Source organism: Cognatiyoonia sp. IB215446 (assembly GCF_033963825.1).
Lineage (GTDB): Bacteria > Pseudomonadota > Alphaproteobacteria > Rhodobacterales > Rhodobacteraceae > Yoonia.
Genome location: NZ_JAXBMD010000003.1, coordinates 1 through 56863, shown reverse-complemented (window position 1 = coordinate 56863; position 56863 = coordinate 1). Strand labels below are relative to the sequence as shown.

Sequence of the window (56863 nt, the reverse complement as noted above, 5' to 3'; positions counted from 1 at the left end):
AACGCGCGACCGCCTGCGTTCAGGATACGGGTTTCGATCTCGGAGAGGTCGACGGTGGTGAAACGCACCTGATTGGCGGTGGTCTGGCGATGGATGAAGCGGTCATCGGCCAGCATCTTTTCGGCATGGGTGGCGGTCGTTTCGATGAAATAGCCCAGCACGTTGTTGTGCTTGATCTTCAGGGACCCAACCCCGGTCTGATCCACATATTGCGCCTGCATACCAGCGATGACGGAGCGGCCTTCGTCGCGCAGCTTGCGCACTTCGTCGAGTTCGGAATCATAGCCCGGCGCGATGAAACCGCCGTCACGCGACAGAAGCGGTGGTTCGGCGATCAGTGCCTGATCGAGAAGGTTCAGGAGGTCGTCGTGACCGGTCAGGTCGGCGGCAGCCGCAGCGAGCAGGGCGGGCAGGTCGTTCGGCAGGGCTTGGGCCAGCAGTGCCGCCTGTCCAATAGTATTGCGGATCGCCGCCATATCCCGCGGCCCGCCTCGGTCGAGCGCCAGGCGGGATAGTGCCCGGTCAAGATCATGCACGCCTTTCAGGTGGTCGCGGATATCACCGGCAAGGCGGTTATTGTCGATGAGAAACGCGACAGCATCCAGCCGGTCGGCAATGATGGTGAGCGTGCGGGAAGGTGAGGCAAGCCGCCGTTCCAGCAGCCGCGCGCCGCCAGCAGTGACTGTCCGGTCAATGCAATGAAGCAGCGACCCTTGCCGTCCGCCGCCCATGGCTTGGGTCAATTCCAGCGATTTGCGTGTGGCGGCGTCGATCTGCATGGCCGCGGATTGCCCCTCGCGCACAGGCGGGCGCAGAAGCGGCAGGTTCCCGCGCTGCGTGATGTCGAGATATTCGGCGACGGCAGCCATCGCCGCGATTTCGGCGCGGGTGAAGCTGCCGAAGGCATCCAAAGAGCCGACCTTGTAAAGCGCGCAGAGCCGCTTTTCACCTGCGGTGCTGTCAAAGGCGGCGGCACCAAGCTTGGTCAGGGTCGCGCCTGCTTCGGAGACGGTTGCCGACCAATAACCCTGGGACCCATCGACGACAATCACCTCTTTGGGTGTGAGCCGCGCGAGTTCTGGCCCCAAAGCGGCACCGGCACAGGGCATCACGTGGAACGCGCCGGTGGAGATATCGACCCAGGCGAGCGCGCCTTCATCGCGCACGACGTGATATGCAGCAAGGAAGTTGTGGCGGCGGGCATCAAGTAGGGAATCCTCGGTCAGCGTGCCGGGGGTAACAAGGCGGACGACCTCGCGTTTCACGACCGCCTTGTAGCCACGCTTTTTCGCCTCCGCCGGACTTTCCATCTGTTCACAGACGGCGACGCGGAAGCCTTTGCGGATGAGGGTCAGAAAATACCCTTCGGCGGCATGATGTGGGACGCCACACATCGGGATGTCTTCGTCCCCATGTTTGCCGCGTTTGGTGAGCGCGATGTCAAGTGCCTCGGACGCCGCGACGGCGTCGTCAAAGAACATCTCGTAGAAATCGCCCATCCGGTAGAACAAAAGCGCGTCGGGGTACTGCGCCTTGATCTCAAGATATTGCGCCATCATGGGCGTTGTTTTGGTCATGCATCCCCCGGGAGTTGTTGGCGCAATTTATCAGCCCGGCAAAAGGGTGAAAGGGCGAAGTTGGAGTGCTGCTTCTTGTGGTCCTGATCCGACCATGGAAAGGTTGGGTATGGCATTGCTTCATCTGTCGATTTCAGCACGTGCGCCGGAACGCGTCGCGGCGTTTCTTGCCAATATTCTGGGTGGTCGGCATCTGCCGTTTCCACCCTTTCCCGATAGCTGGATCGCCTTTGCTGAGCAGGACGATGGGACAGCGATAGAGGTCTATCCGTTGACCCATCGTCTAGTCGATGGCGGCGAGACGATCGCCTGCGAGGTTGGTGAGGCTGATGCGCAAAATACGTCTGTGCATGCCGCCATTGGATCGCCCTTGTCGCGCGATGCGATTTTGCGCCTTGCCGATGCCGAGGGATGGCTTGCGCGCATTTGCAACCGTGGCCCCTTTGAATGCGTTGAGGTCTGGCTGGAAGGTCGGTTGCTGATCGAGGTACTGGACCAGGAGATGCGGCGCGACTACCGGGCCAATATGACGATGGACAATTGGCAGAAGATGTTTGGCATCTGACATCTGGTGCTTGAGCGTTCTTGATGCCAAGGTCGGGCGTAATGGACCTTTGAACGGGATCTGATCATGCAGCTTCTCATCTCTCCCGCGTCGCCATATGTGCGCAAGGTGCGCGTCCTTTTGCGCGAAACGGATCTGTTGGATCGGGTGGAAGAGGTTGATGTTTCGACAACGCCGCTCGCCTCGGACCCAACCGTTCTTGCAGCCAATCCTGCGGGCAAGATCCCGGCACTTGTGCGTGGTGATGGGCCGGCGCTCTATGACAGCCGGGTAATCACGCGGTTTTTGAACGATTATGCGGATGCGCGGCTTTATCCCGATCATAGCATCTGGGATATCCTGACGCTTGAGGCGACGGCGGACGCGATCATGGATGCGACCGTAGCGATTTCATACGAGAAGCGTTTTCGCACCGAGGCGCAACAATCGCCTGAATGGATTGAGGCGCAATGGGGCAAGGCCGCCCGTGCCGTCGCGGCGATCAACAATCGCTGGATGAGCCATCTGGTGGGGCCGCTGCATATTGGGCAAATCGCTGTGGCTTGTGCGCTGTCATACATCGATCTGCGGCATGACGAACGTGGTTGGCGGAACGGCAATGCGGCCCTGGCGGACTGGCATGCCAGATTCGCCGAACGCGACAGCATGCAGGCGACGCAGGTTGAAGGTTAGAAGTTGAAACTGACGCCGAAATTTACGGCGTTGGTCAGAATATCCGTTTCCAGCGTACCGCCATCCTCCAGATCGGCGGTGTTGGACGAAAACGTGCCCTTGTATTCACCGAACACGGCCCATTGATCGTTGATCGCATAAGAGGCACCGGCAATCCAGGTCGCTGCCGGCCCGGTGATCTGGTAGCCGAAGGTCTCTGACCCGCCATTGGTTACTTCAACATGAGGCAGTGCCACACCCAAGCCGCCGCCAACATAAGGTGTGACCTCTCCAAAGAGGCCGCTCCAGCGGCGATAAGCGTTGACCGTCAGCGTGTTGATGCCATCCGTGAACTCCAGGACGTCGTAGCCCGCCGGCAGTTCATCATCCTTGGGGTAGACCTTGTTATGGGCGAAATCCAAGCCGTAGCCGAAATTCGGCGAACGCCAATGGGTGGCGCGGATCCCGTAATAGATCGGCGCCTCGCCCGAACGGCCTTCCCAATCCTGCTCGAAATCGTCGTCAGGGATCACATCATCGCCACGAATCGTGATGTCTGACGGTGGCGCCGATTGCACACCGCCATAAAAGCTCAGCTCCACCTCCGCGGCCGCGGCGGCAGGCGCAATCAGGGCGCACAGGCAAAGCAAGCGTAGCGATGTCATTCAAGGATGTCCAAGTGGGCTGACAGTATCTAACAGCTAATCCCACAACCAAAGGCTGACAACAAAACATTCGGTGAGGTGCGATTGCCGGCGAAATAATGTGTCGCCTTCGTCACAACCTACCGGTTTTACAGGGAAAAACCGGGGATTTCCGCCGATGCGGTAAATTATGGATGATTTTTGAGCTTTCGACTGGCTCGGCGGCCGCCAAGGTGCCGCAACTGATTCCCTATCGTCTTTACGCTCTCTTTGGACTTTTGAGGCATCAGCGCGTGTCAAGTGGGGCTGCGCCCGATTGTCCGCTGGACGTTGTAAAGTTTGATAGCTAAACAGCGGCCAAATGGACGGATGGGAACATCGGTCTAATTGTTGTGCGGGCGTGATGCCCAGGTAATATCGGAGATGCACCCAGTGTCACATGCAGACGACCACCAGGGCACACGCCGCGACTTTCTATATTATGCTACCGCCGGTGCCGGCGTTGTGGTGACGGGCGCTGCGGTTTGGCCATTGGTCAACCAGATGAACCCCTCAGCGGATGTTTTGGCGCTTGCCTCGATCCGCGTGGATGTGAGCGATGTAGGGCCCGGAACGCAGTTGACGGTCCTTTGGCAAGGCAAGCCGGTCTTCATTCGACACCGCACCGGCGCTGAAATTCAAGCCGCACTGGCCGACGATGAAATTGTCGAGTCGCTCCCTGACAGTGACTCTCGGAACTTGAACCTCAGCGGAGAGGCGTTGGCGACAGACGAGAATCGGACGCTGGCCTCGCCCGAAGGCGAAGGTGCCGGCGCCTGGATCGTTCAGATGGGCGTATGTACGCACCTTGGCTGCGTGCCGCTGGGCGACGGTGCTGGCGATTTCGGGGGTTGGTTCTGCCCATGCCACGGATCACACTATGATTTGTCTGGCCGTATTCGCAGAGGCCCTGCGCCGCAGAACCTGGAAATTCCGCCCGCTGCGTTTATTGACAATACAACGATCCAACTCGGTTAAGGAGAGCGATCCATGGCTGGTATCCCCCACGACCATTACGAACCAAAGACCGGCGGTGAAAAGTGGCTGCATTCACGCTTGCCCATCGTCGGGTTGATGTATGACACATTGATGATCCCCACACCCAAGAACCTGAACTGGATGTGGATTTGGGGTATCGTGCTGGTTTTCACGCTGGTCCTGCAGATCGTCACGGGCATCGTGCTGGTGATGCATTACGTACCGCATGTGGATATGGCCTTTGCTTCGGTCGAGCATATCATGCGTGACGTGAATGGCGGCCACATGATCCGCTATTTCCACCAGAATGGCGCATCGCTCTTCTTTATCGCGGTTTATGCACATATCTTCCGCTCGCTTTATTACGGCTCGTACAAGTCCCCGCGTGAGGTGACGTGGGTCGTTGGCATGCTGATGTATGTCCTGATGATGGGCACGGCCTTTATGGGCTACGTGCTGCCATGGGGGCAGATGTCGTTCCACGGCACGGCGGTGATCACCGGCCTCTTTGGCGCGATCCCGTTCATCGGTGAATCGGTGCAAGTGTGGCTTTTGGGTACGCCGAACGGCGCGATTGACCAGCCTGCGCTGAACCGCTTCTTCTCTTTGCACTACCTGCTGCCCTTCATTCTGCTGGGCCTGACGATTGTGCATGTCTGGGCGTTCCACACGACCGGCAACAACAATCCGACTGGGGTTGAGGTGCGGCGCACATCAAAAGAAGATGCTGCCAAAGATACGCTGCCCTTCTGGCCTTATTTCGTGATCAAGGATCTGTTCGCGCTTGCGATCATCCTCGCGCTGTTTGTGGCAGTTGTCGGCTTTATGCCGAACTATCTGGGCCATCCGGATAACTACATCCCGGCCAACCCGCTGGCGACACCATCGCATATCGTGCCCGAATGGTACTTCCTGCCGTTCTACGCGATCCTGCGCGCCTTTGACCAAGACGTGTGGCTCGTGATCGCGGTGAACTGGATCACCTTTGGCATCATCGACGCAAAGTTCTTCGGCGTCGTGGCCATGTTTGGTGCTATCGTTGTGATGGCGTTGGCCCCATGGCTGGACACATCCACCGTGCGGTCGGGTCGCTACCGTCCGATGTTCAAATGGTGGTTCTGGGTGTTCGTGGCAAACTTCGTCCTGCTGATGTGGGTCGGCGCCCGCCCGGCTGAAGGGATTTACCCCTATATCGCACTGATCGGTTCAACCTACTGGTTCGCCTACTTCCTGGTGATCCTGCCGATCCTGGGTGTGATCGAAAAGCCCGATACGCCGCCGGCCACCATCGAAGACGACTTCAACGCGCACTATGCGCCGAAAGGTGACGGTGCCAAACCTGTTGCCAGCCCGGCCGAGTGAGAAAGGACAACAAGAGAATGTTCCGCAAACTATCACTCACTGCTGCGATGGCTCTGGCACTGAGCGCCGGGCACGCGACCGCCGCTGAACTGGAAACCGAGATCACCGATTATGCGTTCTCGTTCGAGGGCCCGTTCGGCAGCTTTGACCAGATGCAGTTGCAACGTGGCCTGCAGGTTTACACCGAAATCTGCGCGGCCTGCCATGGTCTGGAATATGTGGCGTTCCGCAACCTCTCTGATGATGGCGGCCCCGGCCTGCCGGAAGATCAGATGCGGGCCTATGCCGAATTCTATGAGGTTTTCGACCAAAGCCTCTTTGATGGCGAAGGTGATTTCCGCCTTGCGACGCCTGCTGACCGGTTCCCCGGCTCCAACGTTGAAAATGCGCCTGACCTGAGCCTGATGGCCAAAGCGCGCGCTGGGTTCAGTGGGCCGTATGGCACCGGGATCAGCCAGTTCGTTAACGGGATGGGCGGTGCGGAATACATCGCCTCACTCATGACCGGCTACCATGAAGAGCCTGAATGCGCGCTGGAAGGCGAACCGATGGATGGCTTCTATAATGCGGCCTTCGCCGCTGGCGGTTTCCCCGACAGCTGTAAGGATGAAAACGGCAAGCACAAAGTTCCCGGCAGCTGGATCGCCATGTCGCAGCCGCTTTGGGGCGATGATGTCGACTATGCTGACGGCACCGAAGCCAGCCTTGAACAGGCTGCACAGGATGTCGCAGCATTCCTGATGTGGACCGCAGAGCCAAAGCTGATGGCCCGCAAGCAGGCTGGCCTGACCGGCGTACTGTTCCTGACGGTGTTGTCCGTGTTGCTCTACCTCACAAATAAGCGTCTCTGGGCGCCGCACAAAGGCAAGGACTAATGCCACCGGAATGAACGCATACAAAGGCCCGCGTCATGCGCGGGCCTTCTGCGTTGGGAGGATCAGCCCGCCCCCAAATAATCGGCCAGCGCTGGCGGTGGGTTTGTGAAAAGGGCGTTGGTCTCCAACGGTTTTGTGGCAACGCCGTCGGCCACTAGCACCACCTGATTGGCAATCCGCTTTGCATCCGCCGGATCATGGGTCACCATGATTAGCGTCTGCCCGGCGGCGCGCAGATGTCGCTGCACAAGGTCGAGCATCTCGTCCTTCAGACCAGGCCCAAGGGCTGCGAAAGGTTCGTCGAGCAGAGTAACAGGCCTATCCGCCAACAACACACGGGCAAGGGCCGCGCGGCTTTGCTGCCCGCCGGACAGGGCGGCGGGTTTGCGGGTTTCGAAACCGTCCAAGCCGACTTGCTTGAGAACATGCGACACTTTTCCATTGTCATCAGCGCTTAGGCGCAGATGAGGCCGGAGTGCCAGCCCCACATTTTGCGCGATAGTCAGGTGCGGAAAGAGGTTGTTGTCTTGAAAAAGTACGCTGATTGGCCGTTCTCCGGGGGCCGTCTGGGTCAGGTCGTGCCCTTCCCACATGACCTGGCCTGATACCGGCGCGAGGAAACCGGCAAGGGCCGCCAGCAGCGTCGATTTGCCAGCTCCGGACGGGCCGATCAGGGCTGTGACCTGACCGTCAGCAAAAGTCAGGTCTGCCCGCAAGGCGAAATCGCCCTGCCGGAGCGTCAGAGCTTTACAAGTCAACATCCGTACGACCCCCGCGATCACAGATCCAGAATAGCGCGAGGCTCAGCGCAACGAGCAAGAGGGCCGCACCTGCCGCCGCTTCCATCCGGTAAGCGCCCATGAGGCGATACATTGCAAAAGGCAGCGTCTCTTGCGCCTGACCTGCAAAAAGCATGATGACGCCGAGATCGCCCATCGACAAAGCCGCCGCGAGCCCCGCCGCAAAACCAAGCGGACGACGGATACGCGGGATGACGACGATGCGCAGCCAGGCCCATCCGGTGAGGCGCAGTGACAGGGCGAGCCTGCCGAAATCCTCCCTCACCGCCGCAACCGCCGGTGCGATGGCGCGCAGGGCAAAGGGCAACGCCAGTGTTGCATTGACCAGCATCGTCACGAGTAGTGCGACATCGGCGGGTCGGATGAACGGAAACACGATCAGGAACGCGCCGGTGCCGACCACGAGGCCCGATGCGGCCAAGGGTAGGACGCCGATGATGGCGACCAAAGCGCCGCCGCGCAGTGAGAGGGCGAGCGCCATGGCCACGCATAGGATGGCAGAACCGGTTGCAACTAGGACAGAGCGCAGCGCGGCATCCCAGATGCTCCGCGGCAAATCCGTCAGGCCTGGCAGGCCGCGCAGAACCACCATGGCCAAGGGAACCAGCAGGAACAGGGCCGCCGTGGCGATCATCGCGTAATCCAGCGCAGGCCAGCGTAAGTCCCAGCGTTGTACCACGCGATCAAGCCCCGCCCCCATTGCGTCAATGATGCTGACCCGCCATGCGATAAAGGCGGCGAGCACGCATAATCCGAACTGGATGCAAGCCAGTAATGCCGCGCGGCCGAGATCGAAATCAAACCGGAGCGCCTGATAGATGGCAAGCTCGACGGTTGTTGCGCGCGGTCCGCCGCCCAGTGTCAAGGCCACCGCAAAGCTCGTCAGGCAGATCAGAAAGATCACCAGAAATGCGCTCGGCACGACGGCTCGCAGCATTGGCCATTCCAGCATGCGCCAGACCGATGCATTGAGTGTGGCGGCGAGCCGGAACCGCTCTGCCGGGATGGCGAGCCAGCCTTGCAAAATTAGCCGAATGGCGAGCGGGAGGTTGAAGAAGACATGGGCGAGGACGACGCCGTGAAACCCGAAGATGGAGATGGGCTCAAAACCTAAGCTGGCTAGTGCGCTGTTGAGGATGCCGCCACGCCCGAAGACGGCCAAAAGGCCAAGGACGGCCACGATCACCGGCAACAGGAATGGCGCACCGAGGAGCGTGATCAGGAGTTTGCGTCCAACAAAGCGCCGCCGCGCCAGTGCGCGGGCGACGGGGATGGCCAGAAGCACGCTCAGAGCTGCTGAGACAAGCGCTTGGCTCACCGTAAACCGGATCGCCGCCCAGTCAGCGGCTGCCAACCCGCCCTGCCATTCGGCGCGCCATGCCACGGCGGCCAGCGTGCCCAGCGTCAGCAACAGGACCAGCGCCGCCGCAACGGCGCCGGGCCAGACGGGTGTTATCGCGACAAGGCTGCGCGCCATTCGTCCAGTGCCGCATCACGCTTAGCTGCTGCGTCTTCCGGCGACAGAAGCAGGGATTTCGCGGGTGTCAGCAGGGTGTCAAAGCCGTCCGGCAACCCCTCTGCCGGGGTTACTGCCGGGTACATCCAGTTGGTGGTGGGGATGATGCTCTGGAACGCGTCCGAGACCATGAAGGCCAAGAATTCTGCAGCCAGTTCGGGTTGATCCGTGCCCGCGACCTTTCCGGCCACTTCGACCTGCATGTAATGCCCTTCGTCAAAGCCCCAGGCGACCTTGCTCGCGTCATCCTCGGCGATCAGGTGATAGGCGGGGGAGGTCGTGTAGGACAGAACCGCATCCGCCTCGCCATCAAGGAACATGCCATAGGCCTCGGACCAGCCGGGGGTGACGGTGACGACGTTGTCGGCGAGGTCGGCCCAGAGGGCGTCGGCCTCTTCGCCATAGGCGGTTTTGACCCACATCAGAAGGCCGAGGCCCGGAGTGGACGAGCGGGGGTCCTGAATGACAACCTGCACGTCGCTGTCGGCAAGTGCCTGCAAGGAGGTGGGTGCCGCGTCACCCGCATTGCCGACAAAGGCGAAATAGCCCCAGTCGAACGGCAGGAAGTCGGGGTCGTTCCAGTCGATCGGCAAGCTGAGATCGGCGGTAACACCATGCGGTGCGAAAAGACCCGTTTCGCGAGCAGCTGCGGTCAGGTTCGTATCAAGCCCAAGCACGATATCAGCATCGGTGCGTGGCCCTTCAAGCTGCAGGCGGGCCAACAGGGCGGCCCCGTCACCGGCGCCGATAAACTGCAGATCGCAGGCGCAGGTTTCCTCAAACGCGGCCTCGACCGCCGGGCCGGGCCCCCATTCGCTGACGAAGCTGTCATAGGTCATCACTTGCAGCACCGGGGTCTCGGCCCATGCGACTGAGGCAGCAAGGGCAAGTCCCGCGACAGCTGGCAGATAGATCGGTCTTGGCATCTTATCCTCCAAAAGCGACGGGCGGATTGGGGGTAAGCGGGATTGCCATACCTTCCCTCCGCCGGTCTTAACCGGTTCAGGTTCAACGGGTCCGCTTGCGCATCTCAGCCGGAATGGCCCCCCGAGGTGGCACCCTTGCTATGCCGGATCACGAGCGGCTGCAAGGGAAAGGTCTTGAGCCTGATTGTCACGCCCGCTAGACCCGTCCGGCAAAGGAGTGGCCACCATGTCGATCAACAGCTTCGGTCATCTGTTCCGGTTCACAACCTGGGGCGAAAGCCACGGGCCCGCGCTGGGCGCGACAGTGGATGGCTGCCCGCCGCAGGTACCGCTGGAACCGGCAATGATCCAGCAATGGCTCGACAAGCGGCGGCCGGGGCTGAACAAGAACACGACCCAGCGGAATGAGCCTGATGCGGTGGAGATCCTGTCGGGCGTGTTTGAGGGGCAGACGACCGGCACGCCGATCCAGCTGATGATCCGCAACACCGATCAGCGGTCAAAGGATTACGGCGATATCGCGAACACGTTTCGCCCCGGTCATGCGGACATCACGTACCACCAGAAATACGGAGTGCGCGACTATCGCGGTGGGGGTCGGTCCTCAGCACGCGAGACGGCATCGCGTGTCGCTGCAGGCGGTGTGGCACGCGAGGCGATCAAGGCGATTGCGCCGAATGTGCAGATCAAGGGTTACATGACCCAGATGGGCACCAAACAGATCGACCGGTCGCGGGTGGATTGGGCGCAGATCGATCAAAACGATTTCTTCTGCCCCGATGCGGAGGCCGCGAAAGAGTGGGAAGCGTATCTGCAGTGGCTGCGCAAGGATGACCATAACTCGGTCGGTGCGATCATCGAGGTGGTGGCGCGTGGCGTGCCAGCAGGCATTGGCGCACCGGTTTATGCGAAGTTAGACACCGATCTCGCTGCCGCGATGATGTCGATCAACGCAGTGAAGGGTGTCGAGATTGGTGAGGGGATGGCCGCCGCCGCGCTGACCGGTCGGGATAACGCGGATGAAATTTTCATGGGGCAAGGCGGGCCGGAATATAGTTCTAACCACGCGGGCGGCATCCTGGGCGGGATCAGCACGGGGCAGGATATCGTCGTGCGATTTGCGGTGAAGCCGACATCATCGATCCTCAGCCCCCGCAAGTCGATCCGCATGGATGGGACCGAGACCGAGGTGATCACCAAGGGCCGCCACGACCCGTGCGTCGGCATCCGCGCCGTCCCGGTGGGTGAGGCGATGATGGCCTGTGTGATCCTTGACCACCTGCTCTTGGATCGCGGGCAGACGGGTGGGGTGCGTGGTCAGATCGGCTAGGTACTCCGCAGTCCTGGACTTGATTCGGGACCTCTAACTCGCCCCGCTCGCCGCCAGCGCCGTATCCATCAGTGCCTGAATGTCACCGCGCGAAGTGCGTGCCACCACACGGCCCAGCTCTTCCTCGCCTTTCATCACCACAAGCGTGGATCGGCGCGGGATGTTTAATTCGGTCGCTAACTCACCGCGCCCATGTTCGTCCCAGTCGACATTGATGAATGTGATCGCTTCATCATAAGCAGGGTTATCGGCGCGCAATTGGCCGATCACGCGTTCCTGCGCACGGCAGGTGGTGCACCAGGAGGCTTTGAAATCGACAAAGACGGTCTCGCCCGACGCAAGCCGTTCGCGGACCAGGCCGGGGGTGTAATCGAGCGTTTCGCTGGCTCTTGCGGCCATCGGTGCCACGGCCATCGCCGCTGACAGCACCATAAACTCACGACGTTTCATCAATCTCTCCTTTGTCAAAAGCGGACCGACAGGTCCTGTAGCCAGAATGGCAGACGGTCCAGCAGCCAGATTTCGGCCATCTGGTGTAGACCAAAGAATAGGGCGGTGCCGAGCGCGATAAAGATCACGCCGGTGATCATGCGGACCCGGCCAGAGATGGCTTGCAGCCAAGCCTTGCGCGCCCGGATCGCGTTTTGTGCGCCATAGGCCAACACCACGATGATGGTTGAGATGCCCAGCGCGAAGCTGAGCATCGTGGCGGCGGCCCAACCAAGGTTTTCACCGGCAGAGGCCAGCGCGATGGCACCACCCAGCGTCGGCCCGACGCAGGGCACCCAGACTGCGCCCAAAAGTGCGCCACCCACAAACTGCCCGCCCAGCCCGTCGCGGTTCACGCCGTCCATGCCTGCATCAGCACGGGCGGACATGCCTGCCGTCGCCGTCGCGAAGCGCGCCGAAAATTGCGGGACGACGAGCACGATCCCGAAAAGAACCATCATGAAAGCACCGGCGCGAGCGATCATCAGGTCATCAATGCCCAACGCGCGGCCAAAGACCGCGACGCTCATCCCGACGATGACGAAAGACAGGCTCATCCCCGCAGCCAGCACCAACGGCCCGGCGCGGCCTGCCTGCAATGCGGTGGCCAGCACGATGGGCAAGATCGGCAGGACGCAGGGATTGATCAGGGTCAAGAGCCCCGCCAGATATCCAAAGAGCAAATCCATGGCGCTATCTGCGCGCATGGTGCGCCTTCTGTCAGCCCCCTTTTGTGTGACAGCTGGTCACTTTGGCGTGGGCTGTTTGGCGATTTGCACCGCCAGAATCCCGCCCGCGATGATGGCCACGCCCAACACATCCAGCGCGCCGACCCGCTCACCCAAAAGCACAGCGGCAATCGCAACGCCGAGGAACGGGTTAAGGAAATGGAAGGTGGACGCCTTGACCGCCCCGATCCGGCCCACCAGCAGGAACCAGACCAAAGTCGCGGCCAAACCGGGCACGAGGGTGGTATAGATGAAGGCCACGATCAGCTGCCAGTTCCAAGTGACGGCAAAGGTCTCAAAGGCGAGCGCAGGTACCCACAGAACCGCACTGCCCACCAGCATCTGCAGGCCCACGATCATCAGGACATTGCCGCCGGACGAGGCACCCAAGACGGCAAGTGTCGCTGCGGTCAATGAAAAAACCCCGATCACGCAGAGGATCAGACCATAAAGGTCAACGCCACCCTCGATCCGTGCGCCCATGATTAATGCGACACCGATGAACCCGGCCACCAGCCCCGCAATCCCCAGTGGCCTGACTTGCGTGCCGAAAACCAGCCATCCGGCCACCGCCACCAGCAGTGGCATGGTTGAGGCGATGATCGCCGCCAATGACGCAGGAATGGTCTGCATCGCCACGAAATTCAGGCCCAGATAAAGCGCGTTCTGGCAGATGCCAAAGACGACCACGCCGATCCATTGCTGCAGCGTCAGGCGCGCCGACTGGCCAAGCGCCCACGCTATCGCCACCCCGATCAGCCCGGATATCAGGAACCGCAGCGCCAAAGCGCTGAGCGGCGGGGCATATTCGACGATCACCCGGGCCGAGGTGAAGGCCGACGACCACATGAACGCGAAGGCGAGGCCCATCAAGATCGCTTTAATATCCATGACCGCGACCTAAAGGCTTTTTGCGGACCACCGCATCACAAATCGACACCGCGCTGCTTGGATCGGGCGATAGGTAAGGACTTCCTGACTTCGAATGCTGCGCGTGCGAAGGTATTGTTGCTGCATTCGATACAGTATTTCAAATCGATATTTATTGACTTTGGTCCGCCGTGACGGGCCGCACGAAGACCCAAGACATTGGCCAATTTTCCGGCCATGACATGTGCCTTTGGCACAAAACAACAAAGTTCATTCTTTTCAGATTTCCAGTTTTTTGGAGACCAAAATGATTTTGCCGAGCAACAACAGATTTGTATTCGCTTTCAGTACGTTAACCATCGCGATGACCTCGCGTGCGCATGCACATGAAGCATGGCTTTTGACCCCAGCCGAGATTGCGGCGCTCGCCCAGGAACCGATCCCGGCGATCTTTACGAGCTACGGTATTCTGGGACTTGCCGCTGTGGTGGGATGCGTCGCGACAATGGTCGCGCTTCTGGTCGAAGAAAGATTGCGCCCGCATTTTCAACCGCTTGGGCCCCTGCTGCAATCGGTTGCCGCGAACTGGGGGCCAGCCCTTTTGCGCATCCCCTTGGGGGTGATGCTGGTACTGGCTGGCACCGGCGGCCTGCCCCGTCATGGCACCGCGCATTGGGTGGAACCGACGCTGTTGGTGCCAGACATGCAATTGGCGCTTGTGCCCGGGTGGGACTGGCTGGCGCCGTTTCAGATCACGCTGGGGCTGTGCCTGATTGCGGGCCTCTTCACCCGGGTCGCCGGGCTGGTTCTGATGGCGCTTGTCGTGCTGGGTTGGAGTGTCTTTGGCATCAAGTTCATCGATTACGCACCGCATTTCGTGGCACCTGCCATCGTGCTGACGCTGGTCGGTGGAGGCATCTGGTCCGTGGACCGGCTGCTGCAGGCGACCGATTGGTGTGCGCCTCCGGCTGACATCATGCCCGCCTTTTGGCGCACGGCGCAGATCCTCGTCGGCTTCGGCTTTGTCTATCTCGCTGTCGCCTACAAGCTGACCCAACCGACACTGCTGATCGCGATCCTGCAGCACGGCAATCTGCCGACATTCGGCCTGCCCTATGCAGTGATTGCGCTGATCATGACAGGGGTGGAGATCATCTGCGGCGCGCTCTTGATCGCAGGGCGGTTGGTGCGGCCGGTCTCGGTCGTGATCATCCTGGCAATCACATTCCTGGCCGTCACGCTGGGGGAAACGCCGCTGTTTCACGCCAATCTTTATGGGGTGTTGGCCATGTTCGTCATCATCGGCACGCGCTGGCACGCACCGAGAACCACTATCGCGACAGGAAAGGTACTGGCATGAAACGCAATGCTCTTTCACAAATCGGACCGGTGGCCTTGGTGGCAGGGCTGCTGGGGAGCCTCGCCATCGCGGCCCCCGCCTATAATGCCGCGCATGAGGCACCGCGCGCCGTGTTTCTGACGCTGCCCGAGACGTCGCCGCAGCCGGACCTGGCGTTCAGCATCACGCAGGATCACAGGGGCAACTGGATCCTGCGGATCGACGCGACATCGTTTCAGTTTACCGAAATCTGTACCTCGGTGGCAGAGGCTGTGCCTGTCGGCCATGCCCATGTCATCGTGAACGGGGAGAAGGTCGGGTCTGCCTATAGCCCGGTCTACGATCTGGGCCCGTTGCCTGCGGGGCGGCACCATATCGCGGTCACCTTGCGCGGGCAGGATCATCGGGCGCTGATTGGCACGGATGGCCTGATCGTCGCCGAGCAGACGCTGACCGTCACATAAAGCAAAAGGGCCGCCGGAGGGGCGACCCTTCACACAAAAACGCGTGTCGCGACTTTAGCCGTTCACGCTGTCCTTCAGCGCCTTGGCGATCGTCATCTTGACGACCTTGTCCGCGTCTTTCTTGATCTGCTCACCAGTGGCAGGGTTGCGGACCATCCGCTCTGGGCGTTCGCGGCAGTAGATCTTGCCGACGCCGGGCAGGGTCACGGCACCGCCGCCGGACACTTCCTTGGTGATGATGCCGGTCACAGCGTCCAGAGCTGAGCCTGCGGCCTTCTTGTCCATACCTGTTTCTTCGGCCAATGCAGCAACCAGCTGCGCTTTTGTCATTGGTTTTGTCGCCATTTTACTGGTCTCCCTCATTCGCCCAATCTCTAGGGCCTCTTATCCGCCCATATAACGGGATGTTGTGGGAAACCACAACGTTTAGTGCAAGTTTACAAGGGAAAAACGCGCCTTTTGGGCAGTTTTCGCGACGTTAAAGGAAAGCTGTTTCCTCAAAACTACGCAATTTGCGGCTATGTATGCGTTCCAGCGGCATTTCGCGCAACCGTTCCATGGCCCTGATCCCGATCATTAGATGTGCGGCCACCTGTGTTTTATAGAATTCAGAGGCCATACCGGGCAGCTTCAATTCGCCATGCAGCGGCTTGTCGCTGACGCAAAGGAGCGTCCCATAAGGCACGCGGAACCGAAAGCCGTTGGCGGCAATCGTGGCGCTCTCCATATCCAGCGCGATGGCGCGGGATTGTGAGAGGCGCTGGACGGGTCCTGCCTGTTCGCGGAGTTCCCAGTTCCGGTTGTCAATCGTGGCGACAGTTCCGGTGCGCATTATGCGCTTCAGCTCATAGCCCTCCAGCTCGGTCACATCCGCCACCGCGCGTTCGAGCGCGATCTGGATTTCGGCCAGCGCCGGAATGGGGACCCAGATCGGCAGGTCGTCGTCCAGCACGTGATCTTCGCGCAGGTATGCGTGGGCGAGCACAAAATCCCCCAGCCGCTGCGAATTGCGCAGGCCCGCGCAATGCCCGACCATCAGCCAGGCATGCGGGCGGAGCACGGCGATATGGTCCGTCGCGGTCTTCGCATTAGACGGGCCGACACCGATATTCACCAACGTAATGCCCGCGCCGTTCCTGCGCTTGAGGTGATAGGTCGGCATTTGCGGCATCTTCGCCGGTTGCGGTAATGGCGCGTCGGCCTCGGTGATCTCGACATTTCCGGTGCTGACAAAGCTCGTATAGCCGCTTTCGGGATCGGCAAGCATGTGGCGCGCATAGGCCTCAAACTCTTCGACATAGAACTGGTAGTTGGTGAACAGGATGTGGTTCTGGAAATGCTCGGCCGCTGTGGCGGTGTAGTGCTGTAGTCTGGCCAGTGAGTAATCAACGCGCTGGGCTGTAAACGGGGCGAGAGGCCGCGCGCCGTCGGGATAGGTGAAGCTTTCGCCATTGACGATGTTGTCATGGGTCGTTGTCAGGTCCGGCACGTCGAAATTGTCGCGCAGGTTGAAATCCATCGAGCCATCCTGCGGCACGGTCAGACCCGGATCGTTCGCGGCGGCAAAATGCACGGGCATCTCGGTATCTGACACACCGATAATGACCGGCACGCCGTGGCTTTTGATCAGCAACGCGATCTGTTGCTCCAGATATGCGGCGAAGAGATCGGGCCGCGTGATCGTGGTTGCGTAAATCCCAGGCTCGGCCACATGGCCAAAGGACAGGCGCGTGTCGGTCTTGGCATACGTGGTCGTGGTCAGACGGATCTCTGGATAATAGGCGCGCACCCGTGCTTCGGGCTGGCCGTTCTTGAGCGCGTTGGCGAAATTGTCGGACAGAAAGCGCACGGCGATCTGATAAAGCTCTTGCAGGCGCGCAACGGCCTTGGCCGCGTCCGTAAAGGCCTCGGCCTTGGGAACATCGGGGTTCAGAACAGTAACTTTCTGCGCGACATTCATGCGTTTTCCTCAAACAGTTCCGTGATTTCGAATTTGTCCACGTCCACCAAGCCTAAATCAGAGATGCGCAACGACGGGATGACAACAAGCGCCAGCAGAGAATGCTGCATATAGGCGTTGTTGAGCGTGCAGCCGCATTCCGCCATCGCCGCGACCATGCGGTCGGCCTTGGCGGCGACCTCTGCTGCAGGGCTATCGGACATCAGGCCCGCGATGGGCAATTCGACCAGCGCCAGTTCCGCGCCGTCTTTCCAGACGGCCACGCCGCCCCCAACCTCGCCCAGCCGGTTGGCGGCTTTGGCCATCATCTCTCGATCCGTACCGACGACGATCATGTGGTGGCTGTCATGGGCAACGGTTGAGGCCATGGCCATCCGGCCCTGATAGCCAAAGCCGGACACGAAACCATTTGTGACTTGCCCGGTGGCGCGGTGCCGCTCGACAAGGGCGATCTGATAGGTGTCGCCCTCCCCCTCAACCAGCCCGTCCACCACGGGCAGTTCGGCGGTCAGCGCCTTGGTCGGGGCCTGGTTTTCGACGACGCCGATGACCTTTGCTTTAACCTTGTTGGCCCCGTCAGGGGCGGCGACTTCAAAGTTCGTAGCGGTGAGCGGCTTCATATGCACTGTTTGCCGTGCCGCGACGGGCCAGTCGTAATGCGGGCAATCCACGGTTATCTTGCCGTCGCGGGCGACGGTCTGGCCGCGCGCGATCACCTCTTCAATTGGCAGTGTCGTCAGGTCAGAGGTCAGGATCATATCCGCCCGCCGCCCCGGCGCGATTGAGCCGAGTTCCCGCTCCAGCCCGAAATGCGTGGCTGTATTGATTGTCGCCATCTGCAGGGCGATCAACGGGTCGCAGCCACAGTCAATCGCATGCCGCACCACCCGGTTCATATGCCCGTCATTCACCAACGTCCCCGAATGGCAATCATCGGTACAAAGGATGAAGTTGCGCGGGTCAAGCCCCTTTTCCGTGACCGCCGTGATCTGGCTTTCCACGTCATACCACGCGCTGCCCAGCCGCATCATCGACCGCATCCCATTGCGCACCCGCGCAATCGCGTCAGCCTCGGCGGTGCCTTCATGATCGTCGGCGGCACCCCCGGCAACATAGGCACTGAATGCAATCCCCTTGTCGGGCGAAGCATAATGCCCACCCACTGTCTTGCCCGCATTCATCGTGGCGGCCATCTCGGCCAGCATCTGGGGATCACCGTTGATCACGCCGGGAAAGTTCATCATCTCACCCAGCCCGATGATGCCGGGCCAGGCCATGGCCTCGGCCACATCTTCCGCGCTGATCTCGAACCCTGTGGTCTCCAAACCGGGGGCCGAGGGCGCGCAGGAGGGCATCTGCGTGTAGATGTTGATGGGTTGCATCAGCGCCTCATCATGCATCATCCGCACGCCTTTGAGGCCCATCACATTGGCGATCTCATGCGGGTCGGTAAACATGGTCGTGGTGCCATGGGGGATGACGGCGGCGGCGAACTCAGCCGGGGTCAGCATGCCGCTTTCGATATGCATATGCCCGTCACACAGACCGGGGATCAGATAGCGGCCATCGGCCTCAATCACCCGCGTCTGGGGGCCAATGCAATGCGCAGCATCCGGCCCAACATAGGCAAAGCGCCCATCCGCAACAGCCACCTGCCAATTGAGGATTTCGCGGGATTGGACATTCACCAGCTTGCAGCCGCGAACAACCAGATCAGCCGCCTCCCGCCCCGCAGCCACAGTGACCAAACGGGGGGCCGACTCAGCCCATGATTTGAATTGGAGTTCCATCCCCAATGGTTTCACCGTTTTGGGGGAGGTGCAAGAGGTCAGGTCGGATCAGATTGCTCTGCTTAAAAGGTCTGCTTTTTTGACTTCGATCACTTCAACCAGCGATGCAAGTGCAGTGCTTTCGATTTGCGGCCAATGCATTTCTTCTACGTCTCTGGATTGAAAGCCTTTAATCGCTCGAAAAATTGGCAAAACCACCTCTTTAAAGCTCCCTTCAATCTCGTGAGGCAGGCCGTCCGCCGAAGCGCCTTGAGTTGTTACAGAAAGCGAGAAAACGTCGGCTTCTTGGTTTAGTAACAAAGTATGGTAGCCCGGCTCCAAACTCAGGCTGACGGTCTGCGGACCGCCAATCGTCAGGAGCCTCAATAAAGCATCAATCGCTTCGTTGATGAAGTCGCTTGGCACATCGGATACATCTGCTTCCAAGCGAAAATCACCATCACCAATTGTGAGATTCACCCAGCCATGCTCAGGTTGCCCAATTTCAAAAATCATTAAGTTATCTCAATTTAGGTGGCATCAAGTCGCAATAAATTCAAGCCTTCCCCGCCTCCAACGGTGGCACATCCGGGTTCAAACGCACCATCGCAAGGTTCAGCACTCCCGCGACTGTGACCCATGCCAGATACGGCACAAAGGCCAACCCGGCCCAGAAATCCAACTGCCAATGCGTCACCGTGCAACCGAGCACGGATAGCCATAGCATCGCGATGACCGGTAACGCCCCTTTCATCCGCCGGAGACCGAAGAAGACGGGCGTCCAGAGTGCATTGAACGCGATTTGCGTGGCCCAGAACGCCATCGCATAAGCGTTGCCGTCCAGCACCGCAACGCGGGCGGCGGCGAAGGACATCAGGAGGTAGATCGTTGTCCACGCCACGGGGAACAGCCAGTTGGGTGGGACCCATGAGGGCTTGTTCAGCTTCTCATACCACTCCCCAGGCGGAAAGACGGCACCGGTCGCGCCTGCCCCGAAACAGGCGGTCAGAAAGATCAGGAAAAGCCAGATATCCATGGGCCTGACTTAGGCCATTGGGCGGTCAGTTCCAATGCTGCGCTCGCGCGCCTTCAGTTCGGCCAGGATATCAAGGACCGAGGCGGAGCGCCCGGCATCGACCCGACCCTGACTGGCCGCATTTACGAGAAACGCCACCTCGTCCAAAGGTTGCGCGTAAATCACCGCCGATCTGGGCATGATCAGCGAAAGGCCTGTGCGGGCCGCCGATTGTGCAAGCCAACCCAGCTTTTGCGTGGTCGAGGTATGGGCCCGCATCGAAATACTGTCATAACCCTGCCGCTTGAGCTGTTTGCCGATCCCCGCATAAATCAGCCGTGCCGCCCAGATGCCCGTGCGTGCCTGCAGGGGCAGCACGTCGATCCCTGCCTCGGAGCGGCGATACAAGCGATCCGCCTCGTGCAATAGCCGCTTGACCAGCTTGCGCACGTCATCGGTGGGCAGTGGCTCACGCAGGAAGTTCACCGGGTCGATCCCGGCTTCGTGCAGCCAATCGAGCGGCAGATAGATCCGGCCCATCCGCGCATCCTCGCCCACATCGCGGGCGATGTTGGTGAGTTGCATCGCCACGCCCAGATCGCATGCGCGGGCCAGGGCATCCGGATCGCGGACGCGCATCAGGACGCACATCATCGCGCCTACGGCTGCGGCTACACGGGCGGAATAATCCCGCACACCGCTCAGCGTTTCATAGCGTTTTTCGGCGGCGTCCCAGGCGAGACCTTCCAGCAACGCCTCCGGCAAGGCGCGTGGCATCTCGAAATCCGCGACAATCGCGGCAAAGGCACGGTCTTCGGCGGCATTCTTTGGCTTGCCCGCATAGGCTAGTTCCAACCGCTCTTGCAGGCGGAAAACGGCGCCGGCCTCATAATCACCCTCATCCACCTCATCATCGGCCAAGCGGCAGAACGCATAAAGCGCCAGCGCCGGATCACGCACGGAGGCTGGCAACAGCTTCGAGGCCGCATGAAACGACAGCGACCCGTGGCGGATCGCCTCGCGACAATGGTCCAGGTCTTTGTGGTCAATCATTCAGCGGCCATCTTCAATTCAGGTTGGGCGGGCGCGTCTGGCACCAGTTTGCTCAGCACCTCCGCGCTCGAAATCACCCCCGGCACGCCCGCGCCGGGATGGGTGCCCGCGCCGACCAGGTAGAGGCCCTTCGCCTCTTCGCTGACATTATGCGGGCGGAACCAGGCGGATTGCAGGATGCGCGGCTCAATCGAAAAGCCGCAGCCATAGGGTGAGAGATACCGGTCGCGGAAATCCTCAGGCGTCAGGGTCATTTCGGTGGTGATGTGATCAGCAAATCCGGGCAGGTACTTGTTGACCTCGGCCTGCACCTTGGCCTTGTAGCGGGCGGTCTCTGCCGTCCAATCGACCGGATTATCAAAGCCCAGATGCGGCACGGGGGACAGGACATAAAACGTGTCATCCCCGTCCGGAGCTACACTAGGATCGGTCTTGCTGGGCCGGTGGATGTAAAGGCTCATGTCGTTGGCGAGCTTGCCTTTGATAAAGATATCCTTCAGCAGCCCCTCATAACGCGGGGCGTTGGTGATCGTGTGGTGCCCAACATCAGGCCAGCGATCCGCGGTGCCCTTCGTGCCGAAATACCAGACGAAAAGGCCCATGGACCAACGACGCGAGCGAAGCTTGCGGTCGGTCCAGCGTTTGCGCGGCTTGCGCCGCATGAGATGCCTGTAGGTATGCCCCGCATCCGCGTTGCTGACGACAAGCGGGGCCTGCAGGACCTGACCATCTTTCAAACGCACGCCGCGGGTGGCCTCAGCCTCGACGAGGATTTCATCCACCTCGGCGCCAAACCGCACCTGTCCACCCTGACTGCGAATGACTCGCACCATCGCATCGGCAATCGCCTGCACGCCGCCCATCGCGTAATGCACGCCGAACTCCTTCTCCAGATACGCGACCAGCGCGTACATCGAGGTTACGTGCATCGGGTCCCCGCCGATAAAGAGCGGATGGAAAGAAAGCGCCATGCGCAGGCGCGGGTCTTTCACCCGGCGCTTGGCAAGGCCGAGGATCGATTGATCTGCACGCAGCATCGCGAAAGTGGGCAGGACCTTCAACGTCTCCCACAGCCGGTGCATGGGCTTGGCGACCATGCCTTCGAAGCCCACGACATAGCGCCGCTCGCTGTCTTTCAGGAACTGCTGGTAGCCTTTGACATCACCGGGGCTGAGCCGCGCGACCTCGGCCATCATCGCGCCGGTATCCTGCCGCGCGGTGAAGGTTGAGCCATCGGGCCAGCGCACCTCATAGAACGGATCCATCGGGTGCAGTGTGACGTCTTGGTAAAAATCGCGCCCGCACGCAGCCCAGAGGCTTTCGTAAACCTGCGGGACGGTGATGATCGTCGGCCCAAGGTCGAATCGGTGTCCATCCTGGCTGACAGAGGAGCCGCGCCCACCGGCCCGATCCAACCGATCCAGCACCGTCACGACATAGCCTTTAGCCCCAAGCCGCATGGCCGCCGCGAGGCCACCAAGCCCCGCACCGATAACAATTGCAGCGTTTGAGTCGGTATCCGGATGTGTCAGCATAGCTTCACAGTAACATGTAAACTCAAGTTGACAATTCCTAACGTCAACATCTTCCCAAAACGGGTCTGATATGTCAGGATTAATTGACACTCTTCGCCAAGGTGCGCTTTTGACCCAGATCGTCAGCCTTTCGTTCTACCGCTTTTCCGGGTTTGCCGGACGGGCCTGGGCGCTGATGATGATGGGCGGGGCGAGGTGGCCCTTGGCGCGGATGCCGGATATCGGGTTCTGGAAGCTCTGCGGGTCCGGGACGGGCGAAGGATTCACGCCGGTGCCGAATACCGGGGTCTATGCGATCCTGGCCACATGGCCCGATGCGGCAACCGCCCAGGCACGGACGCAAGAGGGTATTTTTGCGCGTTACACCCGGCGGGCGGCTGAGAATTGGACCGTGTTCCTCACCACCCAAACCGCGCGCGGGCAATGGTCGGGGCAGGCGCCATTTGAGGTCTCAACGCCAGAAACGACCGGGCCGCTTGCCGCGCTGACACGGGCGACGATCAAGCCGCGTATCCTGACCCGGTTCTGGGGGCGGGTGCCCAATATCTCGGCGATGATCGGCACCGACCCGAATGTCGCCTTCAAGATCGGCATAGGCGAGGTGCCGATGCTGCATCAGGTCACTTTTTCGATCTGGCCATCAGAAAAAGCCATGGCCGCCTTCGCCCGCACCGGCCCCCATGCCGAGGCCATCCGCGCCGTCCGCGACGAAGGCTGGTTTCGTGAAGAGCTTTATGCCCGCTTCGCCGTCCATTCCGACCGGGGCACATGGAACGGCAGCTCCCCCCTGAAAAAACTGGAGGCCGCATGACCCCCTTCCCCTTCTCCGCCATCGTCGGGCAGGACGAAATGAAGCGCGCGATGATCCTGACGGCCATCGATGCGAGCATCGGCGGCGTGTTGGTTTTCGGCGACCGGGGCACCGGCAAATCCACTGCCGTGCGGGCGCTCGCCGCGCTTTTGCCGCCGATCAAGGCGGTCAAAGGCTGCCCGGTGAACAGCGCGAAGGCGGCAGAGGTCCCGTCATGGGCCGAGCTGAAAACCAAGCGCACGCATGAGATGCCAACCCCGGTGGTCGACCTGCCGCTTGGCGCGACCGAGGACCGGGTAACCGGCGCGCTCGACATCGAAAAGGCGCTGACCAAGGGCGAAAAGGCGTTTCAGCCCGGGCTGCTGGCGAAGGCGAACCGGGGGTACCTTTACATTGATGAAGTGAACTTGCTGGAGGATCACATCGTCGACCTCCTGCTCGACGTCGCCCAATCCGGCGAGAACGTGGTGGAACGTGAGGGCCTCTCGATCCGTCATCCCGCGCGCTTCGTGCTCGTGGGATCCGGCAACCCCGAAGAAGGCGAGTTACGCCCCCAGCTGCTCGACCGGTTCGGGTTGTCGGTTGAGGTCGCCTCTCCCACCGACATCACCGAGCGGGTCGAAGTGATCAAACGCCGTGATGCCTTCGAAAACGACAATGCCGCCTTCATGCTGCGCTGGCAGGCCGAAGACGCCGCGATCCGTGATCGCATTCTGACCGCGCGCAAGGCGCTGAGTGCTTTGAAGACCTCCGACAAGGTTTTGCAGGACGTGGCCGCGCTTTGCCTCGCCCTTGGTTCGGACGGGCTGCGCGGCGAGCTGACGCTGCTCAAAGCCGCGCGCGCCTATGCGGCCTGGCGCGACGATACCGCGCTGACCCGCAAGCATATCCGCGCGGTGGCCCCCATGGCCCTGCGCCACCGGTTGCGGCGTGATCCGCTGGATGAGGCCGGCAGCGGCACCCGCGTCGCGCGGACCGTGGACGAAGTTCTTGGATAGCTGGCACCGGGCCACGCTGGCACTGAAATTGCTGGCCATTGACCCGGGATTGGGCGGCATCACGATCCGTGCCCGATCTGGTCCAGTGCGGGACCAGCTATTGCAGCGCGTCGATCCAGCAGCGCGCAAGATCCACCCGGCGATGGGGGATGAGGCGCTGTTGGGCGGACTTGATCTGTCGGCCACGCTAAGTGCCGGGCATCTGGTGCAGAATGCAGGGTTGCTCGCCGAACCGGGGCCCTTGATCCTGACCATGGCGGAGCGCGCGCCTGTGCGGCTGGCCGCGCATCTCGCGATCACGCTGGACCGACATGCGGGGCATACGCTGATTGCATTGGACGAGGGGGCGGAGCCGGATGAGGCCGTTGACCCGAAAATTTCCGAACGTTTGGCGTTTCATGTCGATCTGTCCGATGTCTCGTTGCGCGATGTAAGCCCTCTTTCGCCCGGCATCGCCGGGCAGCCCCCGACCGCCCCGTCGCACCAAAGGTGCGCCGATGATAAACGGCATGCCTCTGGCATGACGGGCGGGGGCTTCACCCCCACCCGCGGTCGGGGACTACCCTGTGTTTCGCCAGAGACAGTTGAACAAATCACGCAAATCGCCGCCCAACTCGGTATCGACAGCCTCCGCGCCCCACTTTTCGCCCTGCGCGCCGCCAAGGCCCACGCGATGCTCAACAACCGCACCGACATCACTGCAGACGATATCGAAATCGCCTGCGCCCTCACGCTTGCCCACCGCGCCACGCGCATCCCCGCGCCGGAGGAACCTGAGGCACCGCCGCCAGAGCAATCCAAGGAACCGAGCGCGGAAAACCCCCTCAAGATCCCCGACGAACTGCTCCTTGATGCCGTGCGCGCGCTTCTGCCTGATAACCTTCTGGACCGTCTCGCGGCCCAAAAGGCGCGCGCCGGACGTGGCAGTGGCTCAGGTGCTGCGCGCAAGGGCAATCGGCGCGGCAGGCCGCTGCCGTCACGCCCCGGACGCCTTAGCGATGGGGCGCGGATTGATCTGATCGGCACGCTCCGCGCCGCCGCACCCTGGCAGACCATCAGGCGCAATACGACCGGGCGCGGTGGCCTTCATATCCGGCCCGGCGATTTTCGCATCAAACGGTATGAAGAGAAATCCGACCGGCTCTTGATCTTCACCGTCGACGCCTCCGGCTCTGCCGCTTTGGCGCGTCTGGCCGAGGCGAAAGGGGCCGTCGAACTCCTCCTCGCGCAGGCCTATGCCCGCCGCGATCATGTGGCTTTGGTGTCGTTTCGCGGGACAGAGGCGGAGCTGATGCTGCCACCCACACGCTCGCTCGTGCAAACCAAGCGTCGCCTCGCGGGTCTCCCCGGTGGTGGTGGCACGCCATTGGCTGCCGGATTGCGCACTGCGCTGGATCAGGCGATGCAGGCCGGGCACAAAGGCCTGACGCCAACGATTGGCATTCTGACGGATGGGCGCGCGAATATCGCGCTCGACGGCAGCGCCAATCGCAAACAGGCGGCCACGGACGCCCAACAGATGGCCCGGATCGTGCGGGCGCAAGGCATCGACGCCATTGTGATCGACACCGGCAACCGCCCCGAACCCGTACTTCGCAATCTCGCGCAAACGCTGGATGCGGCCTATTTGCCCCTGCCCCGCGCCGACGCGGCGCGACTGTCGCAATCTGTCGCGACCGCGCTGGGCGATTAGGCCATGCGCTGGCCCGATGACGCCGAAGACTGGCCGCTGGCGGAGTATTCGCGCCAGATCCTGCATCGCCCGCATAAATGGCACGTGCAGGAACATGGGGTCGGCGACACCATTCTGCTCATCCACGGCGCGGGCGGGGCGACGCAGAGTTTCCGCAACCTCTTTCCGCAACTGACCAAGCAATATCATGTGGTCGCCGTCGACCTGCCGGGTCAGGGTTTCACGCAGCTTGGCGCGCAACAGCGCTGCGGGCTGGATCATATGGCGCAGGACCTTCTGAGCCTCATTCGCCACGAAGGCTGGCGGCCCACGCTGATCATCGGCCATTCCGCCGGTGTCGCCATCGCATTGCGCCTCTGGGAACTGGGCCTGCGTCCCGCTGAAGGGATCGTCGGGATCAATGCCGCGCTGGGCAATTTCAAAGGGGTGGCGGGCTGGCTGTTTCCGATGATGGCCAAGGCATTGGCGATCTCACCTTTCAGCGCCAGCTTTTTTGCGAGCACGACCACACGCAGCAGCGTGCGCAGCCTGATCAGCGGGACCGGTTCGACGCTCGATCAAGAGGGGTTGGAGCTTTACTACCGTCTCGCGACGGATCGCGGACATGTGGACGCGACGCTTTCAATGATGGCGCAATGGTCGCTGGACGGGCTTCTGGCGCGGTTGAGCCGTATCGACACCCCGGTACACCTGATCACGGGCGCGCGCGACATGGCCGTGCCGCCGGAAGTGAGCGAGGATGCAGTGGCGCAACTGCCCAACGGACGGCTGAGCAAACTGCCCGATCTGGGACATTTGGCGCATGAGGAAGATGCGGAATCCATTGCGGCCCTCGCATTATCCTGACAAGTCTTTCCCACGACAAAAAACAAGAAACATGCGTTGCAGCATGTTGGTGAACCAGTTGATGCGTTAGTTGCCGCTGCGCGCCAGAACACATCGAGGCATATCATGACAGGGTTGAAATCCATGGCGCTGTGGGTGCTGTGCAGCATGGCCGTGGGCACGGGCACGTTTGCCGACGACAGATCCGCAGCACTTCTGGAAACGTTAACGCAGGTCGAAAGCCGCATTGGTGGACGGATTGGTGTCGCCGTCAGTGACAGTGCGTCAGATTGGGGCTGGCGCTACCGTGCTGATGAACGGTTTCCGATGAACAGCACGTTTAAATCCTTGCTTTGTGCTACAGTTCTGGGCCGCGTTGACCGACAGACACTTGCTCTGGATGAGACGGTTCGGATCGATGCCGAGGCACTGCTGTCTCATGCGCCTGTCACCCGTGAGAAAGCTGGTCAGGACATGACCATGGCAGAGCTGTGCTATGCCACGCTGGACAAGAGCGACAACACGGCGGCAAACCTGTTGATCGACCGTCTTGGCGGAACAGCGGCGGTGACAGGTTATCTGCGTGGGATTGGCGATACCGTGTCGCGCTTGGACCGGTTGGAGCCGGACATGAACAACTTCACGCCCGGTGATCCGCGTGACACGACGACGCCCGCCGCGATGATCACGACGTGGGAGGTGCTTTTTCGCGGTGAGGTCCTAAGCCCCGCGTCACGGCATATGCTTGCGTCATGGATGGCGGATGGATGGGCCACGAGTGGTATGATCCGGCCAAGCCTTCCTGACGGTTGGGAGATTTCGGATAAATCCGGGGCGGCGCGCCATGGCTCGCGCAGCATTGTGGCGATGATTACGCCGCCAGAGGATGATCCGTACTTTGTCGCGATCTACATCGCCGAAAGCCCGACCAATTGGGTTGGGCGTCTGGATGCCATCGCCGAAATTGGGGCGGCTGTGACCGCTGCAATCCAGACGCACCAATAAAAAGGCCGCAGGCATTGCTGCGCGCGGCCATGTTTGGTTTCTGTCGCTAGGGCTTAGGAGCCTTCGTCAGCGAAGGTCGCCAGATAGGCGAAGAGGTCATAGGCCTGCTCTTCTTGGCGGACCTGATAGGCCATCTTGCCGCGTGCGCGGCGGTCATCAAGCGTTTCGCGCAGCCAGCCAGTTGGGTCCTGCACGTAGCCAACAAACGCCGCCTCGGTCCAGGCTGTGCCGCCTTCGCCCAGTTCGATGATCGCGTCACTATAGCGGAAGTCTTCGACCGCACCCAGCGTGCGCCCGGCGATGCCGTAAAGGTTGGGGCCCGTGCGCGCGTTGCGCCCTGCCAGCACCTCGCCCGATGCGTCAGCCACCACGTGGCAAGCCACACATTGGCGGTTGAACTGCTCTTCCCCGGCAGCGACATCACCTTGCGTGGACGCGTGACCATCTGCAAAGGCGGGCGCCGAAAGAACAGCCAGAGCTGCTGCAATTGTAAAACGTTTCATGATCGTATTCCTCTTCGATCTAGTTCTGTGACCGTTGCCCCAGTCGGAGCGCAATGTAATACATCCGGCAAACGGGTCCACCCCCGATGCCAAAAGTTTGTGCGGTTGGCATCAAGCCACCGCGTGGGCCAGGGCGCATTGCTTCCACAAAACGCTTAACGCTTTGACAAGATGATCAATATCCGCATCGGAATGGAGCGGTGACGGTGTAAAGCGCAGCCTCTCGGTCCCCTTTGGAACGGTGGGATAGTTGATGGGCTGCACATAGATATCCCATTCGCGCATCAGATAATCGGCCAGCATCCGGGTTTTGACCGGGTCCTTGATGAGGACCGGCACGATATGGCTTTCGTTGCGCATATGCGGGATGCCTTCACGGTCGAGCGCGGCACGCAGGCGGGCGACCTGACGGTGTTGGCGGGCACGCTCCATCTGTGATTCCTTGAGATGCGCAATGGAAGTGCGGGCCGCGGCGGCGACGGCTGGTGGCAGGGCCGTAGTGAAGATGAAGCCAGAGGCAAAGCTGCGGATGAAATCACATAAAGCCGCCGAGCCGGTGATATACCCGCCAACGACACCAAACGCCTTGCCCAGCGTCCCTTCGATCAGCGTAATGCGGTCGGCCAGCCCTTCGCGTTCGCTGATCCCGCCGCCGCGCGGGCCATACATGCCCACGGCATGCACCTCATCCAAATAGGTCATGGCGCCGTATTTTTCGGCCACTTCGACAATCTCGCGCATTGGGCAGATGTCGCCATCCATGGAATAGACGCTTTCAAACGCGACGATCTTGGGGACGTCCTTGGGCAGGGCGCGCAGCTTCATCTCAAGGTCATGGACATTGTTGTGTTTCCAGATGACCTTTTGGCATTTCGAATGCCGGATGCCTTCGATCATGGAGGCGTGGTTGCCTGCGTCGGACAGGATCACGCAATCCTTCAGGCGTGACCCAAGCGTGGAAAGCGCGGCCCAGTTGGACACATAGCCGGAGGTGAACAAAAGCGCGGCTTCCTTGCCATGCAGATCGGCCAGTTCGCGTTCCAGAAGCAGGTGATCATGGTTGGTGCCAGAGATATTGCGCGTGCCACCTGCCCCGGTGCCGGTCCGCTGGACCGCCTCGCACATGGCATCGATCACCTTGGGGTGCTGGCCCATGCCCAGATAGTCGTTTGAACACCAGACGGTGACATCGCGCACGCCATCGTCGTCATGGTTTGCGGCCCGTGGAAACTTTCCGCATTTGCGCTCAAGTTCGGCAAAATAGCGGTAATTGCCTTCCGCTTTCAGCGCATCAAGCTGTTGGGTGAATAGGGCATCAAAGTCCATGTCTTCCGTCCTTATTGGGCAGTGTATTGGGCGCAGGGAGCATCCAGCGCCAGAGTTTTGCGTCAGGCAGTGGGACCACCATCAGCCAGTGTTCGAGAAGGGCGAGCGCAGAAAGCGCGGTGAGTAATGCAAAGCCGACGATGGTCACGTCAGATTGTGCGTGCCAGAGCCGCTCGGCGCAGACCACGGTGATGGCGGTCAGCACGGTGATCGATGCGGGAAAGGCCCAAGTGATGGAGCCTTTGCGGAAATACGATTTCAAGTGCGCCAGACGGCTTGGCACAAATTCGGTGTTGATGCGGGGGACCCCGTAAAAGAGGTTCAGCTTGGCCGAGATGCGCGCGAGGAACAGGATCAGATAGGTGACAAGCGCCATCTGGTTCGGCGCACCTTCTGAGGCCAGGACGAGCCCCAGAAGGCCCAGAACAAGGGCCAGTTCGTGATAGGCAATGGTGGCAAAAGCGCGGAAGAACCGCGCGCGCTCATCCAGCCCTGGCGGGCAGTCTTCTCTGACCGGGCCGGTGATGATGCCGGTCAGGAAGGCCAGTTCGATCCAAGCCCAGATGGCCAGCGCCCCGGCAAAACCCAGATAGGCCCCCACCACTGTGACATCAGCGAGGGATGTTTGCGCGGCCCAAAGTCCGAATAGCAGGATCGGCAAAGCTCTGATAACGACACTCAGATGGTTGCCGATCCGATCCGCCCGGCGTACCGCCACCAAAATCGCCCCGGTGGCGAACCACCAGACGAAAATGGCAAAAAGCGATACGATCCAGGCGGAGGTCATCAGTAGGCAGGCTCCAGTCTGGGGCTGTCGGGCACTTTGTTGCCTTTGACCGGGATGGTCATGAGCGAGATGAAAGCGACGGCAGCTTTCATAGACCCCGTCATGCGCTTGAGGAAACCACCCACGCCGCCTTGTTTTTTGCCTTCGGCAATCTGCGCATTGGCGTCGCCCATTCGGTTCAACGTCGGCACCCAGCGGGGGTGATCGATGTCGAGCACCATCGGGAAGACCTGTCGCGAAATCTCGGAGGTCTTGCGGAACACTTCCTGCCCATACCATGCTGGATCAACGCCCAAAGCCTCGTGGAAGGCGGGCCGCTGATGGTCGCGCACCCACATGGTTGAGAAGACGGCTGTCAGGAAGAACTTGATCCACATCCGGTTGACCCAGGTTTCGGTCAGTTTGGGATCTGTTTTCATCAGCAAGGCAAAGGCCTCGCCATGGCTGAACTCGTCATTGCACCACTCACAAAACCACTTGAAAATCGGATGGAACCGCTTTTCAGGGTTACTCTCAAGATGGCGGTAGATCGTGATATACCGCGCATAACCGATCTTCTCTGACAAATATGTCGCATAATAGATGAACTTTGGTCGGAAATAAGTGTATTTCTTGGCCTGTGTCAGGAAACCAAGGTTCACCGCGATCCCTGCCTCGCGCAAAGCGTCGTTGATGAAACCGGCATGCCGCGCCTCGTCCCGTGCCATCAGCTGGAAGAGCGTTGTGATGTCAGAGTTTGACCCGCGCCGCTTCATTTCCTTGTAAAGGACGCAGCCCGAAAACTCAGCCGTGCAGGAGGAAATCAGGAAATCGATGAACTCGGCCTTCAGGCGCGGCTCCATCCCGTCCCAATCGATGTGGTCCCAATCCTCATTCTTCTTGAAATGTCCCTTGTTGGGGTCGGCCTTCATCGCCGCGATCAGCTTGTCCCATTCCTCGCGCACGGGGGTGACATCGATCGCGTCCATTTCGTCAAAGTCGGTGGTGTAGAAGCGCGGGGTCAGTAGCGTGTTTTGCAGAGCCACATCAGTCGCGGTCTTGCTGTCGATGACGGGATCGTAGTTGCCTGCGGCCAGCGCGTCTTCGACGGTGCTTGCGTCGGCGGAATGTGTGGGGCGTTGGACGTTCATGACATCACCTCCTCACTGAAAGAGAATTCGCAAAGCTCCATGAACTCCAGATCACCTGTCGCGCGGGTCCAGAGCTGTTCGAGCTTGGACGCACGCGTAATGATCGCGGTGCGCTTCTCCTCGATCATCTCACCAAAGGCGGCCATGATCTCGGGCCCCTGCACCTGCACGGTGTCGCCGGGATGGATCACGGCACCATTGTCCAGGCGGACATGTGCGGAAAGCTCTTCAAAGCGATGGGAAATCGTCACCGTGCATGGCGCGGTTTCCTTTTCTCGAAACAGTAAACCCATGTGTGTTCCCTTTCACATTTCAGGCGCGGGGTGGCTGGCCTCGCGCGGTTTCAATCCAGTAGCTGCGCGAAGGCCGCTACGTTGTCTTTGCCGTACCCAATCAGCTCGACCGCCAGGTCGGTGCTGTCATCGATAATCGCGATATTGCCATTGTCGCGGCGGACCACCTGAACCGGTGGATTGCCTGCCACGTTGTTCACCAGCCGCTCCCGCGCGATGACGCGGCCCATCACGCCGATGAACCCGGCCTTTTCATCAGCCGATGTGACTAGAACTTCACCCGTCGCATTGGTGACGGTGTAAACATGCTCCCGCTCGCCTGCGGTGAACGTGATGTCGAGCGATTGGACGATGGGCGCCTCGACCAGCACGCCACGGTTGGGCACGTCAAACCACTGGGCGTAGGCCACGATGCCAAGGCTGGCGAGCATCAGCGCAAACATCGCCTGCACAAGAATCCGGGGGACCATTTCCTTGTCGCGGTGGCGCATTTGTTGTTCAAGCTGTGGCATAGGCTCTACTCCGCTGCGACGGCATCGCCGTCATGGGTTTCGACACGCTCAACACGGGGCTGGGAAATCCGTGTTTCGGCAGCGTCAGCGAAAATCCGGGCGACATTCTCGGCATCGGGGATGCAGCGCAGCGCGGGCTGGGTCCGCGCGACGTACCAGGGCCGGACATGGGGCCAGGACATCAGGTAAGAGATGCGTGTTTCACCAATAAGCTCAAAGGCCAGCGTGCCATGGCCGGACGATTTCAGGTCCAGTTTGGCCGTGCCGATGCAGACATAGGGCAGGTTCAGCGTCATCGTAAGGGCCGCGCCGATCCGCATCGCCACACGCTTGTTAGTCAGCGTGTAGACGGTCGACCGTGCCTGGACATAAGCGATGCCGTAAAGGATGCCGCAGGCGATGATACCTGACACCACAAAGGGAAGCCCATGCATCAGAGCGATGCCAAACGGCACATCCGCTGATGAGACACCGACCCGCCAGACAGTCAGCAACGCAAAGTAACCCGCCACCCAACGCAGCGCCAAAGCTTCGCGCGCAAGGCGGCGCGGATCGGGTGCGCCCTGCCACAGGATATGTTCGCCTTCGGGCAGCGCCTCAGGCAATCCCCTGACGGGTTCAAAGTTGAAATCATCGTGGCTCATCGGCAGGTTCCCTCTGCTGTGGTATCCGCCCCGGTGGCTGGCCGGGGCGGGATGACTGGATTAGGGCAGGACGGTCTCGGACCGCGCGGGCGTGGCGTACATGGTGCCGCCGGCGTAGTAGGCCATGATCTTTTCCTCTTCGAGGAGCGTGACCTCATCCGCCTTTTTGATGCGCGGCACGTCGGCCCAGTTATGGGCGTAAAGCGAGCGCACGGTCACACGGTCGGTCCCGATCTTGGCCAGGTTCATGGGGATCAAGCGAGTATTACCGGTCCCTTCGGGGTTCAGATCGACGGTCAGGAAACGCACCATCTGTTCTGGCACATCCACCCACATGTCGATGCAGCGGCCCACGACCTCGCCATCACCACCCACAACGGCCTTGCCGCGCGGGTCGCGCCCAGCGGAAATCTTGAAGTCCGCCAAAGTCGACATTGGGCGGATTTTCACATGGCCATGCGCGTCAAGCTCAGGATGATCCGCGCGCGGTGTCCAGGACGCAGGACCCACGCCATCGACCATCGGGTCGCCCGTGGGGATCCATGGCGCGCCCGACCCGCTGGACGGGGCAAGGGCAAGATCCGTGCGCATCTTGCTGTCTTCGTATTCAAGCGATGGCACGGTGACCTCACCCCGACCATCGCGCAGCTTGAAGGTTTTGGGCTTCGACAGCGGCCAGGTCTCGGTGCCAATCGGCTTGTCGTCATTGTCACGCAAAGGATAGCCTTCGCGCATATTCTCGGTCTGCAGGTAGTAGACCAGCCCTGCAAAGAAGATCCAGAACAGCCAGATCGCCGCGCTCGCCAGATCGAAGTTTCCAAAGAATTCTACACCAACCATGTCTTTTTCCTTTCGGTGGTTAGGTCGGGAAATCCGGCAATCCCAGCTTGCCGGAGGCCCTGTTTGGCACGGCCATGACCCGCACAAGCGGACCAAGGACGACCAAGGTGATGAAAAGAAGGCCAATTTCGGTGTGGTAGACGACCGAATAGCCGGTGGCAGGCGTGGCGAGCGCCTCTCCCAAGATGCCGTTCCCAGCGGCGTGGTTCACAAGGTCACGGATCGTGCCCCCGATAAAGATGGACAGGCCCGCGCCTGTTGCTTGCGCGGCACCCCATGCGCCTAAGGCAAGGCCGCGCCCGGCGGCACCTAACGTCGGCATGGTCATGGCGGCAGTGAGGGTGGAAACTCCGAAGAGCCCGCCGCCAAAGCCGATGAGGGCTGCCCCGATATAGAACAAGAATGGCGATCCCATGGGCGCCGAAAAGATGACGGCGCAGAAAGCCGCAACACCGGTCAGGATACCGCGCGCGCACATCCGGTAGGGGTCGACCCCCTGGGCGAGCCAGCGCGCGGCGATGCCAAAGCCGACAAGCGCGCCACCAGCCCACATGGCCGTAAGCAGCGTTGTGGCCGAGACCGACAGGCCAAGGATTTCACCCCCATAAGGCTCCAGCAGCACATCCTGCATGTTAAACGCCATCGTGCCCAGGAACACGACGGCGAGCAGTCTTCCCGCATCGCCGCCATCTGCCAAGTCGCGCCAGGCATCACGGAAGGTGGGGCTCGCCTGCGCACGTTCGGCCTTTGACATGGGCCGGACCTTTTCCTGCCGCCAGAGCGCGACAAGGTTCAAAAGCAATGTCACAACGGCGGTCCCTTGGATGACCTGCACCAGACGCAGCGCCGAATAATCACGCAACAGCGCTCCAATAATGATCGCCGCAACCGCCATCCCGATCAGGTGCATCACATAAAGAAGTGCCACGACCTTGGGCCGCGTCTCTTCCGTCGCACGGTCAGCCGCCAGCGCGAGGCCCGCCGTCTGCGTCATATGCATGCCGATCCCGGTCATCAGGAACGCGAGCGCCGCACCGGCATACCCGGCCCATGGCCAGTCAATCGTGCGATCCCCTGACAAAACCAGCAGCGCCATCGGCATGATCGCCAAGCCACCGAACTGCCACATCGTGCCGAACCACAGATACGGAATGCGCTTCCAGCCAATCGCCGATTTGTAATTGTCTGATTTGAACCCCACCAACGCCCGAAAAGGAGCCACCAACACCGGGATCGCGATCATCGCCGCCACCAGCATCGCGCCGATGCCCAGTTCCACAATCATCACCCGGTTCAGCGTGCCCAGCAGCATCACCGCTGCCATCCCCACCGACACCTGGAACAGCGACAGACGCAAGAGTTGGCCCAGCGGCAGATCATCACTCACCGCGTCGCTGAACGGCAACAGCGTGGTCGAGACCTTCTTGAGGGCAGAGGCGCGGAAGATCATGAGGCTGCCCCCTCAAACACATGTGCGGTGGAGATGTAAAAGCCGGACTTGATCCGCTCGATCTCCGTCAGGCTGCCGCCATGGCCAACGTCGCGCAGTGCCTTTGCGATCCCCGCTGTCGTGTGCGGCACCATCACCGGACTGCGATCCGCACGGGGGAACAGCTTGCCCACCCGCCACATCGCCATCAGCGCGGGCGTGCGCGGTGGCAGGGTAAAGACAAACTTGCCGCTCACCCGCTCCGCCGCGCGGGCCAAAAGCGTCGCGATATCCGGCGCGCTGTAATAAATGAGCGAGTCCATGGCGAGCGCGTGGTCAAACGCGCCTTCCGTCGCCTCTAGCATGTCGCCCGCCACCCACGAGATGCGTCCGGGCAGGTTCTCAGGCATCCGCGTTTGTGCGATCTCCACCAAGGCAGGCGAGATATCAACCGCCACCACATCGGCCCCACGCTGAGCGAGTTCCACCGCCATCGCGCCTGTGCCGCAACCCGCATCCAGAATACGTGCGCCCTGCAGATCATTCGGCAATTGCGCCAGCATCAACTCACGCATCCGGTCCCGCCCCGCACGCACCGTCGCCCGCACACCCGAAACAGGCGCGTCCGACGTCAGCCGCTCCCAAACCTTGGTCGCGGTGCGGTCGAAATAGTGCTCGACCCGGTCACGTGTGGCGGCGTAATCGGTCATCCACGCCCACCGCAGCCCCGGACCTGATCCGGGGCCTCCATGTCAGGACGACATATATCCGTACGTACAGGTTCTGTACGGGTTCTGTACGGGTTCTGCATCAGTCAAACCCCAAGAGTTCAAAGATCTCACGATCCGGCAGCGGCGCAGGCGCCAGCGGCTCCGTCCCGTTCCACAACGTCTCCGCAAGCCGAATGTATTCCTTGCGGACCTGCACGATCTCCTCGTCATCCGGCATCTCGAAAAGAGTTTTCTTTTTCAAACGGCTACGCCGGATCGCATCCAGATCCGGCATATGCGCGATGCGGTTGAACCCCACAGTTTCGCAATACCGATCCACCTCATCCGTCTCCCGGCTGCGATTGGCCACACAACCCGCGAGCCGCACCTTATAGTTGTTTGACTTCGCTTGAACGGCGGCAATAATCCGGTTCATCGCATAGATGGAGTCAAAGTCATTTGCCGTGACAATCAACGCCCGATCCGCATGCTGCAAGGGCGCTGCAAAACCCCCGCAAACGACATCGCCCAGCACGTCAAAAATGACCACATCCGTGTCTTCCAGCAGGTGATGCTGCTTCAGCAATTTTACTGTCTGGCCAACGACATAACCCCCACAACCGGTGCCCGCAGGTGGCCCCCCAGCCTCCACACATTTCACCCCATTGAAGCCTTCAAAGATAAAGTCTTCGGGCCGCAACTCCTCCGCATGGAAATCGACCTCCTTCAGGATGTCGATCACCGTTGGAACAAGGCTGCCTGTCAGTGTAAAGGTCGAGTCATGCTTCGGGTCACATCCAATCTGCAATACACGTTTACCGAGCATCGAAAACGCCGCCGACAGGTTCGAAGAGGTCGTCGACTTCCCGATCCCGCCCTTGCCATAGACCGAAAACACCTTCGCGCCTTCAATCCGCGCGTCCTCCGGCTGGTGAACTTGGACCGACCCCTCACCATCTAACTCCTTGAGATCAGGCACATTATCCTTGGGACTCATGAGGCCCTCCTATCAGTTCCAAGCCCACGGGATGGTGGGCGGGGCGATGCGCCAGAGGCGCGAGCGGCGCACGACATCCTCATTCTGCAGCCACTCCTTCCATCGCGTCCTCCAACGCATCCGCCGCATCCTGCAGCGCCTCCAAAGTCGCCTCATCTGGCGACCAATACTCACGATCCGACGCCTCCAAGAGCCGGTTCGCCATCCGCATCGACGCCTGGGGATTCAGCGCCGCCAACCGCTCGCGCATTGCGTCATCAAGCACGAAGGTCTCCGACAACCGCTGATAGACCCACGGCTCCACTTCGCCCGTGGTCGCCGACCAACCCAGCGTATTAGTCACCTGCGCCTCGATCTGGCGGACGCCTTCATGGCCATGGTTGAGCAAAGCCTCATAGAATTTCGGGTTCAGCGACCGGCTGCGCGTCTCCAGCGCCACCTGATCCTGCAGCGTCCGCACCTTGGCTGATCCGCGCGTCTGGTCACCGATATAGACCGGCGCCGCAGACCCCTTGGCCCGCTTCACGGCCCGGGAAATCCCACCCAACGTGTCGAAATAATGGTCAACCGTGGTGACGCCGAGTTCGACCGATTCAAGGTTCTGATAGGCCAGATCGACGTCCTTCAGTGCCTTCTGCAACAGCGCCGGGTTTTGCGCGGCCTTGCCGTTCACCCCATAGGCAAAGCTCTTGCGCGCCTCATAGGCATCGGCCAACTCATCCTCATCGCCGAAGGCCGAACTGTCGACCAGCTGGTTCACATTAGAGCCATAGGCCCCTTCCGCATTCGAGAACACACGCAAGGCGGCGGTTTCGAGATCAAAGCCCATCTCCTCAGCATAGGCAAGCGCGTGGGCGCGAATGTAGTTCTGGTCCAGCGGCTCATCGGCCTGAGCACATTTCAAAGAGGCCTCGGCCAGCATGCGGGTCTGCAGGGGCAGGAGGTCACGGAAGATGCCCGAAAGGGTCATCACCACATCGATCCGGGGACGGCCCAGTTTTTTCAGCGGGATCAGATCGGCGCCAGATAAACGCCCAAAATTGTCGAACCGCGGCTTTGCGCCCATGAGCGCAAGCGCCTGCCCAATCGGGCCACCATCGGATTTGATATTGTCCGACCCCCAGAGCACCAGCGCCACGGTGCGCGGCAGCTTGGCATGGGTTTCCAGCAGCAGGTCGGCCTGTTTCGCGCCTTCCGCGATGGCAAAGGCCGTGGGCATCCGGAACGGATCGAAGGCGTGGATGTTCCGCCCCGTTGGTACGATCTCAGGCGAGCGGATCAGATCGCCGCCCGGCACCGGCGGGACATAGTGCCCCGACAAGGCGCGCATCAGTGCGGGCAATTCATGATCCTCGCGCAGGAGTTCCTGAGCCTGATCCCGCGCCTCACCTTCCGGCATCAGCCGCATCATGTCGGCCTGCGCCGCACGCGACAAAGGCTCACCCACCACATGTAGGCCTTCTGTGATCAGCGCGCCTTCGGTCTCGGCGAGCTTCAGCCAGAGCGCGTCGATATCGCGGGCATTCATATCCACAGCATTGGCTTGGTCGCGGATGAGTTGTTCGAGATCCGCCCGCTGATCGTCATCCGCGCCCATCTCGCGCCAGCGGGTCAGGCTGTCTTTCAACTCCGCCAGCCCCTTGTAGAGACCCGCCGTCGTGAGCGGTGGCGTGAGGTGCGTGACTGTCACAGCGTTCGACCGGCGCTTGGCCAGCGTCGCCTCGGACGGGTTGTTGGCGGCATAGAGATAGACATTCGGCATCTCTCCGATCAGCCGGTCCGGCCAGTCCCGCGCACCAAGGCCTGCCTGCTTGCCGGGCATGAATTCCAGCGCGCCATGCATGCCGAAATGCAGGATCACATCGGCAGAGAAGGTGTTCCGCAGCCAGAGATAGAATGTGACGAAGGCGTGGGTGGGGGCGAAGCCTTTTTCGAACAACAGCCGCATCGGGTCGCCTTCATAGCCAAAGGCGGGCTGTACGCCGACGAACACGTTGCCGAAATGCTGGCCCAGCACATAGACGCCACGGCCATCTGATTGGTGCTTGCCGGGGGCTGGTCCCCAGACAGACTCAATGGCGGCAAGTGGTGGCGTGTTCCGCACGATGGTGTCCGCATCCACATGGGCCGCGACATTGGCCTGCTGGCCGTATTGCGCAGCGTTGCCTTGCAGGATGGCGGAGCGCAGGTCGTCTACTGTTTCGGGGAGCTGGACGGTGTAGCCATCTGCCTGCATCTTTGTGAGCGTGTTGTGCAGGCTTTCAAAGACACTCAGATACGCGGCAGTGCCAACGGCCCCGGCATTGGGTGGGAAGCCGAAAAGGACGACACCGACCTTCTTCTCAGCGTTCTGTTTCCGGCGCAGTTTGGCGAGGCGCAGCGTTTTTTCAGCAAGGCTTGTAATGCGTTCGTGGCAGGGCGCCATGGCCTTGCAATCGGATTGTGCGCCACAGCCGTTGTTGCAACCTTTGCAGCCGTCAGGCCCGTGGCGACCCGCAAAAACGGTTGGGTTTGTGGCCCCGTCGATCTCTGGTAACGCCACAAGCATGGTTGTTTCAATGGGGCCAAGGCCCTGGCCGCTATTTGCCCATTGGCCGAGCGTCTGGAATTCCAGCGGTTGGGCCGCGACGTAGGGAACGTCGAGGTTCTGGAGCACATCGACGGCCGCATCGCTGTCGTTATAGGCCGGGCCGCCGATGAGCGAGAAGCCGGTGAGCGAGACCATCGCGTCGACGCGGCCCTGGAAATAGGTCTCAATCGCTGGGCGCCCGTCGAGGCCACCGGCAAAGGCTGGGATGACGCGCATCCCGCGCGCCTCGAACGCCCGGATCACCGCATCATAATGGGCGCAATCCGAGGCGAGGATATAGGAGCGCAGCATCAACAGACCGACTGTGGCCACCGGTTTGGCAGGTGCAGGTAGGTCGGTTAGGTCAGTGACGATGTGATGGCCCGGCAGGTCGGGGTGGTAGAGGCCCATATCGGGGTATTCGATCGGCAGATCAGCCTTGACCCCCTGCCAATCGGGCCTGGTGGCATAGCGACCGATCAGGAAGCGGATCATTTGCTCCACATTGTCGTCCGACCCGCCCAGCCAATATTGCATGGACAGGAACCATGCCCGCAGATCCTGCGCCTTGCCGGGGATCAGCTTGAGGATCTTGGGCAGGCGGCGCAGCGTCTTCATCTGCTTGGCGCCGCTATCGGCGGATGGTTTGGACGACCCGCGCAGCTTTTTCAAAAGCGCCATCGCGCCGCTGGCGGGTTTGGCCATATCGAGGTCACCCATCCGGGTGAGCTTCACGATCTCACCGTCGGCAATCATGCCGATCATGGCGTCGCAGCCGTCGCGCCGCGCCTGCAGGGCGGGTAGGATCGCGCGGATATGTTCCTCAAGAAACAGCAGGTTGGCGATGATGATATCGCCCTCGGCAATGGCCGTTTTTGCCGTTGCAAGCGCGTCGGGGCATTCGCCCCATTCGGCGGATGAGAGGACCTGTACTTCAAGCCCCGGAAAGTCCGGTGAGAGGCGTTCGGAGACGCGCAAGGCTGGCCCAGCGGCATGGGCATCCAGCGTGACGATGACCACGCGGTAAGGTTTATGCATCACCTCATCGCGCATAATGGGCCTTTGCCTCGTAAAGCGTGTCCAGGCTGATTTCGTGCAGCCCTTTTTCCAGCGCGAAGGTTTCCGTGTTCCGGCGGGCCTTGCCGCGGACGAAGAAGGGGATTTTCTTGAGTTCCTTTTCGGCATCGGAGAGCCAAATGACGTTGTCATCGCTGGGCTGGGGCCGCTCATCCGGCGTGTCCGCCGTCTTCGCTTTGGCTTTGCCGCCGTGATGGCTGGGGCCCGCTTCGTCGTGGAATTCGAAATCGTCACGGAACATGGTGAGGAGGTGTTCCTCTAACCCCATGACAAGCGGGTGGATTAGGGTGTCGAAGATGACATTGGCACCCTCAAAACCCACTTGTGGTGAGTATCGGGCGGGGAAATCCTGCACGTGGACGGGGGATGAGATTACCGCGCAAGGGATGCCCAGACGCTTGCCAATATGGCGCTCCATCTGCGTGCCGAGGATCATTTCGGGGCTGAGGCGCTCAATCGCGGCCTCGACCTCAAGATAGTCGTCAGTGATCAGGGCCTCGACGCCGTATTCCTTGGCCAGCGCCCGGATGCCGCGCGCCATTTCGCGGTTGTAGCAGCCGAGGCCGACCACCTCGAACCCCATCTCGTCGCGGGCGATACGGGCATGGGCGGCGACATGGGTGCCGTCGCCGAAGATGAAGACGCGTTTGCCGGTCAGATAGGTGCTGTCGACCGAGCGCGACCACCATGGCAGGCGCAGGCGGCTTTCGTCGGGTTTGCCGGGGATGCCCGAGAGGGCGGTGACCTCTTTGATGAAATCGCGTGTGGCGCCGACACCGATGGGGACCGTTTTGGTGAAGGGCTGGTCGTGGTTGCGTTCGAGCCATCGTGCGGCGGCCTCGCCTGTCTCGGGGCACAGGAGCACATTGAAATGGGCGGCAGGAAGGCGCGCGATATCAGCCGGCGTTGCGTTGAGCGGGGCCACGACATTCACGCCGATGCCCATATCTGACAGCAAGCCGGTCAATTCTTCCACATCGTCACGGGCGCGAAAGCCGAGAGCCGTCGGCCCAAGGATGTTGCAGGTCACCCGTTTGGTCCGCTCCCGCGGGCGCGCTAGATGTTTGACGATCTGGTAGAAGGTCTCATCCGCGCCGAAGTTTTCCTTGCGGCTGTAGCTGGGCAGTTCCAGCGGGATGACGGGGATGTCGATCCCCATGGTTTCGGCCAGACCGGCGGGGTCATCCTGGATCAATTCAGCGGTGCAGGAGGCGCCGACGATGATGGCTTCGGGGTTGAAGCGTGCGACCGCATCGCGGTAGGCATCCTTGAAAAGCGTCGCGGTGTCTGCGCCAAGGTCGCGCGCCTGAAAGGTGGTGTAGCTCACCGGCGGGCGGTGATCGCGGCGTTCGATCATCGTGAAAAGGAGGTCAGCATAGGTGTCGCCCTGTGGGGCGTGCAAGACGTAGTGCAGGCCTTTCATTGCTGTGGCGACACGCATCGCGCCGACATGCGGTGGGCCTTCATATGTCCAAACGGTGAGCTTCATGGCAACGTCCTGGGGCTCTGCCCCAGACCCCGAGGTATTTGGAAACATGAGAAGTGGGTCATTCCGCTGCCTCCAGCTGAAGGACGGATTTGCGGCGGAGGGGTCTTGAGAAGAGACCAGCAAGGTCGCCGGCCTGTTCGTAGAAATGGACCGGCGTGAAGACGAGTTCGATGGCCCATTTGGTTGTAAGGCCTTCGGCCTCTAGCGGGTTGGCGAGGCCGAGGCCGCAGATGGTGAGGTCAGGACGCGCGGCGCGGGCGCGGTCGAGTTGTTTGTCGACATCCTGCCCTTCGGCGATTTGCGGGCCTGCGGGCAGCAGGTCGAGGTCAGGCCCGTGCAGCGCGTCGTGCACGTATGGGCTGCCCACCTCAATCGCGGTCATGCCGCATTCGCGGGTCAGGAAGCGGGCCAGCGGGATTTCAAGCTGGCTGTCGGGGAAGAAGAAGACAGATTTGCCGCTAAGCGTCTCGGCAGATTGTGCAATGGCCTTGCGCGCGCGGGCGCGCGGGGCGGTTGTCACGGCCTCGAACTGTTCGTCACTGACGCCGAATTCGGTGGCGATGGCGCGCAGCCAGGCAGTTGTACCCTCTTCGCCAAAGGGGAAAGGGGCGGGCAGGTGCCGGGCGCCGCGCCGTGTGAGGGCGGCATGGGTTTCGCCGAGGAACGGCTGGGTCAGCGCGAAGACGGTGTTGGGGCCAATCGCTGTCGTCTCATCAATCCGACGGGCGGGAAGCAGGCGAACGGGGCCGATGCCCATCTCGGACAGAAGGCTCAGCATTTGATCCTCGACCACGTCCGGCAAGGCGCCGACCACCAGAAGTTCCAGTGCGGTCGTCTCTTTCAAGACAGGGACCATGGAGGCGAGGCAGGCATCCTCACCTTCGGTGAAGGTCGTCTCGATCCCCGAACCGGAGTAGTTGAGAACCCGCACATGGGGTGCATGCACCTGGCTGAGCCGTTCGGCCGCGCGGGCAAGGTCGATCTTGATCACCTCGGACGGGCAGGAGCCGACGAGGAAGAGCTGGCGGATGTCCGGACGCCGCTCTAAAAGGCGGGCGACTTCGCGGTCAAGCTCTTCGTGGGCGTCGGCCATGCCGGCCAGATCTGATTCTTCGAGGATCGCGGTGCCGAATCGTGGTTCGGCGAAGATCATCACACCGGCGGCTGATTGCAGAAGATGCGCGCAGGTGCGCGAACCAACGACAAGGAAAAACGCATCCTGCATTTTGCGGTGCAGCCAGATGATACCGGTCAGGCCGCAGAACACCTCGCGCTGGCCACGTTCCTTGAGGATCGGGGCGTCGCGGCAGCCGCCCTGGGCAGGGGGGTGCGGCGCGTTCATGCCCGACTCTCCGCATCCAGGCGCGCCATGCGCAGCTTCCACAGGAACTGGCCCGCATTCACGACGTAAGCGGCATAGGCGGCGAGCGCGATATACATCTGCGTCGTGGTCGCGAAACCATCGGCCAGCAGGGTGTAAATATATAATGAATGCAAGGCTATAACGCCGAAGCTGAACACATCTTCCCAGAAGAAGGCAGGCGCGAAAAGGTACTGCCCAAAGACTATTTTTTCCCAGATCGCGCCGGTGATCATGATGGTGAACAACAAGGCCGTTTTGATGATGATCGACAGCGTCGCCGCCTCATACCCCGCGCCTGTCCAGAGATAGCGCAGGACCAGCGCGAGCGAGATCAGAAAAACCACGAACTGTAGAGGAGCCAGAACACCCTGCACCAGGGTCCATTTTGTGGCATCCCGCCGGGCCCGCTCGGCATCGGAATACAGGCGTCTCTTACCCGGTTCAGGAAGCGCTGTGGCACCCTCTGTGTCGGTCATAGTCGCAGACATGTAAACTTTCCCTGACGGCCATATGTGTCAAGACTATGGCTCAAAAGGCAGAGGTGTCAACTTTAACTTACACTTAACACTGTACATATATTGTCGCAGATGGGCGGAAGTGCTCACGGATAAAATGCAGAAATTTTAATTGTTTAAGGAGATGTCATGAAACACGTCAGGTCGATATGTCAATTTGCTTTGACATTCACTGCCGCGCAAAGGACAATATCACCGATGCTGAACGGCGTATTGTCGCGCCAGACCAGCCAAAGGACATGCTGATGCCCGACCAGCCTAGCATAGACGCCACGGCGCCTGACGCGGCATCGACGCGTAAGGATCAGGCGCGCGTGGTCGGTTTTGGGCACAAGGTTGCGGGTGCCAAACCGGGCATTCTGGACGAGGATCTGCTGGAAAGCTTCGAAGCAGCTGCGATCAGCGAAGCGCGAGAGGCGTGTCGCATTGTTGTCCAGGATGCGCTCAACCTCGGCTTTTCTGCAGAAGAGATTGTTGATCATTACATACCTGAGGTCTCGCGCCGTATCGGTGAATTGTGGTGCGCTGACAATCTGGGCTTTGCGAATGTCACAATTGCGGTCTCACGACTGCAATCACTGCTGCGTGAACTGGGCCTTGATTGGTCGGGTGATGTGGCGGGTGACCCCAATGCGCCAATGGTGCTTTTGGTTGTGCCGCACGAGGTTTATCATACCCTTGGTGCGATGATTTTGGGCAGTCAACTCAGACGTTTAGGCATATCTGTTCGCATCTCGCTGGGCCTGCGTAACGAGGAACTTGCCACGCGTTTGCAACGGTCTAATTTCCAAGGGGTCTTCATTTCGGCTTCGTGCAGTGAAACGCTTGAAACACTTTCGCGGATCGTCGATGTTGTGAAGAATTCGACGGTAACGCCGCCACCTATTGTGATTGGTGGTTCCTTGTTAGATGTCGAAACAAAAGAGAATGTGACGGCACTAACGGGCGCGGATTATGCCACCAGAATACCGAGCGAGGCGTTAGAGCTTTGCGGATTATCAAAGACACTTCACGGCGAACCGCAAAGAACGCGCGGGAGCTAAGCGATGGTGATGAGCCCACATCTGGTGCGCCCAACATGACATCGCGAGGAACCAAATACTGGGACAGCGGTGCCATTCCCCTGATCGCACCAGAGATGCTGGGCGATATCATCACCGAAGTGGCCGATCTTGGTATTGTGATTTCCGAAAATGGCACAGTTCTGTCGGTGCTCGTCAATCCGGAGAACAAGGCGTTTGCCGTTCTCAAGCAGCTTGAGCAGAAGGATATTCGCAGCGCGCTGACGATTGAAAGCGTGTCGAAATTCGATGCGCGGCTGGGCGAATTTCTGGATGAGGCAGGCACGCCGCCGTCAATCGAGCTCAACCACACGGATGAGACGGGGCGGTGGGAGTTTCCGGTTCGTTACAGTTTTCACCGGATCGGCCCCGATGGTGTGGTGTTGCTCCTTGGTCGTGATCTACGCCCAGTTGCAGAAATGCAGCAGCAACTGGTCAAGGCGCAACTCGCGCTGGAACGTGACTACGAGACGCAACGCGAATATGACACACGGTTTCGCGTTTTGATGGAAAGCACGGCAGAGGCGGTGGTTTTTGTCTCGACCCAGACCGGTGAGATTAACGAGGCTAACCCGGCGGCATCGGCGATGCTGGATGAAAGCCGCGAGGGGCTGATCGGCACGTCGTTTTCGCAGTTTTTCGAAGGGCGCAGACGTGGTGATCTGGTTGATCAACTGGCCACGCAGGCGATTTCCGATCAGAATTCAAAGTCGGCGGCGCAAATCCAGGGCTCTGGCCAATCGGTTGAGATTGCGGCAACGCTTTTCCGTGCGGCGGGCGAGCGTGTTTTGCTGTGTCGGATCCTGCCAGCGGACAATGAACACACGACGGCGGATGATCTGGCGCATAACCTGCAATCCTTTTACAGCGCCGGGCCTGAGGCGATGGTGTTCGCCACAGCGGGTGGTGAGGTTCTGGCGGCGAATGACGCCTTCCTTGATCTGATCGATGTGGCCCATGATATCAATGTGCGCGGGCGCAACCTGTCGGATTATCTGCAGCGCGGCAGCATCGACCTGAAAGTGATGGTTGAGAATGCATCGCGCTCGGGCCGGATGCGGATTTATTCCACCAAGATTGCCGGTGACTATGGCAGCCCACGTGCGGTTGAAGTGTCGATCACAAAGGTCGAGGCGGGCCCGCATACGGTCTTTGCCTTTGTGCTGCGCGACGTCAACCATGCTGATGCGAGCCGTTCGACCGCAAATCCAACGGGCGATGACAGCATGCGCTCGGTTGTAGAACTTGTGGGTAGTGCGACGTTGAAAGACATCGTGGCCGAAACGACCAATGTGGTCGAAAAGATGTGTATTGAGACGGCGGTTGAACTGACAATGAACAATCGTGTGGCGGCGGCAGAAATGCTCGGCCTGTCGCGGCAGTCGCTTTACGTGAAACTGCGCAAGTTTGATTTGCTCAGCCGGGATGGTGAAGACGACGCTCAGTGATTGCTGTGATCGACGGCGTCGTCGGTTGAACGGGCTTCGACCTGGAAAGTCACCTCAAGCTCACCGGCCTTGGCAAAGACCAGGACCGCGTTGATCTCTTCGCCCGCTTCGAATGGATCGCCTGCCAGCCCCATAAACATCACATGCGCGCCGCCGGGTTCCAGCGTGGTCACCTCGCCCGCCGGAACGGGAATGCCGTCGATATCGGCCATTCTGGCGATGTCGCCTTCCATCACGGTCTGGTGCAGCATGACGCGCGGAAAGTCGGCGTGGACGGCGATGAGGACATCATCGGTGGTGCCGTTGTTGAAGATCGTCATATAGCCAGCACCGGCCTGCGCGGTCGGCGGTGTTTCAAACGCCATCGGATTCGCGATCACCAGATCACCCACGCCGTATCCATGCGCGAAGACCGCGCTGGGCAACATGAAAAGCATCGACAGGAATTTGCGCATCGGTCACCTCATGTCCTGATGGGGCGAGACATGACAGGCCCGCGCGCCAAGATCACTGCGCGGTATTGCCGCAACAGTGATTCCGGGAGGCGAGGTTCTGTTACTGCGTCGCGGTGAAGCAGTCGGTCTTCACGTCGATGCAGATCTGATTGGCCGCATCGCGCGACATTGGTCCGACCGTCACCATCGTCAGCCCGCCGGATTGGCGGAAGCTGGGGGTGAAGCGGCCAAGCGCCGTGCCGTTTTGGGACACAAGGGTGTTCCAGTGGTTCTGTGCCCCTTCGGCCGAGCGGAAGGAGCCGAGCACCGCAAGATGCCGCCCGCTGGCTTGCGGCGCTGTTGTCTCAAGCTGGGTGGCACCAGCCACTGCGCGTTCCACAATCGCGTTGTTGCTGATTAACTCGGAATTGCGCGTGCGGGTCGAAGGGACATTCACCTGCGTGCTCATCGACGGGCTGCTGGTCTGGATCGACTGCAACCGATCGCGCAACTGGGCGGTGACCCGGCGCGCATCCATGCGGTTGTTGACGATGCGTGGCGTGATCAGCACCAGAAGCTCGGTCTGCGCGCGGTTGCGCGACGAATTGCCAAAGAGGTTGCCGGCAACCGGCAAGTCCTTCAGCACGGGTATACCGCCATTGCCGCGTGTCCGACGATCCGAGAAGAGACCGCCCAGAACCACAGTCTCACCACTGTCGACGGCGATGGAGCTGTTGATCAGACGTTGCGAGATGACAGGGTTGCCTGTGGCAGGATCGGTTTCGCCCACCAGGCTCACCTCTTGCCCGATGTTTAGCAGAACGGAGCCTGAGGAGTTGATGCGCGGCGTGACCTCAAAAATCACGCCCGTGTCGCGGTACTCGACCGTTGAGACAAAGACCTGATCGTCTGCGCTTGAAGCATCCTGTGCGGTACGCACCGCCGTTGGCACCTGATCACCGACGACAAGGCGGGCCGATTCATTGTTCAGGATCATCAGGTTAGGGGATGAGATCACGTTGATCGAGGTGACCGCATCCAGCGCGTCGATCACTGCATTGGCTGGACTTCCGCCCAGTGTCACCGCAAAGCCGGGTGCGGATGGCGAGATATCGAAGTTCTCGCCACTGGTCAGTCCCAATGTTCCTCCGCCTTCTTCGAGGAAGTACTGGACGCCATAGCGCAAATCTTCGGTCAGTGAGACCTCGACAATCGTCGCCTCGACCAGGACCTGCCGCTGTGGCACGTCCAAGCGGTGCAGGATGCCCAGCACGCGTTCATATTCTTCGGGTGTCGCGTGGATCAGCAGGGTGTTGGTCGCCTCGCTGGCAACAATGCGGGTCGCGTTGAGCGTGCCCTGATTATTGAAGATGCCGCCGCTTGCCATTTCGGCGCTTGCCTCGATGACCGCGGGCTCTTCGCTCGATGTCTCGACCGAGACGCCGAGGATCTGGGCCAGCGTCGGCGCGATGGAACTCGCGCGGGCGTACTTCATGTCATAGGAGTAAACCTGCGCATCATTAGCACCGTCACGTGTCAGACGGTTGATCCAGACGGCCACGTTTTCAAGCGCGCGGGGTGTTTTGGCGACGGCGAGGATGGAATTGTTCTCCGGGATCACCTCAAACACGACCAGTGGCTGGAACCCTTCATCGGTCTCAACCACACGCTCCAACCCGTTCACGATGGATTGGGCTGACCGTCCGTTGATCGGGAAAATCCCGACAGAGCGGTTGGCGAGCCAGTCGACATCGAAGCTGTCAATCGTTTCCTGCCAGGATTGCTGGTCAACCGATGTGCCCGCCAGCACAAGGATATTGCGCTGGGCGTCGATACCGACGATGCCGTCCCCGGCAAAGGGCTGCAGGATCGCCGCCATTTCCTGCGCGCCGATATTGCGCAGCGGGATCACGCGGAGGGTGTAGCCGGGCAGGACGTCACGCGCGGTGGATGGCGCAATCGACAGATCGGCTGAGAGTGGCGAGATGGCGAAAATGTCGCCACGGCGGACAAGAACGGCGTTGTTCTGTTCCAGCGCCAGTTCGAAGACTTCAATCGCTGTGGTGCGGGTGACAGGCTGGGAAGAGCGAATATTGACCGTGCCCTGCACGCCGGGATCAATCACGTAGTTGATCTGCAAAAGCTCACCCAGGATTGCGGCAGCGGCAGATTCAATGTCCACATTCACGAGGTTGAGCGATACCGTCCTCTCACCATTTTCATCGACAAAGTCGCTGTCGATCAAAAGCGGCTGGCGTCCGGGGAAGATTGTACCTTGCCCTGCTTCGACACGCTGGCCGCCGGTCACGCGACCTTGCTGGCGTTGAAAGCCCTGACCATCGCCGCCGGTGCCGAAAATATTGGCCAATTGCCAGCGATTGAGTTCGGTTCCATCCTCGGCGCGATCAACCTGTGGTAGGTCGTCACAAGCGCTGAGAATCGCGGCGCTGGCCGCAATTGCAATCAGTTTCTTCATGCTCTGCCTCATTACCCACGCCCCAGATCTTGTGTCCGAGTACGCATTTTTTATATCTTTGACCGCACCTTAGCAGTCTAAGTTCAATTGATTTGCGGGAAACTTCGCAAAACCACAAAAACGACGCAAAGGTGTGTCCCGTAGGACACGGCGGCGGATTTTTGTCGATTTCCCGACAGAAGCCGCCTGATGGCAAGCTCGGCCAATCCCGAAAGCCCTGCAAGCCCGATCATTAGAAAGCTGAGCGTAGCGGGCAGAAACGCGCCCAGCCCGGCGATCAACCAGATATCGCCCAGGCCCAGCGGTGGTCGCCCCATCAATGCTTGCAGGACCTGTCGGATCAGGAGGATGGTAAGGCTCGGTGCCGCTATTTGCACCGCTGTTTGCAAGAGCGACCCCGCGATCAACCCGTCAAGCATGCCTAGTGATATGACCGCAAAGGTCCATTCAATCGGCAGCCAGCGCCATTGCCAGTCGATGACGGCAAGGAGCAGCAGGAGGCAGATCAAGACCAGATGGCGTGTTTGGGCTGGGTCAATAGACGTCATCAGAAGTGCAGCCAGAACCATACCGGTGGCCAGACCCAGCGTCGCGGGGCGAAACCAGCGGCGCACGTGATGGGGATCCAGAGCGCCACGGATCACACCGCGCAAAACGATGGGAAGTGGGCCGAAAAACAGCGCAGCGATCAGTATGCTAATCGGCAGAAGGGCCGTGAAAACGATACTGTCAGTCGGTATCAACGCAGGATTTCCACGCCCAGAATGTCATACCGCATGATGCCGCCGCGAAAGCTGATCCCTTGCGCGGCGACGGTCGCGATCATATCGACAGAGACACCACTTTGCAGGGTGCTGCGCGCCTCAATCGTGTAAACGGGGCCTTCGGTTCCGCTGAGCCAGACCGAGGCTGTGCCCAGACGCGGCATGGACAGGCCCGCAATGCGCCGCTGGACAATCCGCTCCACATCGCTGGGTCCTATGCCGGGGATTGCCGCCAGAAGGGCGGGTGAGGCAGTCACGGGATTCACCTGTGGCGTGCCGTTATATGTCGTCAGGACCTGCCGCGCGCGCAGGCTGACATCTTGCGGCAGGCCCAGGTCGGTCAGCAATTGTGGGATCGGACGGCTGAAATCACGAGAGTTTGCATCGGCCCGCTGCGTGACTAAAGCCTGTGCAATTGTGACCGCGTCAAACGCGTCGATCCCGCTACCTTCGCCCATGTTCTGCAGAACAGGGCCCAGGAGCTCAACGGGTGCTGCGTTGATGTCGAGCTTGCCGCCCTCATCCCAGATCCGGTAGGTGGCCTGTCCCTCGGCCATCGTGATGGTCACCGGTGTGCCGTCACGACTGCTGCGTGCCTCTTCTTCGCCAATTCGGCCCAGATCGGCCATGGCGACATTGATGGCGCTCCGCGCCAGTTCCACCGCACGGGTCGTCTCCACCTCGGCCCGTGTCGCGAGTGCTGTCTGGCGTTGCGTCACGAGATAACTTGATGCGGCCAGCAAAAGGCCGAGCGCCACCCAAAGCACGGTGATCAGGACAAAGCCGCGCTGGGCGCGACGGCGGGTGAGACCTAGCGCACGTTGCATTCAACCTCTTCCAAACCCAACTCGCCCCGGCGCGAGATGCAAAAGCCGCTGACTGTGACTGGCATCCGCGCCACGATCATCCGCTCTGCTGCGCGTTCGACGGATATCGCCAGGGGCAGGCCCTGTTCCGGGCGCGGTTCATACGTCCAGACGGGTGCGGCGCCTGCATTGACCGGGCGGACGAGGTAGATGAGGCGCAAAGGATCGTCGCTGACGATCACGGTGCTTTCGCGCGCCGTCTCCGTGGCCATACGGATGTCGCGGATGTCAAAGTGCCGCGATGCGGTGAGCCGGAAGAGGTCGTCTTCCTCAACGACCCGGAGCCCCACCATCATCGGGCGGCTGTCGCGGCTGGTGCCGTCGTCCAGGATCAGGCGCATGCTAAGTGGATCGCCGAAAAACCGGCCTTCGATCTGTCCGCGTGACGTTATGGTTGCCGAAGCTGCCCAGGATTGCAGGGCGCGGCGGGCGGTCAGCCAATCTGTCGCCGCCTCTTGCAGAACTTCGGGCTCCGCTGTTGTTTGGCGCAAACCCCATGTGGCACTGGTCAAGAGCGCGAGCGTCATGGCCGCAACGGTCAGCGAGACCAGCGCTTCGGCTAGTGCGATGCCGCGCGCATGTCGCCGCCTGCGGACCCAGCGCGTCTTCAAAGCGGTGTCTCGCGATAGCGGAGGCTCCGCAGCACAAGTGGGGCGCCATCGGGCCGCCCCGAAGTGACGGTGACATAGACAAAAAGCATCTCGTTCGGACGGGTCGTGCCAAGGCGCATATCGGCTGTTCCGGTTTCCGCGATGATCAGTTCCCATTCCATCCCGCGGATGATCCCGCGATCCTGTAACCCGGCACGCAAGGCCAGATCAGTTCCGACGCGGTCCATCACTTGTGTGGCGACCAGCATCTGTTCAGCCTGCACGCCTGACCTGCGTTCCATGAAAAGACCGGTCGAGAGTGCCTGATAGAAGCCGCTGATGGCCAGCGTCGCAATCGCCAGGGCTACGAGCGATTCCACGAGCGTAAAGCCCCGTTGCCCGCGCCGCCGGATCATTGGGAAAGCCGGATCTGGCCGGTCAGCCAATCGAGCTCGACCGACCGTTCATGCGCACCTGCGACAAGGACGAGATTTAGCCCTTCGTTTTCGCCAGAGGGGCGGATGGAGATCTGCGTGCTTTCTGTTGGGCTTGTGACGGCGCGGTCCAGCTCATGTGCTGTGAATGCGGTGCGTAAGGTTCGGTCGGCTTCTGAATATTCGACCAAGACCGGCTGCCCCGTTTCCGCCGCGCGCAGCCGCGCCTGTTGCAGAAGCAGTGCGATTTCCGCCACATCATTCTGGAGTGTGGCTCGATCTGACCGACCCAGTGCGAGGATCGAAATCGTGCCAATCAGCACCACGATAGCAACTGCCACCAACACCTCGACAGTGGCAAAGCCGCGTGTCTGGAGGGTGAGCCTTCGCCTAGCCCTCCACATCTGCATCCACGCCCGTGCCGCCCGGTTGGCCATCTGCACCCAGCGATGTGATCCGCACCTGACCCTGATCAAGACTGTAGAGGAAGGTGCCGCCCCAAGGGTCAGCAGGCAGGTTGCCATCGCGCAGATAGGGCCCGTTCCAGCCGGGGATTGTGCCCGCACCGTTGATCAGGGCATTCAGCCCCTCCTGCTCGGTCGGGTAGCGGCCAACTTCGATCAGAAAGATGTCGAGCGCGCTGCGCAATTGAGTGATCTGCGCCTCGGCTGTGGTTACGCGCGACGATTGTAGCTGGCGCATCGCGGCAGGACCGACGACGCCGATCAAGAGGCCCACAATTGCGACCGCCACCAGCATTTCGATCAGCGAAAAGCCGGCGGTGGCAGGACGCCTGCGGGTCGATCTGCGCCTAAAACGTGATGGCATTGACCGACACGATTGCTGAAAATAGGGCATAAAGGCTTACTCCGATCAAAAGGCCGACGATGACAATCAGGGCGGGCTGGAACAATAGCAGGAACCGTTCAAGATCACGATCTGCCGCTTCGCGCATATCGAGAGAGGTGCGGCTGATCATTGTTCCTAGATCGCCCGCCTCTTCCCCGATGCGGATCATCTCGATCGCGTCGCGCGGCAGCAGCTTTTCGTTGCGCATCGCGGTGGAGAGCGCAACCCCATTTTCGACCTCTTGCGTGACCTTGGTGATGCCTTGCCGCACGGGACCGGGCGGTGTGGATTTGGAAACGACACGCAACGCTCCGCTGAGGGTGATTTCGCGGCTGAGGAGCGCGCCCAGCACATGCAGCAAGAGCATCATCTGATTGCGCAAGAGCATGCGGCGGATCACGGGGATGCGGTTGCCGATGCTTGTCATGATCCGGCCCAGCACACCGCGCCGTGCTGCAATGATCATGCCGCCGATGAGGATAAGAAGCGCTGAAACTATGATCGGCCAAAGACCGGCCAACACGCCAGAGACGGCAAAGACGGCGCGGCCCATCAGCGGGACCAGGTCAATCCGGTCCGCGATCAGGGGCCGAAATTGCGGGATGATCGCGATCATTATCAGGCCAAGCGACAGAAGTGCCACGACAAGTAATATAGTGGGGTAGGTCAGGCCGGTGACGATGCGGCGCCGGATTTCCAGACGGTTCTGCATGATGTCCGCCGATGTTGTCAGCGCGCTGCCCATGTCGCCCGAAACCTCAGCGCCTTTGATCAGGGACAATGTGACGGGATCGTCAATGCCTGCCTTCTCTTCTAGTGCACGAGAGAGCGGCGCGCCTTCGCGAAGACTATCGCGCATGCGTATAGCGGCTTGCGAGATCGGATCCTGTCCGCCGTCGCCAATGATGGCCAGCGCACGCTCTGCCTGGATTTGCCGACTGGAGAGTTTTGCCAGACGCACAAGAAAGTCGCCGGTTTGTCGCGGGGTGAGGTGCCCCTTACCCCTTGCCCGACGCTTTGCCGTGCCGGGTTTGGCGGTGCCATCATCAACGTCCAGACTGATCGGAAACAGCCCCTGTGCCCGCAGGGCTCGTGTCGCGTCTTTTGTGTCAAGCGCGGATACAACGCCTGATTGACGTGCGCCCGAAGCGTCGCGGGCCACGTAGGCAAATGACTTTTGTGCTTGCTCCATCCCGCGTTACCTAAAAATACTTGACCCCCAGGATGCGCATGACCTCTTCCATCGTGGTCTCACCTTCGGCGACGAGGCGCACGGCTTCTGACCCCATGGTCTGGAGCTGTTGTGCGCGCGCACTCTCCTTGGTGGTGAAAACCTCATCGGGTTCCATGGCTTCAAATAGCGCGATCCGCCCCTGAAATCCGGTCTGGTTACAAGCGTCGCAGCCAACCGACTTTTTCAGCGTCCAGTTTGAGGGATCGGTCTGACCGCCAGTTCGCCTATCGAGTTTTGTAAATAGGTCCTTGACCTTGGGGCGCTTGGACAGATCAACAGGCTGCGCACAAACCGGGCAGACCCGGCGCACCAATCGTTGCGCTGCTACCAATCGCACAACCGAGCGGATCAGGTATTCCGGCACGCCCAGATCAACCAGACGGGTCGCCGCATCATGCGCTGTGTTCGTATGGAGGGTTGAAAACACAAGGTGTCCGGTCATAGCGGCGCGCACCGCCAGTTCCGCCGTTTCGCTATCGCGGATCTCACCCACCATGATTACATCGGGGTCGTGACGCAGCACGGTGCGCAAGGCTGCGGCAAAGGTCCAGCCAAGTTCGGCATTCACCTCGATCTGCTGCAGGCCCGGTGTCTGGATCTCAACCGGGTTTTCGATAGTCACGATCTTCCGGCGCGTTTCGTTGAGCGCGTTCATCGCGGCGTGCAGCGTTGTCGTCTTCCCGCTGCCGGTGGGGCCGGTGACAAGGATCAGCCCGTTGGGTTGGCTGATGGCCGCGTTGATGCGTTTGCTGACGTGGGCGGGCAGCGCCAGATCGGCGAGTTGCGACAAGCCTTCATGATTATCCAGAAGACGCAGTACAATGGTTTCGCCATGGATCATTGGTGCGCTGGCGACACGCATATCAATATCTCGACCTGCGAGGCGCTGGCGGATGCGCCCATCCTGCGGCAGCCGACGTTCGCTGATATCCATACCTGCTAGGATTTTCAGGCGAGAGATTACACCTTCATATATAGACTTGTCCGGCGCCTGTACCTCAACCAGCTCACCATCGACCCGCAGACGCACGCGGGCGAGCTTGGCCGTGGGCTCAAGATGAATGTCGGTCGCGCGCATCTCAACCGCCTGGTCGAACAATGTATCGAGATACCGCACCGTGGGTGCGTTATTGGCAAGTTCGGTCAGCTTGTCGGTATCAAGATCGATGCCGCCCTGCCGGGCGGTCACTATATCTATAGTGTCTGCACCTGCCGCCGCCGCCTCCTGACTGCGGGTCATGGCCAGTTCGATATCGCGATCCGTGGCGACGGCGAGCGCGAGCGAAGATCCAAAGATCATCTCAAGCGCCGCAGTTGCGTCAGGATCAAACGGATCTGCCACGGCGAAATAGGCGCGGTCGGCAGCAATCTCAATCGGGGCGATGGCGTTGCGGATCAGGTAGTCCGACGAAAGGCGTGGGTCTTCGGGCAGCCGTTCGGGAATATCATCAATGCTGACAAGCGGCAGGCCCAAATGCTCGGCACAGCTGCGCGCCCACTCCTTTTGCGAGATCAGTCCTAGGCGGTCGAGCACGGCACGCACCGGCTGCCCGGTGGCTGTGGCCGCTTCGGTGACCTTTGCAAGGTCCGCTTTGGACAGTCGGCCATTTTCCACTAATACATTCGGCAGCCGATCGGGCGCATTTATATCCACTAACATTCCGGACCGTCTCTTTCTGTCGCCGCTGATGTGATTCGTCCGCATCTCAATAACAAGCCGCGCGTTTAGACTTTATCCCAATTGAGGCACAAAACCACGCCTTGTGCCCAATGCACCCGTCTAAGTGGAAACACAGTCGGCATAATCACGTTCAATGTTCACCATTTGATAACGAACGTGGGCGTTTTGCCGCCGATTGTAAGCAAAAGCTGGATGCAGGTTGTTCGGCGGACACATTTTCGTCCAAATCCAATCAATAGTCTGGCGGGACCCAGACACTCATCAATGAGAGCGTGAATATGAACTTTAGTCGATCAAGCCTGTTGGTTGTAACGCCGCTGATCCTGTCAGCAGCGGCAGTTAGTGTATCTGCCCAAAGTATCCAAAACTCTGTCGCGTCGCAGACCCTCGTAGAGTCGGGTGCAAGTCTTACGTTGATTGCTGCTGAGAAAAACGGCTTTGCTGTTAATCTGGCCGTGCCAAGCAGCGGAACCTATGCTTTCACCGTACCTTCGGGTATCGCAGTATCGCTTCGCATCGGTGACACCGAAATTCTGAGCACTGATGGCAGCGCATCAACCACTCAGCGCGCTTTCACGACACTCGATGCGGGGACTCACACCGTTCACGCTACTGGGGATACTCTTACGACAGAACAGCTCGCGTCGATCACGGCAGGTGTTGTCGGGATGCCAGCTGCGAGCTTGGCATCATTGTCCACCAGTGAACCCTCGGATGGTCCTGTCTTTTCCAGCGCCCGGAGCGTTGAAAGTGTAGAAAGTGAAGCGTCGGCCGAAACGGTGACAGCCTCGGCCTCTCAGGCTGACAACGTACCCGCCGCAGCAGTTCGGTCGGTTCCGTTTCAGGCGCCAGCAGCAGAAGCGGCAAGCAACACGTCAGATAGATCCCGTGGCTCTATCCGCGATGCTGTCCGCGCAGCCGTAAAAGCTGCAGCTGCAGCTGATGGGTCTGATACGCCGCCACCGCCACCGCCGCCACCGCCGCCGCCGCCACCGCCACCGCCGCCACCGCCACCGCCGCCGCCA

56 protein-coding genes and 1 riboswitch (1 of these 57 cut by a window edge) are annotated in these 56863 nt (G+C 60.6%); of the genes, 15 read left to right on the top strand and 41 right to left on the bottom strand.

Going from position 1 to position 56863, the window contains the following annotated elements:
* On the bottom strand, window positions 1–1577 hold the 5' portion of the coding sequence (gene mutS / locus SLH49_RS14415) for a DNA mismatch repair protein MutS (RefSeq protein WP_320269860.1). The gene continues 1030 nt to the left of window position 1, outside the view; the window shows 1577 of its 2607 coding nt (coding positions 1–1577); the start codon lies at window positions 1575–1577; its stop codon lies beyond the left edge, outside the window.
* 109 nt (window positions 1578–1686) lie between these two features.
* Between mutS and SLH49_RS14410 the strand changes: the two genes are divergently transcribed.
* Both SLH49_RS14410 and SLH49_RS14405 read left to right on the top strand, forming a co-directional pair.
* Window positions 1687–2142 carry a hypothetical protein gene (locus tag SLH49_RS14410; protein WP_320269859.1) on the top strand — a complete coding sequence of 152 codons (456 nt, stop codon included), beginning with the start codon at window positions 1687–1689 and terminating at the stop codon, window positions 2140–2142.
* A gap of 66 nt (window positions 2143–2208) precedes the next feature.
* Window positions 2209–2814, top strand: coding sequence for a glutathione S-transferase (locus SLH49_RS14405; protein ID WP_320269858.1), 606 nt, complete (start codon window positions 2209–2211; stop codon window positions 2812–2814).
* On the opposite strand, the gene SLH49_RS14400 is transcribed toward SLH49_RS14405, so the two are convergent.
* Window positions 2811–3458, bottom strand: coding sequence for an outer membrane protein (locus SLH49_RS14400; protein WP_320269857.1), 648 nt, complete (start codon window positions 3456–3458; stop codon window positions 2811–2813). The two genes, SLH49_RS14405 and SLH49_RS14400, sit on opposite strands and share 4 nt — an antisense overlap.
* A gap of 411 nt (window positions 3459–3869) precedes the next feature.
* Between SLH49_RS14400 and petA the strand changes: the two genes are divergently transcribed.
* Genes petA through SLH49_RS14385 form a run of 3 tightly spaced genes read left to right on the top strand, consistent with a single transcriptional unit; the run spans window position 3870 to window position 6691 of the window.
* Entirely contained in the window at window positions 3870–4454 is a 585-nt protein-coding gene (gene petA / locus SLH49_RS14395; protein WP_320269856.1) for a ubiquinol-cytochrome c reductase iron-sulfur subunit, read from the top strand.
* A gap of 12 nt (window positions 4455–4466) precedes the next feature.
* On the top strand, window positions 4467–5816 hold the full coding sequence (locus SLH49_RS14390; protein ID WP_320269855.1) for a cytochrome b: 1350 nt from the start codon (window positions 4467–4469) through the stop codon (window positions 5814–5816).
* A 17-nt stretch (window positions 5817–5833) separates the two neighbouring features.
* Window positions 5834–6691: a cytochrome c1 gene (locus SLH49_RS14385; RefSeq protein ID WP_320269854.1), complete on the top strand. Its 858-nt coding sequence runs from the start codon at window positions 5834–5836 to the stop codon at window positions 6689–6691.
* A 62-nt stretch (window positions 6692–6753) separates the two neighbouring features.
* Here the strand turns inward: SLH49_RS14385 and SLH49_RS14380 are convergent, their stop codons facing one another.
* From SLH49_RS14380 to thiB, 3 genes are read right to left on the bottom strand one after another with little or no spacing between them, the layout of a single operon-like run.
* Window positions 6754–7452, bottom strand: a complete 699-nt coding sequence (locus SLH49_RS14380; protein WP_320269853.1) for an ATP-binding cassette domain-containing protein — start codon at window positions 7450–7452, stop codon at window positions 6754–6756.
* On the bottom strand, window positions 7439–8968 hold the full coding sequence (locus SLH49_RS14375) for a thiamine/thiamine pyrophosphate ABC transporter permease ThiP (RefSeq protein ID WP_320269852.1): 1530 nt from the start codon (window positions 8966–8968) through the stop codon (window positions 7439–7441). Before SLH49_RS14375 ends, SLH49_RS14380 begins: the two co-directional genes overlap by 14 nt.
* Window positions 8944–9933, bottom strand: a complete 990-nt coding sequence (gene thiB / locus SLH49_RS14370; RefSeq protein ID WP_320269851.1) for a thiamine ABC transporter substrate binding subunit — start codon at window positions 9931–9933, stop codon at window positions 8944–8946. The genes SLH49_RS14375 and thiB overlap by 25 nt, the downstream gene beginning before the upstream one ends.
* Before the next feature lie 36 nt (window positions 9934–9969).
* Window positions 9970–10067, bottom strand: a riboswitch (TPP riboswitch).
* A 92-nt stretch (window positions 10068–10159) separates the two neighbouring features.
* On the opposite strand from thiB, the gene aroC reads away from it, so the two are divergent.
* Window positions 10160–11263, top strand: coding sequence for a chorismate synthase (aroC, locus tag SLH49_RS14365; protein ID WP_320269850.1), 1104 nt, complete (start codon window positions 10160–10162; stop codon window positions 11261–11263).
* 33 nt (window positions 11264–11296) lie between these two features.
* On the opposite strand, the gene SLH49_RS14360 is transcribed toward aroC, so the two are convergent.
* From SLH49_RS14360 to SLH49_RS14350, 3 genes are read right to left on the bottom strand one after another with little or no spacing between them, the layout of a single operon-like run.
* Window positions 11297–11713: a thioredoxin family protein gene (locus tag SLH49_RS14360; protein ID WP_320269849.1), complete on the bottom strand. Its 417-nt coding sequence runs from the start codon at window positions 11711–11713 to the stop codon at window positions 11297–11299.
* Between the two features lie 14 nt (window positions 11714–11727).
* Complete coding sequence (locus SLH49_RS14355) at window positions 11728–12459, bottom strand: cytochrome c biogenesis CcdA family protein (RefSeq protein WP_320269848.1); 732 nt, start codon at window positions 12457–12459, stop codon at window positions 11728–11730.
* Window positions 12460–12498: 39 nt separating this feature from the next.
* Window positions 12499–13371, bottom strand: a complete 873-nt coding sequence (locus SLH49_RS14350) for a DMT family transporter (RefSeq protein WP_320269847.1) — start codon at window positions 13369–13371, stop codon at window positions 12499–12501.
* Between the two features lie 286 nt (window positions 13372–13657).
* Here SLH49_RS14350 and SLH49_RS14345 point away from each other — a divergent pair, with 286 nt between their 5' ends.
* Both SLH49_RS14345 and SLH49_RS14340 read left to right on the top strand, forming a co-directional pair.
* Window positions 13658–14710, top strand: coding sequence for a DoxX family protein (locus tag SLH49_RS14345; protein ID WP_320269846.1), 1053 nt, complete (start codon window positions 13658–13660; stop codon window positions 14708–14710).
* Window positions 14707–15153 carry a hypothetical protein gene (locus SLH49_RS14340; RefSeq protein WP_320269845.1) on the top strand — a complete coding sequence of 149 codons (447 nt, stop codon included), beginning with the start codon at window positions 14707–14709 and terminating at the stop codon, window positions 15151–15153. Before SLH49_RS14345 ends, SLH49_RS14340 begins: the two co-directional genes overlap by 4 nt.
* A 54-nt stretch (window positions 15154–15207) precedes the next feature.
* Here SLH49_RS14340 and SLH49_RS14335 read toward each other — a convergent pair whose 3' ends face one another.
* The 7 genes from SLH49_RS14335 to SLH49_RS14305 all read right to left on the bottom strand — a co-directional run bounded on the left by SLH49_RS14335 (window position 15208) and on the right by SLH49_RS14305 (window position 22485).
* Window positions 15208–15498, bottom strand: coding sequence for an HU family DNA-binding protein (locus SLH49_RS14335; protein ID WP_320239857.1), 291 nt, complete (start codon window positions 15496–15498; stop codon window positions 15208–15210).
* A gap of 133 nt (window positions 15499–15631) precedes the next feature.
* Window positions 15632–17113, bottom strand: a complete 1482-nt coding sequence (locus SLH49_RS14330; RefSeq protein WP_320269844.1) for an AMP nucleosidase — start codon at window positions 17111–17113, stop codon at window positions 15632–15634.
* Window positions 17110–18903, bottom strand: a complete 1794-nt coding sequence (gene ade, locus SLH49_RS14325) for an adenine deaminase (RefSeq protein WP_320269843.1) — start codon at window positions 18901–18903, stop codon at window positions 17110–17112. Before ade ends, SLH49_RS14330 begins: the two co-directional genes overlap by 4 nt.
* Window positions 18904–18951: 48 nt before the next feature.
* Window positions 18952–19398, bottom strand: coding sequence for a hypothetical protein (locus SLH49_RS14320; protein ID WP_320269842.1), 447 nt, complete (start codon window positions 19396–19398; stop codon window positions 18952–18954).
* A 40-nt stretch (window positions 19399–19438) separates the two neighbouring features.
* Window positions 19439–19918 carry a tryptophan-rich sensory protein TspO gene (gene tspO / locus SLH49_RS14315; RefSeq protein WP_320269841.1) on the bottom strand — a complete coding sequence of 160 codons (480 nt, stop codon included), beginning with the start codon at window positions 19916–19918 and terminating at the stop codon, window positions 19439–19441.
* A 9-nt stretch (window positions 19919–19927) separates the two neighbouring features.
* On the bottom strand, window positions 19928–20950 hold the full coding sequence (gene crtB, locus SLH49_RS14310; RefSeq protein ID WP_320269840.1) for a 15-cis-phytoene synthase: 1023 nt from the start codon (window positions 20948–20950) through the stop codon (window positions 19928–19930).
* Window positions 20947–22485 (bottom strand): phytoene desaturase, encoded by a 1539-nt coding sequence (locus SLH49_RS14305; protein WP_320269839.1) that lies wholly within the window; start codon window positions 22483–22485, stop codon window positions 20947–20949. The genes crtB and SLH49_RS14305 overlap by 4 nt, the downstream gene beginning before the upstream one ends.
* A gap of 70 nt (window positions 22486–22555) precedes the next feature.
* Between SLH49_RS14305 and crtA the strand changes: the two genes are divergently transcribed.
* From crtA to bla, 5 genes are all read left to right on the top strand, one after another.
* Window positions 22556–23296, top strand: a complete 741-nt coding sequence (gene crtA, locus SLH49_RS14300) for a spheroidene monooxygenase (protein WP_413785297.1) — start codon at window positions 22556–22558, stop codon at window positions 23294–23296.
* Complete coding sequence (gene bchI / locus SLH49_RS14295) at window positions 23293–24294, top strand: magnesium chelatase ATPase subunit I (protein WP_320269838.1); 1002 nt, start codon at window positions 23293–23295, stop codon at window positions 24292–24294. The genes crtA and bchI overlap by 4 nt, the downstream gene beginning before the upstream one ends.
* 22 nt (window positions 24295–24316) lie before the next feature.
* Window positions 24317–25987 carry a magnesium chelatase subunit D gene (locus tag SLH49_RS14290; protein ID WP_413785298.1) on the top strand — a complete coding sequence of 557 codons (1671 nt, stop codon included), beginning with the start codon at window positions 24317–24319 and terminating at the stop codon, window positions 25985–25987.
* A 3-nt stretch (window positions 25988–25990) separates the two neighbouring features.
* Window positions 25991–26833: an alpha/beta fold hydrolase BchO gene (gene bchO, locus SLH49_RS14285; RefSeq protein WP_320269836.1), complete on the top strand. Its 843-nt coding sequence runs from the start codon at window positions 25991–25993 to the stop codon at window positions 26831–26833.
* A gap of 105 nt (window positions 26834–26938) precedes the next feature.
* A complete protein-coding gene (gene bla, locus SLH49_RS14280) occupies window positions 26939–27817 on the top strand; it encodes a class A beta-lactamase (RefSeq protein WP_320269835.1) in 879 nt (292 codons plus the stop codon).
* 53 nt (window positions 27818–27870) lie between these two features.
* Here bla and SLH49_RS14275 read toward each other — a convergent pair whose 3' ends face one another.
* From SLH49_RS14275 to bchF, 15 genes are all read right to left on the bottom strand, one after another.
* Complete coding sequence (locus SLH49_RS14275; RefSeq protein ID WP_320239878.1) at window positions 27871–28320, bottom strand: c-type cytochrome; 450 nt, start codon at window positions 28318–28320, stop codon at window positions 27871–27873.
* A gap of 111 nt (window positions 28321–28431) precedes the next feature.
* A complete protein-coding gene (hemA, locus tag SLH49_RS14270) occupies window positions 28432–29646 on the bottom strand; it encodes a 5-aminolevulinate synthase (protein ID WP_320269834.1) in 1215 nt (404 codons plus the stop codon).
* Window positions 29636–30433 (bottom strand): putative photosynthetic complex assembly protein PuhE, encoded by a 798-nt coding sequence (gene puhE, locus SLH49_RS14265; protein WP_320269833.1) that lies wholly within the window; start codon window positions 30431–30433, stop codon window positions 29636–29638. Before puhE ends, hemA begins: the two co-directional genes overlap by 11 nt.
* On the bottom strand, window positions 30433–31563 hold the full coding sequence (gene acsF, locus SLH49_RS14260; RefSeq protein WP_320269832.1) for a magnesium-protoporphyrin IX monomethyl ester (oxidative) cyclase: 1131 nt from the start codon (window positions 31561–31563) through the stop codon (window positions 30433–30435). Before acsF ends, puhE begins: the two co-directional genes overlap by 1 nt.
* On the bottom strand, window positions 31560–31856 hold the full coding sequence (locus tag SLH49_RS14255; protein ID WP_320269831.1) for a hypothetical protein: 297 nt from the start codon (window positions 31854–31856) through the stop codon (window positions 31560–31562). Before SLH49_RS14255 ends, acsF begins: the two co-directional genes overlap by 4 nt.
* Window positions 31857–31906: 50 nt before the next feature.
* Window positions 31907–32368: a photosynthetic complex assembly protein PuhC gene (gene puhC / locus SLH49_RS14250; protein WP_320269830.1), complete on the bottom strand. Its 462-nt coding sequence runs from the start codon at window positions 32366–32368 to the stop codon at window positions 31907–31909.
* A gap of 5 nt (window positions 32369–32373) precedes the next feature.
* Window positions 32374–33012, bottom strand: coding sequence for a photosynthetic complex putative assembly protein PuhB (gene puhB, locus SLH49_RS14245; protein ID WP_320269829.1), 639 nt, complete (start codon window positions 33010–33012; stop codon window positions 32374–32376).
* A gap of 60 nt (window positions 33013–33072) precedes the next feature.
* Entirely contained in the window at window positions 33073–33852 is a 780-nt protein-coding gene (gene puhA, locus SLH49_RS14240; RefSeq protein WP_320269828.1) for a photosynthetic reaction center subunit H, read from the bottom strand.
* A 19-nt stretch (window positions 33853–33871) separates the two neighbouring features.
* On the bottom strand, window positions 33872–35302 hold the full coding sequence (locus SLH49_RS14235; protein ID WP_320269827.1) for a PucC family protein: 1431 nt from the start codon (window positions 35300–35302) through the stop codon (window positions 33872–33874).
* The gene (bchM, locus tag SLH49_RS14230) at window positions 35299–35991 is read right to left on the bottom strand and encodes a magnesium protoporphyrin IX methyltransferase (protein ID WP_320269826.1); all 693 of its coding nucleotides are present in this window, start codon (window positions 35989–35991) and stop codon (window positions 35299–35301) included. The genes SLH49_RS14235 and bchM overlap by 4 nt, the downstream gene beginning before the upstream one ends.
* Before the next feature lie 100 nt (window positions 35992–36091).
* Window positions 36092–36988 carry a ferredoxin:protochlorophyllide reductase (ATP-dependent) iron-sulfur ATP-binding protein gene (bchL, locus tag SLH49_RS14225; protein ID WP_320269825.1) on the bottom strand — a complete coding sequence of 299 codons (897 nt, stop codon included), beginning with the start codon at window positions 36986–36988 and terminating at the stop codon, window positions 36092–36094.
* Between the two features lie 79 nt (window positions 36989–37067).
* A complete protein-coding gene (locus tag SLH49_RS14220) occupies window positions 37068–40610 on the bottom strand; it encodes a magnesium chelatase subunit H (RefSeq protein ID WP_320269824.1) in 3543 nt (1180 codons plus the stop codon).
* Window positions 40600–42123, bottom strand: a complete 1524-nt coding sequence (gene bchB, locus SLH49_RS14215; protein WP_320269823.1) for a ferredoxin:protochlorophyllide reductase (ATP-dependent) subunit B — start codon at window positions 42121–42123, stop codon at window positions 40600–40602. Before bchB ends, SLH49_RS14220 begins: the two co-directional genes overlap by 11 nt.
* 58 nt (window positions 42124–42181) lie before the next feature.
* Window positions 42182–43465 (bottom strand): ferredoxin:protochlorophyllide reductase (ATP-dependent) subunit N, encoded by a 1284-nt coding sequence (locus tag SLH49_RS14210; RefSeq protein WP_320269822.1) that lies wholly within the window; start codon window positions 43463–43465, stop codon window positions 42182–42184.
* Window positions 43462–43974, bottom strand: a complete 513-nt coding sequence (gene bchF, locus SLH49_RS14205; RefSeq protein ID WP_413785296.1) for a 2-vinyl bacteriochlorophyllide hydratase — start codon at window positions 43972–43974, stop codon at window positions 43462–43464. The genes SLH49_RS14210 and bchF overlap by 4 nt, the downstream gene beginning before the upstream one ends.
* A 272-nt stretch (window positions 43975–44246) precedes the next feature.
* On the opposite strand from bchF, the gene SLH49_RS14200 reads away from it, so the two are divergent.
* A complete protein-coding gene (locus tag SLH49_RS14200; RefSeq protein ID WP_320269821.1) occupies window positions 44247–45044 on the top strand; it encodes a cobalamin B12-binding domain-containing protein in 798 nt (265 codons plus the stop codon).
* A 35-nt stretch (window positions 45045–45079) separates the two neighbouring features.
* Complete coding sequence (gene ppsR / locus SLH49_RS14195; protein ID WP_320269820.1) at window positions 45080–46510, top strand: transcriptional regulator PpsR; 1431 nt, start codon at window positions 45080–45082, stop codon at window positions 46508–46510.
* Here ppsR and SLH49_RS14190 read toward each other — a convergent pair.
* The 11 genes from SLH49_RS14190 to SLH49_RS14140 all read right to left on the bottom strand — a co-directional run.
* Window positions 46504–46965 (bottom strand): copper chaperone PCu(A)C, encoded by a 462-nt coding sequence (locus tag SLH49_RS14190; RefSeq protein ID WP_320269819.1) that lies wholly within the window; start codon window positions 46963–46965, stop codon window positions 46504–46506. The genes ppsR and SLH49_RS14190 overlap by 7 nt on opposite strands.
* A 100-nt stretch (window positions 46966–47065) precedes the next feature.
* On the bottom strand, window positions 47066–49420 hold the full coding sequence (gene gspD / locus SLH49_RS14185) for a type II secretion system secretin GspD (protein ID WP_320269818.1): 2355 nt from the start codon (window positions 49418–49420) through the stop codon (window positions 47066–47068).
* 83 nt (window positions 49421–49503) lie between these two features.
* On the bottom strand, window positions 49504–50163 hold the full coding sequence (locus SLH49_RS14180; protein WP_320269817.1) for a prepilin peptidase: 660 nt from the start codon (window positions 50161–50163) through the stop codon (window positions 49504–49506).
* Window positions 50160–51011, bottom strand: coding sequence for a type II secretion system protein GspK (locus SLH49_RS14175; protein WP_320269816.1), 852 nt, complete (start codon window positions 51009–51011; stop codon window positions 50160–50162). Before SLH49_RS14175 ends, SLH49_RS14180 begins: the two co-directional genes overlap by 4 nt.
* Window positions 50996–51661: a hypothetical protein gene (locus SLH49_RS14170; RefSeq protein WP_320269815.1), complete on the bottom strand. Its 666-nt coding sequence runs from the start codon at window positions 51659–51661 to the stop codon at window positions 50996–50998. Before SLH49_RS14170 ends, SLH49_RS14175 begins: the two co-directional genes overlap by 16 nt.
* Window positions 51658–52056 carry a type II secretion system protein gene (locus SLH49_RS14165; protein WP_320269814.1) on the bottom strand — a complete coding sequence of 133 codons (399 nt, stop codon included), beginning with the start codon at window positions 52054–52056 and terminating at the stop codon, window positions 51658–51660. Before SLH49_RS14165 ends, SLH49_RS14170 begins: the two co-directional genes overlap by 4 nt.
* Window positions 52053–52415 carry a GspH/FimT family pseudopilin gene (locus SLH49_RS14160; RefSeq protein ID WP_320269813.1) on the bottom strand — a complete coding sequence of 121 codons (363 nt, stop codon included), beginning with the start codon at window positions 52413–52415 and terminating at the stop codon, window positions 52053–52055. The genes SLH49_RS14165 and SLH49_RS14160 overlap by 4 nt, the downstream gene beginning before the upstream one ends.
* A 49-nt stretch (window positions 52416–52464) precedes the next feature.
* Window positions 52465–52902, bottom strand: coding sequence for a type II secretion system major pseudopilin GspG (gspG, locus tag SLH49_RS14155; protein ID WP_320269812.1), 438 nt, complete (start codon window positions 52900–52902; stop codon window positions 52465–52467).
* The gene (locus SLH49_RS14150) at window positions 52886–54115 is read right to left on the bottom strand and encodes a type II secretion system F family protein (protein WP_320269811.1); all 1230 of its coding nucleotides are present in this window, start codon (window positions 54113–54115) and stop codon (window positions 52886–52888) included. Before SLH49_RS14150 ends, gspG begins: the two co-directional genes overlap by 17 nt.
* Before the next feature lie 10 nt (window positions 54116–54125).
* A complete protein-coding gene (locus tag SLH49_RS14145; protein ID WP_320269810.1) occupies window positions 54126–55817 on the bottom strand; it encodes a GspE/PulE family protein in 1692 nt (563 codons plus the stop codon).
* An 862-nt stretch (window positions 55818–56679) separates the two neighbouring features.
* Window positions 56680–56863: hypothetical protein (locus SLH49_RS14140; protein ID WP_320269809.1), on the bottom strand; the 184-nt coding region annotated here is incomplete at its 5' end.

Bases quoted from the DNA above. Each gene is read 5' to 3' on its own strand.
- SLH49_RS14410 (WP_320269859.1), top strand. From the start codon at position 1,687: ATGGCATTGCTTCATCTGTCGATTTCAGCACGTGCGCCGGAACGCGTC.
- SLH49_RS14405 (WP_320269858.1), top strand. From the start codon at position 2,209: ATGCAGCTTCTCATCTCTCCCGCGTCGCCATATGTGCGCAAGGTGCGC.
- SLH49_RS14400 (WP_320269857.1), bottom strand. From the start codon at position 3,458: ATGACATCGCTACGCTTGCTTTGCCTGTGCGCCCTGATTGCGCCTGCC.
- SLH49_RS14390 (WP_320269855.1), top strand. From the start codon at position 4,467: ATGGCTGGTATCCCCCACGACCATTACGAACCAAAGACCGGCGGTGAA.
- SLH49_RS14385 (WP_320269854.1), top strand. From the start codon at position 5,834: ATGTTCCGCAAACTATCACTCACTGCTGCGATGGCTCTGGCACTGAGC.
- SLH49_RS14380 (WP_320269853.1), bottom strand. From the start codon at position 7,452: ATGTTGACTTGTAAAGCTCTGACGCTCCGGCAGGGCGATTTCGCCTTG.
- SLH49_RS14375 (WP_320269852.1), bottom strand. From the start codon at position 8,968: ATGGCGCGCAGCCTTGTCGCGATAACACCCGTCTGGCCCGGCGCCGTT.
- thiB (WP_320269851.1), bottom strand. From the start codon at position 9,933: ATGCCAAGACCGATCTATCTGCCAGCTGTCGCGGGACTTGCCCTTGCT.
- aroC (WP_320269850.1), top strand. From the start codon at position 10,160: ATGTCGATCAACAGCTTCGGTCATCTGTTCCGGTTCACAACCTGGGGC.
- SLH49_RS14360 (WP_320269849.1), bottom strand. From the start codon at position 11,713: ATGAAACGTCGTGAGTTTATGGTGCTGTCAGCGGCGATGGCCGTGGCA.
- SLH49_RS14355 (WP_320269848.1), bottom strand. From the start codon at position 12,459: ATGCGCGCAGATAGCGCCATGGATTTGCTCTTTGGATATCTGGCGGGG.
- SLH49_RS14350 (WP_320269847.1), bottom strand. From the start codon at position 13,371: ATGGATATTAAAGCGATCTTGATGGGCCTCGCCTTCGCGTTCATGTGG.
- SLH49_RS14345 (WP_320269846.1), top strand. From the start codon at position 13,658: ATGATTTTGCCGAGCAACAACAGATTTGTATTCGCTTTCAGTACGTTA.
- SLH49_RS14340 (WP_320269845.1), top strand. From the start codon at position 14,707: ATGAAACGCAATGCTCTTTCACAAATCGGACCGGTGGCCTTGGTGGCA.
- SLH49_RS14335 (WP_320239857.1), bottom strand. From the start codon at position 15,498: ATGGCGACAAAACCAATGACAAAAGCGCAGCTGGTTGCTGCATTGGCC.
- SLH49_RS14330 (WP_320269844.1), bottom strand. From the start codon at position 17,113: ATGAATGTCGCGCAGAAAGTTACTGTTCTGAACCCCGATGTTCCCAAG.
- ade (WP_320269843.1), bottom strand. From the start codon at position 18,903: ATGGAACTCCAATTCAAATCATGGGCTGAGTCGGCCCCCCGTTTGGTC.
- SLH49_RS14320 (WP_320269842.1), bottom strand. From the start codon at position 19,398: ATGATTTTTGAAATTGGGCAACCTGAGCATGGCTGGGTGAATCTCACA.
- tspO (WP_320269841.1), bottom strand. From the start codon at position 19,918: ATGGATATCTGGCTTTTCCTGATCTTTCTGACCGCCTGTTTCGGGGCA.
- crtB (WP_320269840.1), bottom strand. From the start codon at position 20,950: ATGATTGACCACAAAGACCTGGACCATTGTCGCGAGGCGATCCGCCAC.
- SLH49_RS14305 (WP_320269839.1), bottom strand. From the start codon at position 22,485: ATGCTGACACATCCGGATACCGACTCAAACGCTGCAATTGTTATCGGT.
- crtA (WP_413785297.1), top strand. From the start codon at position 22,556: ATGTCAGGATTAATTGACACTCTTCGCCAAGGTGCGCTTTTGACCCAG.
- bchI (WP_320269838.1), top strand. From the start codon at position 23,293: ATGACCCCCTTCCCCTTCTCCGCCATCGTCGGGCAGGACGAAATGAAG.
- bchO (WP_320269836.1), top strand. From the start codon at position 25,991: ATGCGCTGGCCCGATGACGCCGAAGACTGGCCGCTGGCGGAGTATTCG.
- bla (WP_320269835.1), top strand. From the start codon at position 26,939: ATGACAGGGTTGAAATCCATGGCGCTGTGGGTGCTGTGCAGCATGGCC.
- SLH49_RS14275 (WP_320239878.1), bottom strand. From the start codon at position 28,320: ATGAAACGTTTTACAATTGCAGCAGCTCTGGCTGTTCTTTCGGCGCCC.
- hemA (WP_320269834.1), bottom strand. From the start codon at position 29,646: ATGGACTTTGATGCCCTATTCACCCAACAGCTTGATGCGCTGAAAGCG.
- puhE (WP_320269833.1), bottom strand. From the start codon at position 30,433: ATGACCTCCGCCTGGATCGTATCGCTTTTTGCCATTTTCGTCTGGTGG.
- acsF (WP_320269832.1), bottom strand. From the start codon at position 31,563: ATGAACGTCCAACGCCCCACACATTCCGCCGACGCAAGCACCGTCGAA.
- SLH49_RS14255 (WP_320269831.1), bottom strand. From the start codon at position 31,856: ATGGGTTTACTGTTTCGAGAAAAGGAAACCGCGCCATGCACGGTGACG.
- puhC (WP_320269830.1), bottom strand. From the start codon at position 32,368: ATGCCACAGCTTGAACAACAAATGCGCCACCGCGACAAGGAAATGGTC.
- puhB (WP_320269829.1), bottom strand. From the start codon at position 33,012: ATGAGCCACGATGATTTCAACTTTGAACCCGTCAGGGGATTGCCTGAG.
- puhA (WP_320269828.1), bottom strand. From the start codon at position 33,852: ATGGTTGGTGTAGAATTCTTTGGAAACTTCGATCTGGCGAGCGCGGCG.
- SLH49_RS14235 (WP_320269827.1), bottom strand. From the start codon at position 35,302: ATGATCTTCCGCGCCTCTGCCCTCAAGAAGGTCTCGACCACGCTGTTG.
- bchM (WP_320269826.1), bottom strand. From the start codon at position 35,991: ATGACCGATTACGCCGCCACACGTGACCGGGTCGAGCACTATTTCGAC.
- bchL (WP_320269825.1), bottom strand. From the start codon at position 36,988: ATGAGTCCCAAGGATAATGTGCCTGATCTCAAGGAGTTAGATGGTGAG.
- SLH49_RS14220 (WP_320269824.1), bottom strand. From the start codon at position 40,610: ATGCGCGATGAGGTGATGCATAAACCTTACCGCGTGGTCATCGTCACG.
- bchB (WP_320269823.1), bottom strand. From the start codon at position 42,123: ATGAAGCTCACCGTTTGGACATATGAAGGCCCACCGCATGTCGGCGCG.
- SLH49_RS14210 (WP_320269822.1), bottom strand. From the start codon at position 43,465: ATGAACGCGCCGCACCCCCCTGCCCAGGGCGGCTGCCGCGACGCCCCG.
- bchF (WP_413785296.1), bottom strand. From the start codon at position 43,974: ATGTCTGCGACTATGACCGACACAGAGGGTGCCACAGCGCTTCCTGAA.
- SLH49_RS14200 (WP_320269821.1), top strand. From the start codon at position 44,247: ATGCCCGACCAGCCTAGCATAGACGCCACGGCGCCTGACGCGGCATCG.
- ppsR (WP_320269820.1), top strand. From the start codon at position 45,080: ATGACATCGCGAGGAACCAAATACTGGGACAGCGGTGCCATTCCCCTG.
- SLH49_RS14190 (WP_320269819.1), bottom strand. From the start codon at position 46,965: ATGCGCAAATTCCTGTCGATGCTTTTCATGTTGCCCAGCGCGGTCTTC.
- gspD (WP_320269818.1), bottom strand. From the start codon at position 49,420: ATGAAGAAACTGATTGCAATTGCGGCCAGCGCCGCGATTCTCAGCGCT.
- SLH49_RS14175 (WP_320269816.1), bottom strand. From the start codon at position 51,011: ATGCAACGTGCGCTAGGTCTCACCCGCCGTCGCGCCCAGCGCGGCTTT.
- SLH49_RS14165 (WP_320269814.1), bottom strand. From the start codon at position 52,056: ATGATCCGGCGGCGCGGGCAACGGGGCTTTACGCTCGTGGAATCGCTC.
- gspG (WP_320269812.1), bottom strand. From the start codon at position 52,902: ATGCCATCACGTTTTAGGCGCAGATCGACCCGCAGGCGTCCTGCCACC.
- SLH49_RS14150 (WP_320269811.1), bottom strand. From the start codon at position 54,115: ATGGAGCAAGCACAAAAGTCATTTGCCTACGTGGCCCGCGACGCTTCG.
- SLH49_RS14145 (WP_320269810.1), bottom strand. From the start codon at position 55,817: ATGTTAGTGGATATAAATGCGCCCGATCGGCTGCCGAATGTATTAGTG.